At 71.3% G+C, this 56453-nt stretch carries 56 protein-coding genes (1 of these 56 running past the window's edge); 35 read left to right on the top strand and 21 right to left on the bottom strand.

The window, feature by feature from the left end; all coding sequences use genetic code 11:
• The 3 genes in view from C0010_RS04795 to C0010_RS04785 are tightly spaced (at most 15 nt apart) and all read right to left on the bottom strand, a layout consistent with a single transcriptional unit that may run on beyond the window.
• Positions 1-13, bottom strand: partial view of an ABC transporter ATP-binding protein/permease gene (locus tag C0010_RS04795; RefSeq protein ID WP_105565908.1) — the 5' portion only. The gene continues 4229 nt to the left of window position 1, outside the view; only the first 13 of its 4242 coding nucleotides appear in the window; its start codon is at positions 11-13; its stop codon lies off the left edge, out of view.
• Between the two features lie 13 nt (positions 14-26).
• Positions 27-1067, bottom strand: a complete 1041-nt coding sequence (cydB, locus tag C0010_RS04790) for a cytochrome d ubiquinol oxidase subunit II (protein WP_105565907.1) — start codon at positions 1065-1067, stop codon at positions 27-29.
• 15 nt (positions 1068-1082) lie between these two features.
• On the bottom strand, positions 1083-2684 hold the full coding sequence (locus C0010_RS04785) for a cytochrome ubiquinol oxidase subunit I (RefSeq protein WP_105565906.1): 1602 nt from the start codon (positions 2682-2684) through the stop codon (positions 1083-1085).
• A 189-nt stretch (positions 2685-2873) separates the two neighbouring features.
• Here C0010_RS04785 and C0010_RS04780 point away from each other — a divergent pair, with 189 nt between their 5' ends.
• Positions 2874-3224, top strand: a complete 351-nt coding sequence (locus C0010_RS04780) for a BlaI/MecI/CopY family transcriptional regulator (protein ID WP_105565905.1) — start codon at positions 2874-2876, stop codon at positions 3222-3224.
• Positions 3225-3416: 192 nt separating this feature from the next.
• On the opposite strand, the gene C0010_RS04775 is transcribed toward C0010_RS04780, so the two are convergent.
• Both C0010_RS04775 and ilvD read right to left on the bottom strand, forming a co-directional pair.
• Positions 3417-4196, bottom strand: coding sequence for a M56 family metallopeptidase (locus tag C0010_RS04775; RefSeq protein WP_105565904.1), 780 nt, complete (start codon positions 4194-4196; stop codon positions 3417-3419).
• A gap of 195 nt (positions 4197-4391) precedes the next feature.
• A complete protein-coding gene (gene ilvD, locus C0010_RS04770; protein ID WP_105565940.1) occupies positions 4392-6254 on the bottom strand; it encodes a dihydroxy-acid dehydratase in 1863 nt (620 codons plus the stop codon).
• Positions 6255-6354: 100 nt separating this feature from the next.
• Here ilvD and C0010_RS04765 point away from each other — a divergent pair, with 100 nt between their 5' ends.
• A complete protein-coding gene (locus tag C0010_RS04765; protein ID WP_105565903.1) occupies positions 6355-7146 on the top strand; it encodes a helix-turn-helix transcriptional regulator in 792 nt (263 codons plus the stop codon).
• On the opposite strand, the gene C0010_RS04760 is transcribed toward C0010_RS04765, so the two are convergent.
• Together C0010_RS04760 and C0010_RS04755 are read right to left on the bottom strand one after the other, a co-directional pair.
• Positions 7147-8418, bottom strand: a complete 1272-nt coding sequence (locus C0010_RS04760; RefSeq protein WP_232531720.1) for an MFS transporter — start codon at positions 8416-8418, stop codon at positions 7147-7149.
• 239 nt (positions 8419-8657) lie between these two features.
• Positions 8658-9833 (bottom strand): 4-hydroxybenzoate 3-monooxygenase, encoded by a 1176-nt coding sequence (locus tag C0010_RS04755; RefSeq protein ID WP_105565902.1) that lies wholly within the window; start codon positions 9831-9833, stop codon positions 8658-8660.
• A 109-nt stretch (positions 9834-9942) separates the two neighbouring features.
• Between C0010_RS04755 and C0010_RS04750 the strand changes: the two genes are divergently transcribed.
• Together C0010_RS04750 and C0010_RS04745 are read left to right on the top strand one after the other, a co-directional pair.
• Positions 9943-10704, top strand: coding sequence for an IclR family transcriptional regulator (locus C0010_RS04750; RefSeq protein WP_105565901.1), 762 nt, complete (start codon positions 9943-9945; stop codon positions 10702-10704).
• Positions 10705-11145: 441 nt separating this feature from the next.
• A complete protein-coding gene (locus C0010_RS04745; protein WP_105565900.1) occupies positions 11146-12516 on the top strand; it encodes a flavin monoamine oxidase family protein in 1371 nt (456 codons plus the stop codon).
• 32 nt (positions 12517-12548) lie between these two features.
• Here C0010_RS04745 and C0010_RS04740 read toward each other — a convergent pair whose 3' ends face one another.
• Positions 12549-13304, bottom strand: coding sequence for a Pr6Pr family membrane protein (locus C0010_RS04740; protein ID WP_105565899.1), 756 nt, complete (start codon positions 13302-13304; stop codon positions 12549-12551).
• 53 nt (positions 13305-13357) lie between these two features.
• Positions 13358-13957 (bottom strand): TetR/AcrR family transcriptional regulator, encoded by a 600-nt coding sequence (locus C0010_RS04735; protein WP_158685316.1) that lies wholly within the window; start codon positions 13955-13957, stop codon positions 13358-13360.
• A gap of 153 nt (positions 13958-14110) precedes the next feature.
• Here C0010_RS04735 and C0010_RS04730 point away from each other — a divergent pair, with 153 nt between their 5' ends.
• From C0010_RS04730 to C0010_RS04720, 3 genes are read left to right on the top strand one after another with little or no spacing between them, the layout of a single operon-like run.
• A complete protein-coding gene (locus C0010_RS04730; protein ID WP_105565897.1) occupies positions 14111-14908 on the top strand; it encodes a TIM barrel protein in 798 nt (265 codons plus the stop codon).
• A 14-nt stretch (positions 14909-14922) separates the two neighbouring features.
• Complete coding sequence (locus C0010_RS04725) at positions 14923-15885, top strand: sugar phosphate isomerase/epimerase family protein (RefSeq protein ID WP_105565896.1); 963 nt, start codon at positions 14923-14925, stop codon at positions 15883-15885.
• On the top strand, positions 15882-16853 hold the full coding sequence (locus C0010_RS04720; RefSeq protein ID WP_105565895.1) for a sugar phosphate isomerase/epimerase family protein: 972 nt from the start codon (positions 15882-15884) through the stop codon (positions 16851-16853). The genes C0010_RS04725 and C0010_RS04720 overlap by 4 nt, the downstream gene beginning before the upstream one ends.
• Before the next feature lie 51 nt (positions 16854-16904).
• Here the strand turns inward: C0010_RS04720 and C0010_RS04715 are convergent, their stop codons facing one another.
• Genes C0010_RS04715 through C0010_RS04705 form a run of 3 tightly spaced genes read right to left on the bottom strand, consistent with a single transcriptional unit; the run spans position 16905 to position 19541 of the window.
• Positions 16905-18092 carry an acetyl-CoA C-acetyltransferase gene (locus C0010_RS04715; protein ID WP_105565894.1) on the bottom strand — a complete coding sequence of 396 codons (1188 nt, stop codon included), beginning with the start codon at positions 18090-18092 and terminating at the stop codon, positions 16905-16907.
• Between the two features lie 28 nt (positions 18093-18120).
• Positions 18121-18768: a CoA transferase subunit B gene (locus C0010_RS04710; RefSeq protein WP_105565893.1), complete on the bottom strand. Its 648-nt coding sequence runs from the start codon at positions 18766-18768 to the stop codon at positions 18121-18123.
• A gap of 2 nt (positions 18769-18770) precedes the next feature.
• A complete protein-coding gene (locus tag C0010_RS04705; RefSeq protein WP_105565892.1) occupies positions 18771-19541 on the bottom strand; it encodes a CoA transferase subunit A in 771 nt (256 codons plus the stop codon).
• A gap of 220 nt (positions 19542-19761) precedes the next feature.
• Here C0010_RS04705 and C0010_RS04700 point away from each other — a divergent pair, with 220 nt between their 5' ends.
• Entirely contained in the window at positions 19762-20055 is a 294-nt protein-coding gene (locus C0010_RS04700) for an Rdx family protein (RefSeq protein WP_105565891.1), read from the top strand.
• 32 nt (positions 20056-20087) lie between these two features.
• Here the strand turns inward: C0010_RS04700 and C0010_RS04695 are convergent, their stop codons facing one another.
• Both C0010_RS04695 and C0010_RS04690 read right to left on the bottom strand, forming a co-directional pair.
• Complete coding sequence (locus C0010_RS04695) at positions 20088-21014, bottom strand: LysR family transcriptional regulator (RefSeq protein WP_105565890.1); 927 nt, start codon at positions 21012-21014, stop codon at positions 20088-20090.
• A gap of 221 nt (positions 21015-21235) precedes the next feature.
• Positions 21236-21841, bottom strand: coding sequence for a TetR/AcrR family transcriptional regulator (locus C0010_RS04690; RefSeq protein WP_105565889.1), 606 nt, complete (start codon positions 21839-21841; stop codon positions 21236-21238).
• A gap of 141 nt (positions 21842-21982) precedes the next feature.
• Here C0010_RS04690 and C0010_RS04685 point away from each other — a divergent pair, with 141 nt between their 5' ends.
• From C0010_RS04685 to C0010_RS04610, 16 genes are all read left to right on the top strand, one after another.
• Complete coding sequence (locus tag C0010_RS04685) at positions 21983-23494, top strand: ABC transporter substrate-binding protein (RefSeq protein WP_158685314.1); 1512 nt, start codon at positions 21983-21985, stop codon at positions 23492-23494.
• A 59-nt stretch (positions 23495-23553) separates the two neighbouring features.
• Positions 23554-24495: an ABC transporter permease gene (locus C0010_RS04680; RefSeq protein ID WP_105565887.1), complete on the top strand. Its 942-nt coding sequence runs from the start codon at positions 23554-23556 to the stop codon at positions 24493-24495.
• Positions 24492-26255 (top strand): dipeptide/oligopeptide/nickel ABC transporter permease/ATP-binding protein, encoded by a 1764-nt coding sequence (locus tag C0010_RS04675; RefSeq protein WP_105565886.1) that lies wholly within the window; start codon positions 24492-24494, stop codon positions 26253-26255. Before C0010_RS04680 ends, C0010_RS04675 begins: the two co-directional genes overlap by 4 nt.
• Positions 26252-27076: an ATP-binding cassette domain-containing protein gene (locus C0010_RS04670; protein WP_105565885.1), complete on the top strand. Its 825-nt coding sequence runs from the start codon at positions 26252-26254 to the stop codon at positions 27074-27076. Before C0010_RS04675 ends, C0010_RS04670 begins: the two co-directional genes overlap by 4 nt.
• Positions 27073-28305: a family 1 glycosylhydrolase gene (locus C0010_RS04665; protein ID WP_105565884.1), complete on the top strand. Its 1233-nt coding sequence runs from the start codon at positions 27073-27075 to the stop codon at positions 28303-28305. Before C0010_RS04670 ends, C0010_RS04665 begins: the two co-directional genes overlap by 4 nt.
• Positions 28302-29228, top strand: coding sequence for an alpha/beta hydrolase (locus tag C0010_RS04660; RefSeq protein ID WP_105565883.1), 927 nt, complete (start codon positions 28302-28304; stop codon positions 29226-29228). The genes C0010_RS04665 and C0010_RS04660 overlap by 4 nt, the downstream gene beginning before the upstream one ends.
• A gap of 172 nt (positions 29229-29400) precedes the next feature.
• On the top strand, positions 29401-32001 hold the full coding sequence (locus C0010_RS04655; protein WP_105565882.1) for a glycoside hydrolase family 78 protein: 2601 nt from the start codon (positions 29401-29403) through the stop codon (positions 31999-32001).
• A 28-nt stretch (positions 32002-32029) separates the two neighbouring features.
• Complete coding sequence (locus C0010_RS04650) at positions 32030-32908, top strand: nucleoside hydrolase (protein ID WP_105565881.1); 879 nt, start codon at positions 32030-32032, stop codon at positions 32906-32908.
• 52 nt (positions 32909-32960) lie between these two features.
• Positions 32961-33977, top strand: coding sequence for a VOC family protein (locus C0010_RS04645; RefSeq protein ID WP_105565880.1), 1017 nt, complete (start codon positions 32961-32963; stop codon positions 33975-33977).
• A gap of 133 nt (positions 33978-34110) precedes the next feature.
• Positions 34111-35082 (top strand): fumarylacetoacetate hydrolase family protein, encoded by a 972-nt coding sequence (locus C0010_RS04640; RefSeq protein ID WP_105565879.1) that lies wholly within the window; start codon positions 34111-34113, stop codon positions 35080-35082.
• Positions 35079-36068, top strand: coding sequence for a cyclase family protein (locus C0010_RS04635; RefSeq protein ID WP_105565878.1), 990 nt, complete (start codon positions 35079-35081; stop codon positions 36066-36068). The genes C0010_RS04640 and C0010_RS04635 overlap by 4 nt, the downstream gene beginning before the upstream one ends.
• 35 nt (positions 36069-36103) lie before the next feature.
• Positions 36104-37237 carry an FAD-dependent monooxygenase gene (locus C0010_RS04630; protein WP_105565877.1) on the top strand — a complete coding sequence of 378 codons (1134 nt, stop codon included), beginning with the start codon at positions 36104-36106 and terminating at the stop codon, positions 37235-37237.
• Entirely contained in the window at positions 37234-38250 is a 1017-nt protein-coding gene (locus C0010_RS04625) for an amidohydrolase family protein (protein WP_105565876.1), read from the top strand. Before C0010_RS04630 ends, C0010_RS04625 begins: the two co-directional genes overlap by 4 nt.
• Before the next feature lie 73 nt (positions 38251-38323).
• Positions 38324-39277 carry a fumarylacetoacetate hydrolase family protein gene (locus tag C0010_RS04620; RefSeq protein ID WP_105565938.1) on the top strand — a complete coding sequence of 318 codons (954 nt, stop codon included), beginning with the start codon at positions 38324-38326 and terminating at the stop codon, positions 39275-39277.
• Between the two features lie 168 nt (positions 39278-39445).
• Positions 39446-40627, top strand: coding sequence for an MBL fold metallo-hydrolase (locus C0010_RS04615; protein ID WP_105565875.1), 1182 nt, complete (start codon positions 39446-39448; stop codon positions 40625-40627).
• Between the two features lie 140 nt (positions 40628-40767).
• Complete coding sequence (locus tag C0010_RS04610) at positions 40768-41961, top strand: MFS transporter (protein ID WP_232531719.1); 1194 nt, start codon at positions 40768-40770, stop codon at positions 41959-41961.
• 5 nt (positions 41962-41966) lie between these two features.
• Here the strand turns inward: C0010_RS04610 and C0010_RS04605 are convergent, their stop codons facing one another.
• Together C0010_RS04605 and C0010_RS04600 are read right to left on the bottom strand one after the other, a co-directional pair.
• Positions 41967-43613 (bottom strand): FUSC family protein, encoded by a 1647-nt coding sequence (locus C0010_RS04605; protein WP_158685312.1) that lies wholly within the window; start codon positions 43611-43613, stop codon positions 41967-41969.
• Between the two features lie 49 nt (positions 43614-43662).
• A complete protein-coding gene (locus C0010_RS04600; protein ID WP_158685311.1) occupies positions 43663-44076 on the bottom strand; it encodes a cupin domain-containing protein in 414 nt (137 codons plus the stop codon).
• Between the two features lie 136 nt (positions 44077-44212).
• Here C0010_RS04600 and C0010_RS04595 point away from each other — a divergent pair, with 136 nt between their 5' ends.
• On the top strand, positions 44213-45058 hold the full coding sequence (locus tag C0010_RS04595; RefSeq protein WP_158685309.1) for a DUF1266 domain-containing protein: 846 nt from the start codon (positions 44213-44215) through the stop codon (positions 45056-45058).
• Between the two features lie 37 nt (positions 45059-45095).
• On the opposite strand, the gene C0010_RS04590 is transcribed toward C0010_RS04595, so the two are convergent.
• Positions 45096-45704 (bottom strand): MerR family transcriptional regulator, encoded by a 609-nt coding sequence (locus C0010_RS04590; RefSeq protein WP_105565871.1) that lies wholly within the window; start codon positions 45702-45704, stop codon positions 45096-45098.
• 83 nt (positions 45705-45787) lie between these two features.
• Between C0010_RS04590 and C0010_RS04585 the strand changes: the two genes are divergently transcribed.
• Positions 45788-46267, top strand: a complete 480-nt coding sequence (locus C0010_RS04585) for a DUF4188 domain-containing protein (protein WP_105565870.1) — start codon at positions 45788-45790, stop codon at positions 46265-46267.
• A gap of 59 nt (positions 46268-46326) precedes the next feature.
• Positions 46327-47004, top strand: coding sequence for a GNAT family N-acetyltransferase (locus C0010_RS04580; protein WP_105565869.1), 678 nt, complete (start codon positions 46327-46329; stop codon positions 47002-47004).
• A gap of 101 nt (positions 47005-47105) precedes the next feature.
• On the opposite strand, the gene C0010_RS04575 is transcribed toward C0010_RS04580, so the two are convergent.
• Complete coding sequence (locus C0010_RS04575) at positions 47106-48548, bottom strand: MFS transporter (RefSeq protein ID WP_105565868.1); 1443 nt, start codon at positions 48546-48548, stop codon at positions 47106-47108.
• A 60-nt stretch (positions 48549-48608) separates the two neighbouring features.
• Positions 48609-49439 (bottom strand): MOSC domain-containing protein, encoded by an 831-nt coding sequence (locus tag C0010_RS04570; RefSeq protein WP_105565867.1) that lies wholly within the window; start codon positions 49437-49439, stop codon positions 48609-48611.
• Between the two features lie 89 nt (positions 49440-49528).
• On the opposite strand from C0010_RS04570, the gene C0010_RS04565 reads away from it, so the two are divergent.
• The 6 genes from C0010_RS04565 to C0010_RS04540 all read left to right on the top strand — a co-directional run bounded on the left by C0010_RS04565 (position 49529) and on the right by C0010_RS04540 (position 53741).
• Positions 49529-50197: a YdeI/OmpD-associated family protein gene (locus tag C0010_RS04565; RefSeq protein ID WP_105565866.1), complete on the top strand. Its 669-nt coding sequence runs from the start codon at positions 49529-49531 to the stop codon at positions 50195-50197.
• A 129-nt stretch (positions 50198-50326) separates the two neighbouring features.
• Positions 50327-51712: a glycine--tRNA ligase gene (locus tag C0010_RS04560; protein ID WP_105565865.1), complete on the top strand. Its 1386-nt coding sequence runs from the start codon at positions 50327-50329 to the stop codon at positions 51710-51712.
• A 26-nt stretch (positions 51713-51738) separates the two neighbouring features.
• On the top strand, positions 51739-52425 hold the full coding sequence (locus tag C0010_RS04555; protein ID WP_158685624.1) for a hypothetical protein: 687 nt from the start codon (positions 51739-51741) through the stop codon (positions 52423-52425).
• Positions 52426-52608: 183 nt separating this feature from the next.
• Entirely contained in the window at positions 52609-52851 is a 243-nt protein-coding gene (locus C0010_RS04550; RefSeq protein WP_324999233.1) for a type II toxin-antitoxin system Phd/YefM family antitoxin, read from the top strand.
• A complete protein-coding gene (locus C0010_RS04545) occupies positions 52848-53237 on the top strand; it encodes a type II toxin-antitoxin system VapC family toxin (RefSeq protein ID WP_158685306.1) in 390 nt (129 codons plus the stop codon). The genes C0010_RS04550 and C0010_RS04545 overlap by 4 nt, the downstream gene beginning before the upstream one ends.
• Positions 53238-53333: 96 nt before the next feature.
• Complete coding sequence (locus C0010_RS04540; protein WP_232531718.1) at positions 53334-53741, top strand: ribosomal maturation YjgA family protein; 408 nt, start codon at positions 53334-53336, stop codon at positions 53739-53741.
• On the opposite strand, the gene C0010_RS04535 is transcribed toward C0010_RS04540, so the two are convergent.
• Together C0010_RS04535 and C0010_RS04530 are read right to left on the bottom strand one after the other, a co-directional pair.
• Positions 53695-54108 (bottom strand): DUF1801 domain-containing protein, encoded by a 414-nt coding sequence (locus C0010_RS04535; RefSeq protein WP_105565935.1) that lies wholly within the window; start codon positions 54106-54108, stop codon positions 53695-53697. The genes C0010_RS04540 and C0010_RS04535 overlap by 47 nt on opposite strands.
• A gap of 163 nt (positions 54109-54271) precedes the next feature.
• Entirely contained in the window at positions 54272-54871 is a 600-nt protein-coding gene (locus C0010_RS04530; RefSeq protein ID WP_105565861.1) for a TetR/AcrR family transcriptional regulator, read from the bottom strand.
• A gap of 96 nt (positions 54872-54967) precedes the next feature.
• Between C0010_RS04530 and C0010_RS04525 the strand changes: the two genes are divergently transcribed.
• Entirely contained in the window at positions 54968-55348 is a 381-nt protein-coding gene (locus C0010_RS04525; RefSeq protein ID WP_105565860.1) for a DUF1304 domain-containing protein, read from the top strand.
• A gap of 25 nt (positions 55349-55373) precedes the next feature.
• Complete coding sequence (locus C0010_RS04520; protein WP_105565859.1) at positions 55374-56384, top strand: NADP-dependent oxidoreductase; 1011 nt, start codon at positions 55374-55376, stop codon at positions 56382-56384.
• Positions 56385-56453: the final 69 nt, after the last annotated feature.

Here is a 56453-nt window from a genome sequence, read left to right as displayed (position 1 = left end):
CTTCCTGGGTCATCCGAGCCCGGCCCTCACGCCTCGCGCTTCTCGCGCAGGATCGCGGGGAGGAAGTCGTGCGGCTCCGGCATCATGCCGGGCGTGAGGCGCTTGCGGAACACCCAGTACGACCAGGCCTGGTACGCGATCACGATGGGCAGGCCGACGCACGCGACGATCGTCATCACGCCGAGCGTGTAGTCGCCGCTCGACGCGTTCCAGACGGTGAGGCCGTTGGCGGGGTCGGCCGTCGAGGGCAGCACGTACGGGAACATGCCGGCGAAGATCGCCCCGGCACCGAAGACGATGAAGCCCGCGTAGCCGAGGAACGCCCAGCCCTCGCGGCGGGCCCGCGCGGCGAGCCAGCCGCCGACGGCCGCGACGACCGCCAGCGCGACGAGCACCCACGACAGCACCGTGCCGCCGGCGAACTGCACCCACAGCGCCCAGGCGGCGGCGGGCAGCAGGAACAGCGGCGCCCACGTCGCGGCGAAGCGCGCCGAGCGCTTCCGGATGTCGCCGTCGGTCTTCAGCGCCAGGAACGTCGCGCTGTGGACCAGCGAGAAGCCGACGAGACCGAGCCCGTCGAGCACGGCGGGCACCGTGAGCCAGACGAACGGCCCGCCGATGCGGTCGCCGTTGGCGTCGATCGGGAGGCCCGTCGACGTGATCGCGAGCATCGCGCCGACGCAGAACGCCGTCACGAGCGAGCCGAGGCCGAGGGCCCACGTCCACACGGTGCGCCACCGCTCGGTGTTCACCTTGCCGCGGAACTCGATCGCGACGGCGCGCGAGATGAGCGCCAGCAGGGCGATCGTGAGCGGCACGTACAGCGCCGAGAACAGCGACGCGTACCAGGCGGGGAAGGCGGCGAAGATCGCGGCGCCCGCCGTGATCAGCCAGACCTCGTTGCCGTCCCAGACCGGGCCGATCGTGTTGAGCAGGGTGCGGCGCTCGCCTTCGTCACGCGTGAACAGCATCCGCATGCCGACGCCGAGGTCGAAGCTCTCGAGCACCAGGAAGCCGACCCAGAGGGCCGCGATGGCGATGAACCAGACGATGGGAAGGATGTCCATGATCGCTCCTCGGCCTCAGTAGGCGAACGACAGCACGTCGTCGCGGTCGTCTTTCCCGGATGAACCGGATGGGTCGGACGGCCCGCCGGATGTCGGCGGTTCGTGCGACAGTTCGGGCATGGCAGAACCGACCCCGCCGCGGGTGTACTTCACGAGGAGGACGATCTCGACGACGCCCATCACGGCGTAGATCGCGGTGAGCGAGATGGTCGAGAACAGCAGCTCGCCCGCCGTCACGCCCGGCGACATCGCCGCCTGCGTGAACATGAACACGCCGTCGACTCCCGTGCCGTCGGGGTTCGGGGCCACGACGAACGGCTGGCGCCCGATCTCGGTGAAGATCCAACCGGCGATGTTGCCGGCGAACGGCGCGGCGATGCCGAGGATCGCGAGGCGCATGATCCACGGCGACCGAGGCACGGTGCCCCTCCGGGTGAGCCAGAGGGCGACGACGGCGGCGCCGGCGACGACCGCGCCGAGCCCGATCATGAGCCGGAAGGCCCAGTAGGTCACCCACATCGGCGGCACGTACTGCACGTCGGCTCCCGCGTGCTGGCCGTAGATCTCCTCATCTGGGATCGTCTCGCCGTACTGGTTCTGGTACTCGGGCTCGAGGTCGTTGATGCCGGGCATCTCGTGGCCCCACTCGTCGGTCGCGAGGAAGCCGAGCAGGCCGGGGATCTCGATGAGGGTGATGACGTCGTTGCAGTCACGGGAACCGGGGTCGCCGAGCGACAGGATCGAGAACGAGGATCCCGTGTGGCACGCGGCCTCGGCGGAGGCCATCTTCATGGGCTGCTGCTCGAACATCAGCTGGCCCTGGGTGTGCCCGCTGAGCGCCGTGCCGGCGAAGCCGACGATCGCGACGAGCGCGCCGAAGCGCAGCGAGGTGAGCCAGACGCCGTGGTCCTTCTCATCGCGCGACCGGATGCCGTCGGCCGCACCGACGACGACCCGGCCGGAGGCGTCGACGGTGTCGATGCCGTCGTGCCGGCGCCGCCACAGGTGGTACCAGCTGATCCCGAGGGCGAACATGCCCGCGACGATCAGGGCGCCGGCAGCGGTGTGGAAGAAGGCGGCGATCGCGGTGTTGTTGCCGAGCACGGCCCAGATGTCGGTCATCATGGGCTTGCCGTCGTCGCCGAGCTCGACGCCGACGGGGTGCTGCATCCACGAGTTCGCGACGATGATGAAGTACGCGGAGACCCAACTGCCGATCACGGCGCACCACAGCGCGGCGAGGTGGAGGCCCTTGCGCAGGCGGCCCCATCCGAAGATCCAGATGCCGAGGAACGTCGATTCGACGAAGAAGGCGAGAAGGCCCTCGAGCGCGAGCGGGGCGCCGAACACGTCCCCCACGAAGCGGGAGTACTCGCTCCACGCCATCCCGAACTGGAACTCCTGCACGAGGCCGGTCGCGACGCCGACGATGAAGTTGATGAGGTACAGCTTTCCCCAGAACTTCGTCATGCGCAGGTAGCGCTCGTCACCGGTGCGCACCCAGGCGGTCTGCATGATCACGACCATCAGGCCGAGGCCGATCGTGAGCGGCACCATCAGGAAGTGGTAGACGGTCGTGATTCCGAACTGCCAGCGGGCGATATCGAGCGGGTCCACGCCGGGAACCTCCTCATGTCGGGGCGGTCGACCCGGATGAAGCGGCCGACCTCACGGGGATTCTACGCCGTGTAGAAATATGTCAACACCCACAGCGCGCCGTGAGAAACCGACACGGCACGGCAGGCTTCGACTATGCGTAGAAGTAGTTCGATGTCGAGTAGAATGGTCTGATCGGAAGGAGGGGCAATGGCACATCTGGGAGACCTGGAGCGCGCCGTCATGGACGTCGTCTGGGACGCCGATGACTCGCTGACCGCGTACGACGTCAAGGACGCGCTCGAGGCGCAGGGTCGCGACCTCGCGGCGACCACGCTGCTGACCGTGCTGTCGCGGCTCGACAAGAAGGGCTTCGTCACCTCCGATCGCTCGGCCCGCCCGCACCGCTATCAGCCCGTCGGCACGCGCGAGGCGCACATGGCCGAGCTGATGCACGAGGTGCTCGGCGAGACCGCCGACCGCTCCGCCGTGCTCGCGCGCTTCATCGGCGGCGTCTCCGCCGAGGATCAGGCGACGCTGCGCAACCTGCTCGCCTCCTGACGTCGGCGCGCCCCGCACGCGGCATCCTGCCGATGCGATCGCGTCCGGCCACCCGCGGGCCGCTGAACCGCGCAACCCCGTGCGCTGGCCGTAGGAGGTTGCCCCGGCCCTAGGAGGTTCCCCGCCGATTCGGCCTAATCTCGGGAGATCTGCCTAATCTCGGGGCCTCGGGCGGCGCCGGCCCCTGGGCGTTCAGGAGCCGGCGAGCCGGCGGAAGCGGTCGTGCATCCTGTCCTGGCGGGAGGAGGCGCGCTCGGCGTTCGCCGTGCCGAGGGCGCCCGTCTCGGCGACGCGCAGGATCGCGCGGGCGAGCACCTCATCCGGCTGCGTGCGGCGGGCGACGTCGTCGGCCATCATCTCGACGAGCGCCGCGACCTCGCTCTCGGCGCGGGCCGCCATGGGGAACCACGGCAGCGCCCGGCGCCACGCGCGGAAGGCGACGAGCAGCACCTCGTGCCGCTGCTCGACATGCGCGCGTTCGTGCGCCGTGACCGCGAGCAGCTCATCCGATGCGAGGGCGTCGAGCAGGCCGCGCGAGAGCACCGTCACGCTGCCGACACCGTGCGGCAGGCAGTAGGCGACGGGCGCCGCGTCGTCGAGCACGCGCGTGCGGTCGCGGTCGGGGTCGGGCACCGAGAGCAGTTCGACGAGCGCGAGGTGCCTGCGCCTCTGCCGCTCGAACGAGACGACCGCCGCGATGAGGTGCCCGAACAGGTACGCCGCGAGGGCGAGCGACGGGATGCCGGCGAGCCACGGGTGCTGCGGCACCAGGGCGGCGGCGACGAGCCAGAGCGCGCCGACCATCGTGAGCCCGCCCGCGACGGCGATCGCCTGCCACAGCACCAGCGCGAGGGCGGGGTGGCGCGGCGGCCACGACGCGCGCGAGAGCCGGATCGGGACGGGCCAGGCGAGAAGCACTGCGACGAGCGCGCAGGCGGCCGCGATCGCGAGGTCGACGGCCTGGATGGTCACTTCTCAAGCGTAGTATCGCGCCGCCTCGCATCGCTTGGCGCCGACGCGCGGGACGATCCCCGCGGCGGGGCGCCGAGACACTGCACAATCGCCGAGCCGCGGCAGAATCGGGCGCAGAATGCCGCGGCTGGTGGATTGTGCCGCGCCTCGGAACGGCGAAGGCGCCGCGCCGGCGCGGCGCCTTCGCGCGGCGCGTCAGTCGATCTCGGGCACGAGGCGCACGGCGCCCTTGTCGGCCGACTGCGCGAACGCCGCGTAGGCGCGCAGGGCGGGCGTCACCTTGCGGGGGCGCTTCTCCTTGGGGCGGTAGCCGCCGTTCGCCTCGAGCGCCTCGCGGCGGCGGGCCAGCTCGTCGTCCGAGACCTCCAGCTGCAGCGTGCGGGTCGGGATGTCGATCGAGACGATGTCGCCCTCCTCGACCAGCGCGATGACGCCGCCGGCGGCCGCCTCGGGGGAGACGTGGCCGATCGACAGGCCCGACGTGCCGCCGGAGAAGCGGCCGTCGGTGATCAGGGCGCAGGCCTTGCCGAGGCCGCGGCCCTTCAGGTACGACGTCGGGTAGAGCATCTCCTGCATGCCGGGGCCGCCCTTCGGGCCCTCGTACCGGATGACGACGACGTCGCCCTCCTCGACCTCCTTCGCCAGGATGCGCCTCACGGCCTCGTCCTGCGACTCGCACACGACGGCGGGGCCGGAGAAGGTCCAGATCGACTCGTCGACGCCCGCGGTCTTGACGACGGCGCCGTCGACCGCGATGTTGCCGCGCAGAACGCCGAGGCCGCCGTCCTTCGAGTAGGCGTGCTCGAGGTCGCGGATGCAGCCGCCGGCCGCGTCGGTGTCGAGCGACTTCCAGGTCTTCGACTGCGAGAACGCCTTCGACGAGCGCTCGCCGCCCGGGGCGGCGTGCCACAGCTCCTCCGCCTCGGCTGAGGCCTCGCCGCCCCGGATGTCCCACTCGTCGAGCCAGGCGCCGAGCGTCTTGGCGTGCACGGTGTGGACGTCCTCGTTGAGCAGGCCGGCGCGACGCAGCTCACCGAGCAGCGCGGGGATGCCGCCGGCGCGGTGAACGTCCTCCATGTAGTAGGTGCGGCCGTTCGCGACGTTCGGCGCGACCTTCGCCAGGCACGGCACGCGGCGCGAGACGGCGTCGATCTCGTCGAGGCCGAACTCGACGCCGGCCTCGTGGGCCGCGGCGAGCAGGTGCAGGATCGTGTTCGTCGAGCCGCCCATCGCGATGTCGAGCGCCATGGCGTTCTCGAACGCCTCGGGGGTTGCGATGTTCAGGGGGAGGACGGAGTCGTCGTCCTCGTCGTAGTAGCGGCGCGTGATGTCGACGACGAGCGAGCCCGCCTTCTCGTACAGCGCGCGGCGGGCCGTGTGCGTCGCGAGGACCGAGCCGTTGCCGGGCAGCGACAGGCCGATCGCCTCCGTGAGGCAGTTCATCGAGTTGGCGGTGAACATGCCGGAGCACGAGCCGCAGGTCGGGCAGGCGGCCTCCTCGATGCGCTGGATGTCCTCATCCGAGACCTTCTCGTTCACGGCCTCGCTGATCGCGTCGACCAAGTCGAGCGTGCGCTGGTTGCCGTTGACGAGGGTCGCGCGGCCGGACTCCATGGGGCCGCCCGAGACGAAGACCGTCGGGATGTTGAGCCGCATGGCGGCCAGGAGCATGCCTGGCGTGATCTTGTCGCAGTTCGAGATGCACACGAGTGCGTCGGCGCAGTGCGCATTGACCATGTACTCAACCGAGTCGGCGATGAGGTCGCGCGAGGGCAACGAGTACAGCATGCCGTCGTGGCCCATCGCGATGCCGTCGTCGACGGCGATCGTGTTGAACTCTCGCGCGATGCCGCCGGCGGCGTGCACGGCGTCTTCGACGATGCGGCCGACGGGGGCGAGGTGGGTGTGGCCGGGGACGAACTCGGTGAACGAGTTGGCGATCGCGATGATGGGCTTGCGGCCGATGTCGCTTCCTTCGACACCGGAAGCGCGCATCAGTGCGCGGGCGCCCGCCATATTGCGGCCGTGGGTGACAGTGCGTGAACGGAGTGAGGGCATGTTGCCATTCTCGCCCGGCACCTGGGCGCTTTTCGCACGGTCGCCGATGCGGTTGGTACGGGTACTGGGAGTACTATCGCTGAGCGAGAGGGGGTACCGGATGATCCGACCGCGCACGCCCCGCCGCGAGGAGCTCGGGGCGTTCCTCGCCGACCGCCGGCGGGCCGCGAAGCGCCAGGCGCTGGGGCTTCCCCCGACGCCCCGCCGCGTGCACACGGGCCTCAGCCGAGAGGAGGTCGCGACGCTCGCGGGCGTCAGCGCCAGCTGGTACACCTGGCTCGAGCAGGGGCGTGACATCAACGTCTCCCGCCAAGTGCTCGCCTCCGTCGCGCGCGTGCTGCGGCTCACGGCCGCGGAGGCCGACTACGTCTACGGGCTCGCGGAGCGCGACGACACCGCGCCCGTCGTCCGGCGCGAGAGGATCCCGGATCACCTGCAGCGTCTCGTCGATGCGCTCGACTTCCCGGCGTTCGTCGTCACGACGGACTGGGCGATCCTCGGGTGGAACGAGGCCTACGAATGGCTCTACCCGCGCATCCGGACGGTCGACCCGGCCGACCGGAACCTGCTCTGGCTCGTCTACACCGACCCGGAGCTGCGCGAGATGCTGCCCGATTGGGAGCGCGACAGCCGCCGCTTCCTCGCCGAGTTCCGGGCGGAGGCGGGCGTGCGGCTCACGGGCCCCGACCACCGCGCCGTCGTCGACCGCCTGATGGCGGAGAACCCCGAATTCCGCGCGCACTCCGCCGAATTGGAGGTGCAGCGCTTCGCCTCGCGCCGGCGTGCGTTCCGCCACCGCGACGAGGGCCTCGTCGAGTTCGAGCACCACAGGCTCGTGCCGAGCGACGCCGTCGACCTGCACGTCGTGATGTACGTGCGGGTGCCCGATTGACTACGCCGCCGGCCGCCCCGCCCGCGCGCGCAGCCGGTCGAACACGTACCGGTCGCGCCCGACCAGCAGCCCGAAGACGAACTGCGCGATCGACGAGAACACCAGGAGGAACAGCAGCGACGCCGTCCAGCCTCCCGTTGCGCTGTGGATCGCGCCGAAGGTGACGGGGGCGAGGCCCGCGATCACGTACCCGACCGACTGCCCCATGCCGCTCAGAGCCGACGCGGTCTGGTGGTCGCGGGCGCGCGTCGCCATCAGCGTCAGGGAGCACGCGATCGAGCCGCCGCTGCACAGCCCGGCGAGCGAGATCCACAGGAAGATTCCGGATGGCGCGAGCAGCAAGCCTGCGACGCCCGCCATCGAGAACAGGGGCAGGATCGCGGGCACCCACCGCTCCATCCGGCCCCGCATCGCGAAGGGGAGGGCGATCGAGCCGAGCACGCCCACCATCTGGAAGATCATCACGTCGTAGCCGGCGAGCACCTCGCTGTGGCCGAGCGAGCGCGCGTAGGGCGCGAGCCACGTGATCATGACGTAGAACATGATCGCCTGCACGCCCATGTAGATGCCGACGAGCCACGCGACCGGGTCGGCCCAGACGCTCGGGCCGCGCGCCGTGCCCTTTGCGAGGCGGTGCCCTCGGTCGGCGCCGAAGCGGCGCATGTGCAACAGCCACAGGACGATCGCGATCGGCAGCGTCGCCGCGACGGCGACGAGGGCGACCCGCCACCCGATGTCGCCTCCCGAGGGCTCGACCGCATACGAGATCGGCACGACGAGGCCGGAGGCGAGCGCCCCGCATCCGGCGAAGAGCGCCGTGTAGATGCTCGTCACGAGCGCGACGTGCGAGCCGAACGACCGCTTCACGACCGCCGGCAGCAGCACGTTCGCCACCGCGAGAGCGACGCCGATCAGCACCGTCCCGATCCACAGCGACGTCTCGGGGCCGGGAACGGAGCGGAGGAGTGTGCCGCCCGCCAGAACCAGCAGCGCCCAGAGCACGACCCGGTTCATGCCGAAGCGGTGCGACAGCGTGTGCGCGAACGATGACACCAGCGCCCAGATCACGACGGGAACGCTCGTGAGCAGGCTCAGGGTCGCGACGGAGTCGCCCGTCGATGCGCTCATCTGCTCGAGCAGCGGCCCGACGCCCGTGATCGTGACGCGCATGTTGATGCCGACCACGACGATCGCCGCGAGCAGCAGAGCGATCGACGGGCCCCGCGCGTTATCGTGGTTCGCAGTGGGGGTCGTCGGGCGGTCGCTGCTCACCCGCCGACCCTACGCCACGATGAACGCCGCATATCCGGAGTCTCTCGTTCCCGGGAAGTTGCCGAACGCCCGTTGTCGGCACCGCTGCACAACGCAGTCATTCTCGCGCCCGGCGGCCGGCCAAGGCCCGCGCCGACCCGTCCCGCAGCGGGAATGACTGCGTTGTGCGCGCAGCGACACTCCGAGCCGCGCCGTGGGCCCGGGCGGGCCATCGGCACCATACGGCACGCACGGTCCGGTCAGCGGCCGAGCAGGGGCCAGCCGGTGTAGGCCTCGGCGAGGTAGCGACGGCCGGCCTCGCTGTCGGTGACGGTGCGCAGCTCGGCGATCTGGCGGTGGCGCTCGAAGTCGCTCGCGCCCGGCTGCTGGTGCAGCATGCTCGTCATCCACCACGAGAACTGCTGGGCCTTCCACGTGCGCCGCAGTGCTTCGTCCGTGAAGCTCTCGAAGTGCGTCGCGTCGCCGCGCAGCAGCAGGTCCCGGATGGCGCGGTCGAGCAGCACGACGTCGGCGACCGCGAGGTTCATCCCCTTGGCGCCCGTCGGAGGCACTGTGTGGGCGGCGTCGCCGACGATGACGGCCCGGCCGGCCTGCATCCGGTGCGCGACGAAGCTGCGGAACTTCAGCACGTCGCGCTGGAAGATCGGGCCCTCCTTCAGCTCGGTCGCGGGAGTGCGGCGCTGCAGCTCGTCCCAGAGCTGGGCCTCGCTGTAGGAGCTCGGGTCGGTCTCAGGGTCGCACTGGAAGTACATCCGCTGCACCTCGGGGCTGCGCTGGCTGATCAGGGCGAAGCCGTCGGGGGAGTTGGAGTAGATCAGCTCGTCCTTCGACGGCGGCGCCTCGGTGAGGATGCCGAACCACGCGAACGGGCACTCGTGGAAGAAACCGCCGTGCGAGCCGGTGACGGCCTTCTTCACGACGCTGCGGGAGCCGTCGGCGCCGACGACGACGTCGGCCTCGATCACCGACTCGCGGCCCTCCGCGTCGCGCACGACCACACGCGGGCGCTCCGTCTCGGCGTCCTCCACGCGCTCGGCCGTGACGCCGAACCGCAGGTCCTGGCCGGCGGCGAGGCGCGCGGCGATGAGGTCGACCAGCACCTCGTGCTGCGGGTAGAGCCAGACGTTGCGGCCGACGAGCGCGCCGAAGTCGATGTGGTGCAGCTCGTCGTCGAAACCGAGGTAGATGCCCGAGTGCTTGTCTCCGATGGTGTTCACGCGCTCGCTCGCGCCCGTCTCGGTGAGGACCTCGACGGTTCCCTGCTCGAGGATGCCGGCGCGGATCGTGGTCTCGATCTGCTCGCGCGTGCGGCTGTCGATCACGATCGACTCGATTCCGGCTTCGTCGAGCAGGTGCGACAGCAGGAGGCCTGCCGGTCCTGCTCCGACGATCGCTACTCGGGTGCGCTCGGCCATGGCGTCTCCTTCGACTCGGTGCGGGTTGCCGCCTCCGATCATCCGGTGTCGCCCGGGGCCGGCGGCCGCCGTCATCCCAGTCAGTGGGAATCTGGCGTAACCTGGGGCGATGCGAGCGGAGGACGACGGCGGGGTGCTCGACCGAGCGATGCGCATCCTCGGCGCGTTCACCGCCGACGAGCCCGAGCTCGGGGCGACGCGGCTCGCGGAGGAGACGGGGCTGTCGCCGTCGACGCTGCACCGGATCGCCGCGCAGATGATCGACCTCGGCCTCCTCGTGCGCGTTCCGGGCCGGCGGTACGCCATCGGCGATCGGCTGTTCGAGCTCGGCGAGCTCTCCCCGCTCTCGCTGCGGCTGCGCGAGACGGCGCTGCCGCACATGCAGCGGCTGTATGAGGCGACGGGCGAGAACGTGCACCTCTCGGTGCTCGACCAGACGGATCCGGAGGGCGCCGCCGCCCTGTTCGTGGGCCGAGTCACGGGCCGCGGTTCCGTCCCGACGCTGGCCCGGATGGGTGGCAGGCTCCCGCTGCACGCCGTCGGCACGGGCAAGGCGATGCTCGCGGCGCAGGACGACGAGTGGATCGCCGCGTACTGCCGGCAGCCGCTGCTGCGCGAGACGACGCTCACGAAGATCGACACCCCGGGGATCCTCGCAGACGTCGACTCCGCCCGCGCCCTCGGCTACGCGGTCGCGCGCGAGGAGATGACGCTCGGCAGCGTGTCGATCGGCGCGACGCTCGGCCAGGTGCCCGGCCTGCCGCTCGCGGCGCTCGGCGTCGTCGTCGCGCGCGACCGCGCCGAGGAGCGGCGCCTCGGCGGGCTCGTGCGTCAGGCCGCCGCCGACCTGACGCGGTCGCTGCGGACCTGACCGCCGGCCCGGGTGCGGCCCGCTGCGGGTTCCGGCGTCGGGAAGCCGCCCGTTCCCGCGCCGGAGCGGTGGGCCCCGCGGGTTCACACGATCGACACACGACCGAAAACGGGCCGGAACCGGCGCGCGCGAGAGTGGAGGTGCGGACCGGATGACCTGCACAGTCACGGTCCGCACCGCGCGGCGCCGGCGTCAGTCCCTGTTCCGCGCGCGGTCGCCCCGTCGCCCAGCATCGCCGCACGGGCGGCGGGCGACCGCCTCGCCCGCCCCGCGTGGGCGGTGCACCGGTGCGGAAGTCGCACCTGTGGCCCTTCCGGCGGCTTGCTGAGGGCGACGGTTGCGCTTTCGGCAGGCGCGCGTCGCAGTTGTTGCCCATTCGGTGCACTGCCGTGCGGCCGGTCAACGGTGCGCGGCACGCGCGCGGCGATAGGCTGACCGGCGATGGAGTTCACGCGACGCTCGCTGCTCGTCGGTGCCGGGACAGGCGCCGTCGCGCTGCTGCTCGCGTCGTGCACGACGCCAGACCCGGAGCCGTCGCCTTCGCCGACCGAACCGGATGTCTCGCCCACGCCGTCGCAGGACGTCCCGGTCCCAGCTGGCTTCGTCCGCAGCTCGTGGACCACCGACCCGCACTCGCGCGGCGCGCGCCCCTTCGTGCCGGTGGGGTCGGCGGAGGCCGAGCGCGCCGTGCTCGCGACGCCGCTCGAGGGCCGCGTCTTCTTCGCGGGCGACGCCCTCGGCACCCCGATCGGCACGCTGTACGCGGCGGCGAACGACGGTCTGCGCGCGGCGGCCGCCGTCACCGAGGTCGCGGAACGGGGCGAACGGGCGTTCGTCGTCGGTGCGGGGCTCGCGGGCGCGAGGGCCGCGCGGTTCCTCGCGGATGCGGGCTTCGAGGTGACGGTGATCGAGGGCCGCGACCGCACGGGCGGCCGCGTGCACAGGGTCGACGCGGACGACTGGCCCGTCGCCCCCGCGCTCGGCGCGTGGACGGCGCCGGCTGACGCCGACGGCATCATCGACGCGCTCGCGGAGGAGGGCGTCGGCACCGAGCCGCTAGAGGGCGAGGCGGCACGCGGAGCGGAGGGCGCCGTCGACGTGCCGTCGATGGACCCCGTGCGCGGCGCGATCGACGGCGCGCAGTCCGCCCCGTCGGACGCATCGCTGGGGGCCGCGCTCGCCGCATCAGGAGCCGATGCGGAGGAGCCGGAGCTCGCCGCAGCGCTCGCCTACCTCACGGACACGACGGGGGCCGAGCCGGCCCAGCTGTCGTCCTGGTACCCGCCGACGATCCCCGGCGATCGCGTCGCGTTCGACGGCGACGTCGGCGAGGTGATCGACCGCGAGCTCGACGGGCTGAACGTCTCGCTGAAGACGACCGTCCTGGGCGTCGCGTACGACCGCGACGGCGTGAGCCTGCGGCTGTCCACAGGCGAGGCGCTGTCGGCCGACCGCGTCGTCCTGACGGTTCCGATCGGGGTGCTGCGGCACGGGTCCGTGGAGTTCGACCCGCCGCTCCCGTTCGACCACCGCGCGGCGATCGACGGCACGGGCAGCGGCGCGATCGAGACGGTGTGGCTGCGCTTCGACGAGCAGTTCTGGTCGGCCGAGGAGCAGATCTGGCACATCGTCGGCGGCGAAGCCGCCGTGCGCACCTGGGTCAATCTCGCGCCCGCGACGGGCGAACCGATCCTCGTCGGGTTCGTCGGAGGCGAGGCCGCCCAAGCGTTCGCGGAGCTGGGCGACGGCGAGGCCGCGCAGGCGGCGATCGACTCGCTCGCGCCGTTCGCGGACGCGCCGGAAGCCTCCTGAACCGGGCCGGAGCCACCCGCGGCCCGAAGGCGTCACACGTTCGCGACCTCACGCGCATCCGGGAGCATGGCCGCTCCGCTCTCCTCCGCATCCGGATCATCCCGTGCGGGCTCGCCCCCGTTCGGAACCAGCGGCCCGGGTTCGGCGGCATCGGGATCATCCGGCAGCGTCGAACGCCAGCGGCTGAGGCCGATCAGACCGCTGGCAACCCCCGCGAACACCGCGAGCGCGATCGCGCTCGTGATTGCGAACTCGGCGGCGCCGGAGACCTGCCGCGGGTCGAGGAAGTAGTACGGGTACCAGCCGATCTGCGCACCCCGCCAGATCGTCACGAGACCCCAGACCACGGGGAACGCGACGACCCACGCGATCAGCCGCCAATGCGCCCTGCCGCGGCCGGGGGCGAGGACCCATGCGGCGATCGCGGCGGCCGGCAGCACGAAGTGCAGCACGACGTCCGACCACGGCACCGTCATCGGGATGCCGCGCAGGCTCGCCTGCCACATCAGCAGCGCGAAGACGAGGCCGGCCGTGATCGTCCAGCTGAGGACGACGGTCCGGATGTCCGTGAGCCAGCCGGGGTCGGCTCCGCGCCGCAGGGCGACGACACCGCCGACCGCCGCGACCGCCGTGAACGCGATGTTCGACTCGATCGTGAGGTAGGCGAGGAAGTTCTGGCCGGCCACGGTCTGCGAGCTGAGCCCCCACAGCCAGCGGTGCACGAGCGACGCGGCGCACAGGGCGGCCGCCGCGAAGCGGATCGCGGCGAACCGCGTGCGTGCGCTCACCTGGCCTCCCGTCGCCGCCTCCTCGTCGTCGTGCCGAGTCTACGGAGGGCGGGTCAGCGGGCGGTGACCTCGACGCCGGTGAGGCGGGTGATCGCCGCTGCCAGGGCCTCGGTCGGGCGGATGCGGCCGCGCGAGAGCAGGCTCTGCAGCACGAGGCCGTCGCGCAGCGCGAGCAGCTCGCGCGCCAGTTCGTCGGCGGGCCCAGCGACCGTGCCGTCGTCGACGAGGGGGCGCAGCGTGTCGGCGACGTCGTCGGTCAGGCGCCGGTAGAGCCCGGCGAAGTAGTCGTGCGCCGGGTGGGCGGGGTTGGTCGCCTCGGCCGAGAGAACGGCGTAGAGCTGGATCAGGCCGGCGGTCTCCGCGTTGCTCGCCGTGATGTCGACGATCGCCTGCAGCGGCGACACCGAGCGGTCGATCGCGCCTGTGAACGCCTCCCGGTCGATCGCGTCGCGCCGCTCCAGCACGGCGGTGAGGAGCGCCTCCTTGCTGTCGAAGTGGTGCAGCAGGCCCGGTCGGGAGATCCCGCACGCCGCGGCGATGTCGCCGAGCGTCGCGGTGTGGAACCCCGATTCTCCGAACGCGGCGATGGCGGCGTCGATCAGCCGCTCGCGCCGGGCCCGGCCGGTCGCATAGCCGTTGCTCCTGTCGCCCACGGCGTCCATCCAACCACAGCGTCCGCATCCGGATGATCGATCGGCGCTGAAAACTTACATTTGAGTCAGTTTTCGTGCTACTGTCGCATCGCGGTCGACGGAGCCCGCGCGCCGACGGCGCGGGGCACGGCCATCCGGAGAGGACGGAACACCATGACGTACACCCTTGCGCCGAACATCGAGCTGCTGTTCACGGAGGCGGGCGACTACCACGAACGCGTCCGCGCCGCATCGGCGGCCGGCTTCGACGCGGTCGAGATGTGGGGCCCGACGGGGGTCGACGCGCCCGCGGCGCCGAAGGACATCCCCGCGCTGAAGGCGGCGCTGGAGGAGACGGGCACGGTGCTGACGGCGCAGCTGTCAGAGCCGCGCACGCAGTTCATGATCCCGCCGAAGGACCACTCCGAGTTCTACCGGAAGCTCGACGAGGGCGTCGAGATCGCCCGGCAGCTCGGCTGCCCCCGGATCGTCGTCGGAAGCGGCACGGGCTTCGGCGGTTCGAAGCGGCAGACCCAGCTCGACGAGCTCGTCGAGATCTACCGCAGGGCGATCGCCCAGATCGACGGTTCCGGCGTCACCCTCGTGCTCGAGGCCGTGAACGTCCGGGTCGATCATCCGGGTTCCCTGCTGGATCGCACCGCCGAGTCGGCGTACGTCGCCCGCGGCGTCGACTCGCCGTTCTTCGGCGTTCTGTATGACCTGTACCACTCCACCGTCGAGGGCGAGGACCCCGCGGCGGAGCTCGAGGCCGCCGGTGATCTCGTGAAGTACGTGCAGGTCGCCGACGCCCCCGGCCGGGGCGAGCCGGGGAGCGGCGACATCGACTGGCCGAGCGCGCTGCGCACGCTGCGCGCATCCGGGTACGAAGGGCCGATCGGGCTGGAGTACTACCCGACCGTCGAGTCGGCCGCGTCCACTGCTTTCATCCGCGGCATCGCGGCGACGGCCTGACGGGAGGGCACGACATGGCATGGCAGAAGTGGTCGTACATGGACCACTGGGTGACGCAGACCCCGCAGGGGCCGCTGCCGCCGCAGTTCAACCGCGCGCACATGGACCGCTACCTGAAGCAGCTCGCGGCCGCGGGGTTCACGGGCTTCGACACGTTCTTCTTCTACCTGCGCGCGCTCGAGGGCATGTACGGCTCTCTGGCGAACTTCGAGCAGCGCCTGCGCGACGTGGGCATGGAGAAGATCACGGGGATCTTCACGGCGTATCCGTCGGCGACCGAGTTCACCTCGCCGCACGAGCGCGAGACGCATGACCGCATCTTCGCCGATTGCGAGAACACGGTGCGCCAGCTCGACGGCCTCTCGGTCGAGAACTTCATCGTGATGCCGTCGAGCACCTACCACCAGACGGAGCCCATCACGGGCGACAAGATCAAGGCGATGGCCGAGCTCTGGTCGCGCGTGGGCGAGATGACGCTGCGGCACGGCATGCGGACGACGTGCCACTTCGAGTTCTGGGGCGCGATCCGCACCAGGGAGCAACTCGACACGTTCTTCGAGTACGCCGACCCCGAGACCGTGTTCTTCTTCTGCGACACGGCGCAGCACACGATCGCGGGCGTCGACCCCGTCGAGATGTTCCGCGACTACCGGGACCGCTGCTCGGGATTCCACTTCAAGGACACGCACGACGTCGACACGAACGAGGCGTACCGCACGCCGCCGGATCCGGAGCTGATGGCGCCGGGCGTCGACCGCTGGTTCTACGAGATGGGCACCGACGGTGGGCTCGTCGATTTCCCCGCGCTGATGCGCGAGATCGTGGCGTCCGGGTATGACGGCTGGCTCACGGTCGAGCACGACAAGGCCGACACGTTCGGTGGGACGTACGCCGAGGCGACGTGCGTGGCGAAGTGGTACATCGACAACGTACTCGAGCAGGTGCGGGCCGAAGCCGCGAAGGAGGTCGCATCGTGAGCGATTCGCTGCGCTGGTCGTACGCGCTGAACCAGTGGAACTACCGGATGGACGTGTTCGTCAGGCACGACGAGCAGCTCAGGGCGCTGAAGACGATCTCGGCGCTCGGCTTCGACCACGTCGAGCTGGCCAGCGGCATGGGCGGGCGCTGGGACAACATCGGCCGCCCCGAGGTGATCCTCGCCAACCACGGCGACGCCGCGGGGTTCTCGCGGTTCCTCGGGCGGGCGTCGATCGAGGGCGTCTCGAGCGTCTTCTGGGACCCGGGCGCGCCCGTCGAGGAGGAGGGGTACGCGTTCCTGATGACGGTCGACCCTTCGCAGCACGACAGCATCGTCGCGGCCGCCGAGCCGTTCGTCTCGTTCCTGTCGTCGATGGGCGCCGAGCAGCTGGTCGTGCGCTCCGCGCCCTCCGCGTGGATGACGGGGCCGCTCGACGACGACGCGGTGCGCCGCGTCGCGTCGCTGTGGAACCGCGTGGGCGAGCGCGCCGGCAGGGACGGCGTGCGAGTCGCCGCGCACTACGACTGCCTGGGCGGCATCCGCACCGCCGAGCAGTGGGACGTGTTCCTGGCGGAGACGGACCCGGATGCCGTCGGCGTCGCGATCGACACGGCCGAGATGGCGATCGCGGGCCTCGATCCGACGGCGTTCTACCGCGATCGCGCCGACCGCGTCACGCACGTGCACCTCAAGGACGCCCTGCACGCCGACACCGGCGAGGAGCACCTGATGCCGGGCGCCGAGCAGACCATGCTGCAGGGCGGGGCCGGTCGCCGCATCGAGCGCTGGTTCTGCGAGCTCGGCGCCGAGGGCGGCCTCGTCGACGCGCCCGCCTTCGTCGGTGCGCTGCGCGAGCACGACTACTCCGGATGGGTCGTGGTCGAGAGCGACCGCGCGGGCCAGCCGGCAGAGCTGGCGATGCTGAACTCCTGGTTCGTGCGGCACGACCTCGGCGCCGCGATCTGACCGCGCGGACTGTGGCGGGGCCGATCTCCGAGGAGACCGGCCCCGCCCGCGTCAGCGCGTCAGGATGAGGGCGTCGCCCTGGCCGCCGCCGCCGCAGAGCGAGACGACGGCGGTGCCGCTGCCGCGCGCCGCGAGCTCGTGCGCCGCCGTGACGACGAGGCGGGTGCCGGACGCACCGATCGGGTGCCCGAGGGCGATGCCGCCGCCGTTCGGGTTGACGACGTCGTCGGGCAGCCCGAGCTCGCGCTGCGATTGCGCGACGACGGCCGCGAACGCCTCGTTGATCTCGACGACGTCGAGGTCGGCCGCGGCGATGCCCTGCTTCTCGAGGGCGCGGGAGACCGCCTGCGCCGGCTGCGACTGCAGCGAGTTGTCGGGGCCGGCGGTCTGCCCGGATGCCCCGAGCGCCGCGAGCACGCCCCACCCCTTCGCATCGGCGTTCGCGCGGGTCGTCACGACCACGGCGGCCGCGCCGTCGGAGATCTGCGACGAGTTGCCGGCCGTGATGCTGCCGCCCTCCGCGAACGCGGGGCGCAGGCGCGCGAGGGTCTCGACCGTCGTGTCGGGTCGGATGCCCTCGTCCGCCGACGCGACGACGGGGTCGCGCCTGCGCTGCGGCACCTCGACGGGCACGATCTCGGCGTCGAAGCGCCCCGACTCGCGCGCGGCCGCGGCGCGTTGATGCGAGCGGGCCGCGACGGCGTCCTGGTCGTCGCGGGTGAGGCCGAAGCGCGCATTGTGGCGCTCGGTCGAGGCGCCCATGCTCTCCTCGTCGAACGCGTCCGTGAGCCCGTCGTACGCCATGTGGTCGAGCACCTCGAGCGATCCGTAGGCGTAGCCGGCGCGCGAACGCGGCAGCAGGTGCGGGGCGAGGGTCATCGACTCCATGCCGCCCGCGACGACCGCGCGCGCGTCGCCCGTCCGGATCATCCGGGCGGCATCGATCACGGCGGTCAGGCCCGACAGGCACACCTTGTTCACGGAGTGCGCCGGAACGTCCCAACCGATGCCGGCGCCGATCGCGGCCTGGCGGGCGGCGTTCTGGCCGGCGCCCGCCGCGAGCACCTGGCCGAGGATCACGGCGTCGATGTCGCCGGGGGTGACGCCGCCGTGCTCCAGGGCGCCCGCGATGGCGCGCGAGCCCAGGGCGGTCGCCGGGAGCGAGGCGAACTGGCCGCCCATGCGGCCCTGCGCCGTGCGCGCGGCGGCGACGAGGACGATGTCTTCTGCGGATGTCATGGCTTCTCCTCCGGGTGCTCGAGAGCGGTCAGGGCGCGTTCGTCAGGGCGACCGTCAGGGGAGGCTCCGTCGCCGCGACGACCTCATCGACGCTGACGCCGGGCGCGACCTCCCGCAGTACGAGCCCGTCGTCGGTCACGTCGATCACGGCGAGGTCGGTGATGATCCTGTCGACGACGCCGAGGCCCGTCAGCGGCAGCGAGCAGTCGTGCACGATCTTCGCCGAGCCGTCCTTCGCGGTGTGGGTCATCAGGACGATCACGCGCTCCGCGCCGTAGACGAGGTCCATGCCGCCGCCGGGGCCCTTCACCATCTTCCCCGGGATCATCCAGTTGGCGAGGTCTCCGCGCGCCGACACCTGCATGGCGCCGAGGATGGCCGCGTCGATCTTGCCGGAGCGGATCATCGCGAAGCTCGTCGCCGAGTCGAAGAACGACGTTCCCGGCAGGGTCGTGACGGTCTCCTTGCCGGCGTTGATGAGATCGGGGTCGACGTTCTGCTCGGTCGGGTACGGGCCGACGCCGAGGATGCCGTTCTCCGACTGGAGCACGACCGTGACGTCGTCCGGGACGTAGTTGGGAACGAGGGTCGGCAGGCCGATGCCGAGGTTGACGTACGAGCCGTCGGTGAGCTCCTCGGCCGCGCGGGCGGCCATCTCGTCGCGAGTCAGTGCCATGGTCACGCCTCCCCGTTCGTCCGGACCGTGCGCTTCTCGATGCGCTTCTCGATGCCCGTTCCCACCTCGATCATCCGGTGCACGTAGACGCCGGGCAGGTGCACGGCGTCGGGGTCGATCTCGCCGGGTTCGACGAGCTCCTCGACCTGGGCGATGCACACCTTCCCGGCCATCGCCGCCAGCGGGTTGAAGTTGCGGGCCGCCTTGTTGAAGACGAGGTTGCCGTGGCGGTCACCGCGGAGGGCATGCACGAGTGCGAAGTCGGCGGCGATCGCCTCCTCGAGCACGAAGTCGCCTCGTTCGCCGAAGGAGCGCACCTCCTTCGCGGGCGAGGCCTGGGCGACGGAGCCGTCGGCGGCGTAGCGCTGGGGCAGGCCGCCCTCGGCGACCTGCGTGCCGAGGCCGGTCTTCGTGTAGAACCCCGCAATGCCCGCACCGCCCGCGCGCAGCTTCTCGGCGAGCGTGCCCTGCGGCGTCAGCTCCAGCTCGAGCTCGCCCGCGAGGAACTGCCGCTCGAACTCCTTGTTCTCGCCGACGTACGAGGCGGTCACCTTCCGGATGCGCCCCGCCGTGAGCAGGATGCCGAGGCCCCAGTCGTCGACGCCGCAATTGTTCGAGGCGACGGAGAGCCCGGACGTCCCCTGCGCGTAGAGCGCCTCGATCAGGGCGGTCGGGTTGCCGGAGAGGCCGAACCCGCCGACGGCGAGGCTCGCACCGTCGGGGACGTCGGCGACGGCCTCCGCGGCGGAGGCCCAGGTCTTGTCGATCGTCATGTCACTCCTTCGTGAGCGGCGCGCGGGCGCGATCGGCCCCGCGCGCTTTCGCACTTCGGACGCTACCCGGTTCGGTTCGCCGCCGTAAGCGGCGGGGCATCGCGGTTGCCGATGCGGGGTATCAGGAACGACGCGGAAGACCGGCCGGTCGCGCGGTGGCGATCACGGCGCCGCTCGGCGGCGGGGGCGCCGCGACGGCCTCGCCTGGCAGAGTGGAGGCATGGCGACACCGCGGATCGAGATCACGTACTGCACCCAGTGCCGCTGGCAGCTGCGCGCCCAGTGGTACGCGGGGGAGCTGCTGCAGACCTTCGAGGAGGAGGTCGGGGAGATCGCGCTGATCCCGGCGACGGGCGGCGTCTTCCGCGTCGACATCGGCGACAAGCGGGTGTGGAACCGCAAGCGCGACGGCGGCTTCCCCGAGATCACCGAGCTCAAGCGGCGGGTGCGGGACGTCATCGCGCCCGGAAGGTCGCTCGGGCACGCCGACGGGAAGGCGGCCGCCGCGGAGTGACGGCCCCGCGGGGCGCCCGCCCGGTGCGCCGGCTACGGCGAGGAGAGCTCCGAGGCGGCCTGCGCCAGCAGCTCGCGCATCCACGCGTGCTCGGGGTCGCGGTTGTGCACCGGATGCCACCACAGCGCGTCGACGATCGGGGTCGCGTCGAACGGGGGCGGCAGAACCCGGATGCCCGGCATCCCGCGGAACGAGGCGGCGAGCTGGCGCTGGACGAGCGCGAGCCGGTCGCTGCCGGCGACGAAGTGCGGCAGGGCGAGGAAGCTCTCGACCACGGCGTCGACGCGGGGTTCGAGCCCGAGCTGCTGGAGCTGCTGCGTCGCCGACGTGTAGGCGGTGCGCGACTGGTAGGTGAACACCCACGGCGACTCCGCGAGGTCGGCCATGGTCGCGGTCTCGCCGATCCGGGTGTTCGTGTCGGCGGCGAGGAGCACCCAATCGTCCGACCAGAGGTCGGTGTAGGGGAGGTCGCTGAGGAAGCCGTGCGGCAGGATCATGCCGTCGACGGAGCGCAGGTAGTGCATCGCGTCGCCGACGACGGTCGGCGAGTGGAGCACGAATCGGAACCGAACGCCCGGTGCGATCTCCGAGGCGAGCGTGGTCGCCCGCGGACCCAGCGTCGCGAAGCCGTAGTCGGAGCCGTAGATCGTGAACTCGCGGGTCGACTCGTGCGGTGTCCAGGTCGCCTGGCTCTCGAACACCCGGCGGGCCGATTCGAGGGCCGTACTGGTGTGCTCCGCGAGGCGGACGGCGAGGGGCGTCAGCTCGTAGGCGTTGCCCCGCCTGGCGAGGATCGGGTCGTTGAAGTGGGTGCGCAGGCGCGCCAGCGACGCGCTCAGGGCCGGCTGGCTCAGGTGCAGGCGCTCGGCCGCGCGCGTCACGCTGCGCTCGGAGAGCAGCGCGTCGAGCGAGACGAGCAGGTTCAGGTCGAGGCGTGACAGCGGGGGGTTCTCGGGCACGGCGGTGTGCTCCTCGGTTCGGTGTCCGGCGGGCAGGTGTGCACGGAGGCTATCACTGGTGTTGATGGAGCGCGCTTCGCGATCGCGCCGGACTATGGGGCGGCAGTCCCGTGATCCTCGAGGCGGCGATGCGCCCGCGGGTCCTCAACATGCCGCGAGGTGCTCCCAGATGTGAGTCCGGAGAGCACCTTGCGGCATTTCTGCGCCGTCGTCGGGTGTGACTACAGCTCGGTCGTCAGGAACCGCTGGATGTGGCGGCGGGAGTCGGCGACCATGTCGACGTCGAAGCCGGTGAGCCAGATCACTTCGAGGCCCTCGGTCATCGAGAGGCAGGAGAGCGCCGCGGCGTGCGCGTCGAGGTCGGGCTCGGCGTCGCCGTCCTCGACGGCTTCTCGGAACGCCGTCTCCAGCCCGCCGAGCACGACCCGCTGGCGGGCCTGGAAGTGCGCGTGCGCCGGATGCTCCGGGTTGAGGGCCTCGGTCGACAGCATGCGGTAGGCCTGCACCATGCCGCGCTTGTCGAGCTGCGTCGCCGTGATCTCGGGCAGTGCTCGGAAGAACTCGATGCCGCGCTTGCCGGCGATGATCGCCTGGGCCTGCTCGTCTCGTCGATCGAGCACGGCGCGCAGCAGCGCGGTCTTGCCGCCCTTGAAGTGATGCAGCACGCCCGTCTGGGTCATGCCGACGCGCCGCGCGATCTCGCTCACGGAGCTGGCGGTGTACCCGATCTCGGAGAACACGGCGAAGGCCGCCTCGAGGATCTGCTCGCGCCTGGCGGCCGATTTCCGGTACTCGCCGCGGCGGTACTCGACGGAAGAGCCTGACATGTGGATCGACGGTAGCAGGCGTCGGGCCAAATTGTTACCAAGCGCCAAAATTGAAAATGTTGACCCCTATAGGTTTTCGATGCTACGGTCGCGTCAGCTCGGTTCCCCGGGCACCCTTCAATGGCGAAAGAGGTGGCGCAGATGCGTCGACGGATCACAGCAGTCGCGGTGGGAGCCGCCGCGGCATTCGCACTGACGGCCTGCTCGGCAGGCTCGTCCGACGGAGAATCCGCGGACGGCGGCGGGCACCTGCGCCTCGGCGCGGTCGTCGACGTCACGACCTGGGACCCGGCGGAGGGTTCTTGGGGCAACGAGGCGCTCTACTTCCAGGCGGTCTACGACACCCTTCTCCGGATGAACAGCGACGGCGAGATCGAGCCGGGCCTCGCCGAGACGTGGGAGTACGACGAGTCGCGCACCACCCTGACGCTGGAGCTCCGCGACGGCGTGACGTTCTCCGACGGCGAGGAGCTCACTGCCCAGGTCGCCGCCGACAGCGTGCTGGCCTACCGCGACGGTGCGGCGCCCGAGGCGGCGAACCTCGCCGACGTCGAGGCGGCGGAGGCGGTCGACGAAGACACGCTCGCGATCCACCTCGCGCAGCCGAACCCGGGCCTCGAGGCGTACCTCACGGCGAACGCCGGCGTCGTCGGATCCCCTGCCGCGACCGACCCCGCGACCACGCCGGTCGGCTCGGGGCCGTACGAGCTCGACCTCGAGGCATCGATCCCCGGGTCCCGCTACGAGCTCACGGCGCGTGAGGACTACTGGGACGAGGACACCCAGGTCTATGACTCGATCACGATCAACTTCTACGCCGACGCGACGGCGACGCAGAACGCGCTGCGCGACAACCAGGTCGACTACTCGAACCTCAACAGCGTCTCCCAGCTGCCCGATGCGGAGGCGGCCGGCTACACGGCGCACCACGCGCCCGTGAACTGGAAGGGCTTCATCCTCTCGGACCGCGAGGGCACCGTGAACGAGGCGCTCGGCGACGTCAGGGTGCGTCAGGCGTTCAACTACGCGCTCGACAGGGAGGCCCTGCTCGAGGCCATCGAGAGCGGCTACGGCGAGCCGACGACGCAGATCTTCGGCGTCGACACGGAGGCGTACAGCGAGGAGCTCGAGGAGCGCTACCCCTACGACCCCGAGAAGGCGAAGGAGCTGCTCGCCGAGGCGGGCTACCCCGACGGCGTCGAGGTCGTGCAGCCGCAGACGAGCTTCACGCCGGCGTCCGACTACGAGCTCGTCGCCGACATGCTCGCGGAATCGAACATCGACATGGTCGCCGACCAGGTCGGCTCCAGCTTCATCGGTGATCTCCTCGGCGGCAAGTGGGGCGCGTTCCAGTTCGGCCTGAACCAGGAGCCGCTCGCGTGGCAGACCTACCAGCTGGCGGTCGCGCCGGGGGCGGCGTGGAACGTGCAGCACGTCGTCGACCCGACGGTCGAGGAGCTCACCGAGCGCATGCGCCACGGCGGTGACGACGCCGATGCCGCCGCGCAGGAGATGAACGAGTACCTCGTCGAGCAGGCGTGGTTCGCCCCGATCTATCGCGTCGACGGCGTCATCGTGACGGGCGAAGGGACGACCGCGACGCAGAAGGTCGGCCAAGCGGTGCCGAACCTCTGGGACATCGTCCCGGAGTGATCGACCGGGCGGCGGGGCGCGGTTCGCGCCCCGCCGCTTCCTCCGACGAAGGCTGAGACATGCTGAAATTCCTCCTCAGGCGGGTCGTATCCGGCGCGGTGCTGCTGATCGCGCTGGCCGTGCTCGCCTACTTCCTGCTCCGGCTCGGCACCGCCGACATCGCGCAGCAGATCGCCGGGCAGAGCGCCGGGCCCGAGCAGGTCGCCCTCATCGAGGAGCGCTTCGGCCTCGACCTCCCGCTGCTCCAGCAGTTCGGCATCTGGGCGGCGTCGCTGTTCACGGAAGACATGGGCCGCTCGTGGTTCACGGGGCAGCCGGTCGGCGCGACCGTCTTCGGGCGCACGGGCGTCACCGTGACCCTCGCGATCGGATCGGTCCTGCTCACGGGAGTCTTCGGCGTCATCCTGGGCGTCGTCGCCGCCACGCGCCGAGGAGCGCTCGACCGCGTCGTGCAGATCCTCGCCGTGATCGGACAGGCCATCCCCGGCTTCCTCATCGCCGTCGGCCTCGTGCTGCTGTTCGCCGTGCAGCTCGACTGGTTCCCCGCGACGGGCTACACCCCGATCGGAGATTCCGTGGCGGGCTGGCTGCAGTCCATCACCCTTCCGATCGTCGCGCTCGCCCTCGGCTCCGTCGGCGGCGTCGCGCAGCAGGTGCGGGGCTCCGTGCTCGACGTGCTCGGCCGCGACCACGTGCGCACCCTGCGCAGCCGCGGCCTGCCCGAGAGCCGGGTGATCTACCGCTACGTGCTGCGGAACGCGGGAGGGCCGGCGCTCAGCGTCCTCGGCCTCCAGTTCGTCATCATCCTGTCCGCGTCCGTCGTCGTCGAGCAGGTCTTCTCGATCCCGGGGCTCGGCCCGATCGCGCTCACGAGCACGATGCAGGGCGACGTGCCGCTCGTCATGGGCATCGTGCTCGTGATGGGCGCGATGGTCATCGTCGTGAACCTCATCGTCGACCTGCTGCAGGGCATCATCAACCCGAAGGTGAGGCTGTCATGACCACGACCCTCGTCACCACGATCGCCAGGAAGGGCGGCCGCGACCACGTCTTCGCGCGCCTCCTGCGCCACCCCCTCGGCGCCCCGTCGATCGGCTTCCTCGCGCTCGTCGCCCTCATCGCGATCGCCGCGCCGTGGCTCGTCCCGATGGACCCGACAGCGACCGACGTGCAGAACGTGTTCGGGTCTCCCGGCGACGGGCACCCGCTCGGCACCGACAGCGCAGGCCGCGACGTGCTCTCGCGCCTCATCATCGGCACCACCTACTCGATCGCCGGCGGCCTCGTCGTCGCGATCGTGGCGGCCGTGGTCGGTGTGACGGGCGGCCTCGTCGCCGGCTACTTCGGCGGCTGGACCGACACCGCCGCGTCGTGGCTGACGTCGCTCACGATGTCGCTGCCCGGCATGGTCGTCCTGCTCGCCGCGCGGGCCGCTTTCGGCCCGTCGATGTGGCTCACGATGGCGCTGTTCGGCGCGATCATCTCGCCGACCTACTACCGCGTCGTCTACAACTCGGTGCGCGCCGTCCGGAACGAGCTGTTCATCGACGCTGCCCGCACGAGCGGCCTGACGACACCGGCGATCATCGGGCGCCACGTGCTGACCGCCGTGCGCGCGCCGATCATCCTCCTCACCTCGGGCATCATCGCGGGCGGCATCGGCATGATGGCCGCGCTCGACTTCCTCGGCCTCGGGTCGCCCGACACCCCGACCTGGGGTCAGATGCTCAGCGAGGGCTTCTACCAGCTCACTCGCGCGCCCCTCCTCGTCCTCTGGCCGGCGCTCGCGCTGGGCCTGACCATGATCGCCCTCGTGCTGCTCGGCACGGCGCTCCGCGACGAGCTCGAGGGATCGCACCGCTCAGCGAAGGGCGCCAGCGAGCCCTGGCACGCCGAGCGCGCGCCCGAGCCGGCGATCGCGCATCCGGATGACGGCACGGCGGAGCCGCTCCTCGAGATCGAGGGCCTCGCGGTCGCCTACCCCGGCGACGACGGGTGGACGACCGTCGTGCACGATGCGAGCCTCACGGTGCGACGCGGCCAGGTGCACGGCCTCATCGGCGAATCCGGCTCGGGCAAGTCGCAGACGGCGTTCGCCGTGCTCGGCCTGCTCGCCACGGGCGGCCGGGTCGTCGACGGCTCGATCCGTTTCGACGGCCGGGAGCTGACGACGCTCACGCCGCGCGACATGAACCGGATGCGGGGCTCCCGCATCGCCTACGTTCCGCAGGAGCCGATGTCGAACCTCGACCCGGCGTTCACGGTCGGCGACCAGTTCACCGACCCGCTGCGCGTCGTGCACGGGATGTCGAAGGCCGACGCGAAGACGAAGGCCCTCGAGCTGCTCGCGATCGTCGGCATCCCCGACCCCGAGCGCACGTACAGCGCCTACCCGCACCAGCTCTCGGGCGGCATGGCGCAGCGCGTGCTCATCGCGGCCGCGGTCGCGACCGAGCCCGACCTGCTCATCGCCGACGAGCCGACCACGGCGCTCGACGTGACGGTGCAGGCCGAGGTGCTCGACCTGCTGCGCGACCTGCGCGAGGAGATCGGCATGTCCGTGCTGATCGTGACGCACAGCTTCGGCGTCGTCGCCGATATCTGCGACCACGTCTCGGTGATGCAGAGCGGCGCGATCGTCGAGACGGGGCCGTGCCGCGGCGTGTTCGCCGACCCACGGCACGAGTACACCCGGCGCCTGTTCGCATCCGTCCCCCGGGGCGAGGCGCGCGGACGCCTGACGGAGGGGACGGACGCATGAGCCTTCTCGAGATCGACGACCTCGTCGTCGAGTACCCGGGGCGCGGGTTCCGCGCCGAGCCGTTCCGTGCCGTGAAGGGTGTCTCGCTCGACATCCGGGCGGGCGAGACGGTCGGCCTCGTCGGCGAATCCGGGTCGGGCAAGTCGACGATCGGCCGCGCGATCCTGGGCCTGGCGCCCGTGACATCCGGAACGATCACGTACGCGGGGGAGGACATCAGCCGCCCGTCCCCCGCGCGCCGGCGGGAGCTGACCCGTGACCTGCAGGTGGTGTTCCAGGACCCGTACTCGTCGCTCGACCCGACCATGACGATCGGCGACATCCTGACCGAGCCGCTCGTGTCGCGCAAGGCGTCGAAGGCCGACGCGAGGGCCCGCGTGCAGGAGCTCCTGGACGTCGTGCAGCTGCCGTCGGACACGCTCGAGCGCCGCCCGCGCGACTTCTCTGGTGGCCAGCGGCAGCGCGTCGCGATCGCCCGCGCTCTCGCCCTTGACCCGAAGGTCATCGTCGCCGACGAGCCCGTGTCGGCGCTCGACCTGTCGACGCAGGCGCGCGTGCTCGAGCTGTTCATCGAGATCCAGGAGAGAACGGGCGTCGCCTACCTGTTCGTCTCGCACGACCTCGCCGTCGTGCGGGAGATGGCGCACCGCGTCGCGGTGATGCGCCGCGGCGAGATCGTCGAGTTCGGAGACGGCGATGCCGTCACGAGCAACCCGAAACACCCCTACACGCAGCGACTGCTGCTGTCGTCTCCCGTGCCCGACCCCGTGGCACAGGAGAAGCGCCGAGCCGAGCGCAGGGAAATCCAAGGAGAGAAATGACCTTCCCGAAGGACTTCTACTGGGGCGTCGCGAGCGCCGGTCACCAGAACGAGGGCGACAGCGTGCACAGCGATATCTGGACGCTCGAGCACACGTCGCCGACGATCTTCCGCGAACCGAGCGGCCCCGCCTGCCGTGCGTACGACTTGTGGGAGACGGATCTCGACGTCATCCGCGACATGGGGCTGAACGCGTACCGCTTCAGCGTCGAGTGGGCACGCATCGAGCCGGCCCGCGGGTCGATCGACTCGGCCGCGCTCGACCACTACGAGCAGGTCGTCGACGGTGCGCTCGAACGGGGGATCACGCCGCTCATCACGTTCAGCCACTTCGCGGCACCGCACTGGTTCGCCGCATCCGGGTCCTGGATCGGCCCCGAGGCGCCCGACCTGTTCGCGGCGCACTGCGACCGCGTCATGGAGCGCATCGGCGACCGGATCGGGGCGGGCATCACGCTCAACGAGCCGAACCTCGAGCAGCTGCTGCAGGCACTCGGCCACATGCCGCCCGAGGTCGAGGAGCGGAAGCGGGCGATGCTCGCGCAGGCGGCGAAGGACGCCGGAAGCGACACCTACTATGCGGCGAACGTCATCCCCGCCGACGACCAGGAGCTTCTGCGCGAAGGCTTCCTCCGCGCCCACCGCGCCGGCAAGCAGGCGATCAAGGCACGCAGGAGCGACCTGCCCGTCGGGGTCTCGATCGCGATCGGCGACGAGGTCGCGATGGCGGGCGGTGAGGCGCGCCGCGACGCCAAGCGCGAACGGGTCTACGACTTCTGGCTGCGCGAGGCCCGAGGCGACGACTTCATCGGGGTGCAGAACTACGAGCGCGTGTGGCACGGGCCTGACGGCGAGGTGTTCCCGGACGGCCCGCGCAACGGCATGGGCACCGTCATCTCGCACGCGTCCGTGGCGGGCGCGGCCCGGTACGCGCACGAGGTGTCGGGCGTTCCGGTGCTCGTGAGCGAGCACGGGATCCAGACCGACGACGACGCCGTGCGCGCCGACTTCGTGCCCGCCGCGCTGGCCGAGCTCGCGCTCGAGGTCGAGCGGGGCACGCCGATCCTCGGCTACTGCCACTGGACTCTGATGGACAACTTCGAGTGGATCTTCGGCTACGGGGCCCAGCTCGGGCTGGTCGCGGTGGACCGCGAGACGTTCGCGCGGACCCCGAAACCCAGCGCCGCCGTGTACGCCGAGGCCGTCCGCCGCTACCGTGAGGCGTCATGAGGATCGAACGCATTCCGCTCCGCGAGGGGCGCGACGACGTCACCCTGACTACCTACGTTCTCGACGACTCGGCCGAGATGCTCGACGGGGCCGCCCGGCCCGCCGTGCTGATCCTGCCGGGCGGCGGGTACCTGAGCTGCTCCGACCGAGAGGGCGAGCCGATCGCCATGGCTTTCGCTTCGCTGGGCTACCACGCCTTCGTGCTGCGGTACTCCGTGTACGGTGACGTCGACTTCACACGGCCCATGGAACCGCGCGAGCGCTCGCAGTTCCCGAATCCGCTCGTGGACGTGGGGCTCGGCATGCGCGAGATCCACGACCGTGCGAGCGAGTGGCGCGTCGACACCGACCGCATCGCCGTCTGCGGCTTCTCGGCGGGCGGGCACAACGCGGCGATGTACGCGACCAACTGGGACAAGCCGGTGATCACGGATGTCGCCGGCAAGGGCCTACGGCCGGCGGCGCTGATCGCCGGTTACGCCCTGACCGATCATGTGGACGCCCTCGAGCGCGGCGAGGAACTGGGGGAGATGGAACGAGCGCTCCGCCGGGCCGTCGCGGTCGCCTACCTCGGCTCCGCCGAGCCCGCTCAGGAGGCGCTGGTCGCGGCGAGCCCCGCGCTCGTCGCCGATGCGAGCACGCCGCCGACCTTCCTCTGGGCGACGGGCGGTGACCCGCTCGTGCCGGCGCGCAACAGCCTCCGGCTCGCGGAGCGCCTCGCCGACGTTGGCGTTCCGTGCGAAGTGCACGTCTACGAGCAGGGTCGTCACGGTCTGTCGCTCGCGACCCAGGCCACCGCCGGCTCGCGCGGCGACATCGAGCCTCGCGCTGCGGACTGGTTCCGCCAGGCGGCCGCGTGGCTCGAGACCCGGTTCGCGATCGACGTCCCCGAGCTCCCCGCCTGGGAGCGCGCGGGCGCCTGAGCTCTCCGCCGCGCGGGTGCGGTTCCCCGCGACCGCACCCGCGCGACGGGCCTCCTGCGGCCGCCGCTCCGCCCGTATGCGATGGCGGCGAGACCGGTTCGGACGATCCGGCCATCGACATCCGTCGCCGTTCTCCGCACCCCTGAACCGATGAACTCCGAGAGGACCTGCGATGATCCGCATCGACCGACTCGCTGCCGAGCACCACGCCGAGCCGATCGGCGTCGGCGAGGCCGAGCCGCGCCTGTCCTGGACGACGTCGGCCGACGCCGCCGGATGGAACCAAGCCGCCTACGAGATCGCCTCGGGCGACGACACGACGGGGCGCATCGACTCGGTCGAGCAGGTGCTCGTCGCATGGCCGTTCGCCCCGATGGCCAGCCGCGAGCGCCGCGAGGTGCGCGTGCGGGTGTGGGGCGAGGACGGCTCCGCCAGCGGCTGGAGCGCGCCGCTCGCGATCGAGGCTGGCCTGCTCGATCCGGCGCTGTGGGAGGCCCGGATGATCGCGCCGGCGCTGCCGGAGCAGGGCGAAGGCGGAGAACCCGCGGCCCTGCTCCGCGGCGAGGTCGACCTGCCTGACGGGGTCGTCTCCGCACGGATCCGGGCGACCGCTCGCGGCGTGATGACGCTGAGCCTCAACGGCGCCGCGGTCGGCGATGACGTGCTCCACCCCGGCTGGACGACGTACGACCATCGCCTGCGCTTCCGCACGTGGGACGTCACGGGGCTCGTCCGCGAGGGCGCCAACGCGATCGGCGTGCACCTGGCCGACGGCTGGTTCCGCGGCTACCTCGGCTTCGGCCGAAAGCGCGCGATCTACGGCGACGCGACAGCCGCGCTCGTGCAGCTCGAGGCGACGCTCGCCGACGGCGCCGTCGTCGTGCGCGGCACCGACGAGTCGTGGCGATCGGCCCTCGGCCCCGTCACCCGCGCCGACCTCTACATGGGCGAGACCTACGACGCGCGCCGCGAGCTCGCCGGATGGGACGAGCCGGGCTTCGACGACTCCGGCTGGAGCGCGACGGAGCCGGCCGACGTCGACACCCGGGCGCTCGTGCATCCCGACGGTCCGCCCGTACGGCGCACTCAGGAGCTCGGGGTCGCGCAGATCATCGCGACCCCGTCGGGGAGGAGCATCCTCGACTTCGGGCAGAACCTCGTCGGACGCGTGCGGGTGCGCGTACCGGCCGCGGACGCCGGGACGGTCGTCACTCTGCGCCACGCCGAGGTGCTCGAGGCCGGGGAGCTCGGCACGCGGCCGCTGCGCGCGGCCCGCGCGACCGACGAGATCATCTCCGCCGGGGAGCCGCTCGAGTACGAACCCGAGTTCACGTTCCACGGCTTCCGCTACGCCGAGGTGTCGGGGTGGCCGGGCGAGATCGACCCATCGTCGTTCACAGCCGTCGTGACGCACACCGATATGCGCCGGCTCGGCGCGTTCGAGGCGTCGGACGCCGACCTCACCCGCCTGCACGAGAACGTCGTGTGGGGCATGCGCGGCAACTTCCTCGACGTGCCGACGGATTGCCCCCAGCGCGACGAGCGCCTCGGGTGGACGGGCGATCTCGCCGTCTTCGCGCCGACGGCGGCCTTCCTCTACGACACCTCGGGCATGCTCGGCGGCTGGCTGCGCGACCTCGAGGCCGACCAGGCGGACGACGGCAACGTGCCGCTGTACGTGCCGAGCTTCTCGGCCTCCGACGACCTGCCGCCGCTCGACGCCGAGGCCGGCTGGGGCGACGCCGCGACGATCGTGCCGTGGACGCTGTACGAGCGCACGGGTGACGCGGGAATCCTGCGGCGCCAGTGGGCGTCGATGACCGCCTGGACCGAGCGCTTCGCGGCGCGCGGCGGCGACGACCTGGCCTTCGAGGGCGGCTTCGCGCTGGGCGACTGGCTCGACGCGGCGGCTCCGGACGACCAACCCTGGGCGGCGCGCCTGCCGTGGCAGCCCGTCGCGGTCGCCTACCTCGCGCAGACGGCACGCATCATGCGCGATGCGGCCGTCGTGCTCGGCGAGCCGGAGGCTGAGGCCCGGCACAGCGACCTCTTCGACCGGGCTGCGCGGCGCTTCCGCGAGGAGTACGTCACGCCCACCGGCCGGGCGGCGTTCGCGTCGCAGACGGCGTACGCGCTCGGCATCCGGTTCGGCCTGCTGAGCGACGAGCAGCTCGCGCACGCGGGCGATCTGCTCGCGCAGCAGGTGGTCGCAGACGACTTCCGGATCGGTTCCGGGTTCCTCGGCACACCGCACGTCGCCGACGCGCTGGCCGACACCGGTAACGGCGCCACGGCGTGGGAGCTGTTGATGCAGCGCGAATGCCCGTCGTGGCTGTACGCCGTGACGATGGGCGCGACGACCGTCTGGGAGCGCTGGAACTCGATGCTGCCCGATGGCTCCATCAACCCCGGCGAGATGACGTCGTTCAATCACTACGCGCTCGGCGCCGTCGCCGACTTCCTGCACCGCCGTGTCGCAGGCCTGGCACCGGCCGCCCCCGGCTACCGGCGCCAGCGCATCGCGCCGTTGCCGTCACCGCACCTGACCTGGGCGCGCGCATCGCACGAGACGCCGTATGGCAGCGCGGCCGTGAGCTGGACGCTCGACGGCGAGGACTTCGCCCTCGAGGTCGTCGTGCCGCCGTCGACCACCGCCGAGGTCGTGCTGCCGGATGGCTCGGCATCGGTCGAGGTCGCCTCGGGAACCCACGCATTCGCCTGCCGCTTCGTCGCGCCCGAGCCGGCCCGCCCCGCCGCCGCCTTCGGCGCGTGAGGCTTCGGGGCGGACCCGAGGAGAACACATGACCTGGACCTTGAAACCCCGCGCCGCGGTCGTCGTCGACAACGACTGGGCGGGGGACCCCGACGGCCTCGTCGCGCTCGCCCACCACGCGCTGTCGCCGGCCGACGACGTCGTCCTCGTGACGGGCTCGTTCACGAGCCCGTCATTCGGGGATCCGACCGGTTCTGCCGCGCAGGGCGCCGGGCACGCGCGCGAACTGCTGGACCTGATCGGAGGGCACGACGGCGTGCCGACGGTCGGCGGGGCCGATGCGGCTTTCGACCCCGCGGGGCGCGAGACCGCCGCGGCGCGGGCGATCGTCGAGGCCGTCCGCGCGCACAGCGAGGTCGTGGTCGTGTGCGGCGGACCGCTGACGAATATCGCCGACGCGCTCGCCGCTGACCCGTCGATCGCGCCGCGCGTGCGGCTCGCGTGGGTCGGCGGATCCATCGCCGATGAGTTCGAGTACAACCGCGACACCGACCCCGCCGCCGCCGAGTTCGTGTTCGCGCACGACGGCCTGCGGATCGACCGCTTCCCGCTCGAGACCTACCGCCTGATGGCGGTCTCGGTCGCCGAGCTCGAGGACGACCTGACCTCATCCGGCGCCGTGGGGCGGTGGCTGTGGCAGAAGTACCTCGACCTCCCGCTCCCGCCGCAGGTCGACGTCGACCCGGTGTGGCCGCTCGGCGACAGCGCGCCGCTCGCCGTGACGGCCCTCCCGCACGCGGCGGCCCGCTTCGCGCAGGACGGGGCGGCCCGCCGCACCTGCACGGCACTCGACGCGCGCCTGATCATCGGCGACTTCTTCGCGCGCCTCCGCCTCCACGCGCGCATCGGGGAGTTCGAGTGTATAAACACCGCTGATAGTGCGGATACTCAGATTCACCTTCCCTGATAGTTGCGATCCCGCGAGAGTGGTACTCAAGCCACCCGAGAAGGGATCAAAGATGATCAAACTGCTGTCGCACCTGTCGTTCGTCACCGTGACGACGCCCGATGTCGAGGCATCCGTGAAGTTCTACGAGGAGCAGGTCGGGATGCAGGTCACAGACCGCATCGACGGCCGCGTCTACCTGCGCTGCTGGGGCGATTACTACCGCTACAGCCTCGTCGTCGCCCCGGGCGACGAGCCGGCGCTCGAGACCGCCGGATGGCGCACCTCCAGCCCCGAGGCGCTCGAGGAGGCCGTGAAGCGCCTCGAGGCCGAGGGCGTCGAGGGCGAGTGGGTCGAGGGCCACGCCATCGGCCGCGCCTATCGCTTCGTGGGCCCGCAGGGCCACCCGATGACGCTGCACTGGGACGTCGAGCACTACTCGTCGGGCGCCGAGCTCGCGTCGATCTACCCCGACCGCCCGCAGCGCCGCTCGTCGCACGCCGGCGCGCCCCGCCAGCTCGACCACGTCACGATCGCCGCCCGCGACGTCGACGCGTTCGTCGAGTGGTACGTGCGCGTCCTCGGCTTCCGCTTCATGGCCCGAACGGTTCTCGATGAGGCGCCTATCTCGGTGTTCAGCGTGCTGACCACCAACGAGAAGTCGCACGACCTCGGCGTCGTGCTCGACGGTTCGAGCCGCGACGGCCGCGTCAACCACTTCGCGTTCTGGGTCGACACCCGCGAGGAGCTGCTCATCGCCGCCGACGTGCTCATGGAGAACGGGACCGACATCGAGTACGGCCCGTCGATTCACGGCATCGGCGAGCAGAACTTCCTCTACTACCGCGAGCCGTCGAGCCTGCGCATCGAGCTGAACACGGGCGGCTACCGCAACTACGTGCCCGACTGGGAGGCGAACACCTGGAAGCCGTCGCAGGGCTCGAACAACTTCTATCGCAACGGCGCTATGCCGATGTCGATGACGGAGTCGTTCCCGCCCGCCGACGGCCCCTCGGCCACGGAGGAGGGCGTTCCGGATGAGATCAAGGACGCGCTCCTGAACCCCTACGCCGTCGAGGGCCGCGGCTGACCCGTGTCTCGCGGCCAGGGCTCCCGAAGCCCAGGCCGCGAGACATCAACCACCGCCGCGGCCCCATCCGGGCCGCGGCGGCGCCTCGGCCACCAGGTCCCGCCATCCGGACCCCATACGTTAGGAAGAGACGATGACGTCACGCCCGCCCCTCGACAACGACTTCGCCCTCGCGCGCTACCGCGACGGCGACAGCACCCGCCTCGGCCTGGTGGCGGGCGATCGCATCCGCCCGATCGGCCCGGATGAGCTGGGAGCCGCAGACCTGAACGCGTTCCTCGCGCAGGGCGAGACCGCGTGGGACCGCGTCGCGGCCCTCGTCGGCGCCGACGGCCCGTGGCGACCGCTCGCCGAGGTCACGCTGACGGCGCCCGTCGAGCCGCGCCAGGTGCTGCAGGCCGGCGCGAACTACCGCGAGCACGTCATCGAGCTGGTGGCCTCGGGCCTCGGCACGACGACCGACGCGACCCCCGAGCAGGCGCGCGAGCGGGCCGCGAAGATCATGGACGACCGCCGCGCCAACGGTGAGCCCTACTTCTTCATCGGCCTCCCGGCGTGCGTCGTCGGCGACGACGTGCCGCTGAGGCTGCCGGCCGCGAGCGACACCCACGACTGGGAGCTCGAGATCGCCGTCGTGATCGGCAAGGAGGCCTTCCGCGTCTCGCGCGAGGAGGCGATGGACCACGTCGCGGGCTACACGATCGTCAACGACATCTCGACGCGCGAGTTCACCTTCCGCCGCGACATGAAGGAGATCGGCTCCGACTGGTACCGCTCCAAGAACTCGCCGGGCTTCCTGCCGACCGGCCCCTACCTCGTCCCGGCGCGGCTCGCCGACGGGGGCAACCTCGACGTGCGCCTCGAGTTGAACGGCGAGGTCAAGCAGGACGCGAACTCCTCCGACCTCCTCTTCGACATCCCCGCCCTCATCTCGGTCGCCTCGCAGATCCATCCGCTGCTCCCCGGCGACCTGCTGCTCACCGGCAGCCCCGCCGGGAACGGCCAGCACTGGAAGCGATTCCTGAAGGACGGCGACGTGATGACCGGATCGGTGCAGGGGCTCGGCACCCAGGTCGTGCGCTGCGTCGCGGAGGAGGCCGCATGAACCTCGAGGACCCGACGCAGATCGACCCGGCGGACCCGGACGGCTACCTCGCGGAGGCGACGCAGGCGTACCGGAACTGGGGCCGGTGGGGTGAAGACGACGTGCTCGGCACGCTGAACTTCATCGACGACGCGGCCCGCGCCCGCGCTGCCGCGCTCGTGGCATCCGGCCGCTCGCTCTCGCTTTCGCAGCCGTTCGACATGGACGGCCCGCAGAAGGGGTGGCGCCGCCGCACCAACCCCGTGCACACCATGCTGGACACGGGCACGGACGCCGAGCGCGGCAACCAGGGCTTCCCGCATGGGATCGGCGGCGCCGACGACGTGATCGCGATGCCGCTGCAGTGCTCGACGCAGTGGGACGGCCTCGGCCACATTTTCGACCGCGGCTTCGCGTGGAACGGCCGCCGTGCGGGCGACGTCGTCACGAGCGACGGCGACCTCGTGACGGGCATCGAGCACACCGCCGCCGAGATCACCGGCCGCGGGGTGCTGCTCGACATGGGGGTGCACCTGCGGCCGGAGACGGGCGAGCTGGAGGACGGATACGCGATCACGGCGGACGACATCGAGTCGTGCATCCGGGCCCAGGGCGCCACGAGCGCCGTCGGGACGGGGGACATCCTGCTCGTTCGCACGGGTCGCTACGCCCGCGCCCGCCGCGAGGGCTGGGGCGAGTACGCCGGAGGGCCCGCCCCCGGCCTGTCGGTGACGACCGCCGGATGGCTGCACCGCACCGAGGTCGCGGCCGTCGCGACCGACACCTGGGGCTTCGAGGTGCGCCCGAACGAGTTCGACGTCGCCTTCCAACCGCTGCACCAGATCGCCATCCCGAACATTGGGCTGACGATCGGCGAGATGTGGGACCTGGACGAGCTCGCCGACGCCTGCCGAGGCGCGGGCCGCTGGGAGTTCCTCCTCGTCGCGCCTCCTCTGCGCATCACCGGCGCCGTCGGGTCGCCCGTCAACCCGATCGCCGTCTTCTAGACACATCCACTCGAGAGAACAGAGAGGTTCTTCCCATGGCCGCAGTCACCAAGGTCGCCGTCGCCGGGTGCGGCGCCGCCAGCATGGCCGTCGCGATCCCGCTCGCCGAGGCCGGCGTCGAGGTCGACGTGTACGAGCTGAAGAGCGAGATCTCCGCCCTCGGCTCCGGCATCACGCTGCAGGGCAACGCCCTGCGCGCGCTCGACCGGCTCGGCGTCTGGGGCGAGGTGCGCGACGAGGGCTATCCGTTCGAGGGCCTCACGCTGCGCGCGCCCGGCCCGGACGCCGCCGTCGTCGCCGAGCTCCCCGAGGTGGGGACCGGCGGCCCCGACTACCCGGCCGGAATGGGCATGTACCGCCCGGACCTCGCACGCATCCTCGCGAAGCGCGCGGAAGAGGTCGGCGTGCGCATCCACTTCGGGTCGAAGGTGACGGGAGTCGCCGAGACCGAGACCGGCGTGCGCGTCGACGTCGGCGGCGCCTCGGTCGGGGAGTTCGACCTGCTCGTCGGCGCGGACGGCCTGCACTCGACGGTGCGCGAGCTGATCGGCATCGAGGAGAAGCCGGAGCCGACCGGAATGGGCATCTGGCGCGCGTTCGTCCCGCGCCCCGCCGAGGTCGCGCAGTCGCAGCTCTACTACGGCGGTCCCGCCTACATCGCCGGCTACACGCCGACGGGCGAGGACAGCATGTACGCGTTCTTCGTCGAGGACGCGCAGGACCGCTTCGCGCTCGGGCCCGCGGAGGGCGCCGAGATCATGAAGGGGCTCTGCGGGGCGTACGGCGGCCCGTGGAACGAGGTCCGCGAGACCCTCGACGAGACCCGCCGCATCAACTACACGTGGTTCACGTCGCACATCATCGACGGCGCGTGGAACCGCGGCCGCACCGTCGTGATCGGCGACGCCGCCCACAGCTGCCCGCCCACGATCGCGCAGGGCGCCGCGCAGGCGCTCGAGGACGGCATCGTGCTCGCCGAGCTCCTGCTCGCGGGCGACGCTGTCGACGACCCGCTGTGGGAGGCGTTCCACGCGCGCCGGATCGCTCGCGCCAGGGCCGTCGTCGAAGCCTCGGTCCAGCTCGGGAAGTGGCAGTTGGAGCACAACCGCGACGCCGACGCCCCCGGCCTCATCTTCGGCATCGCTCATCAGATGGCGGAACCCGCATGAGCGGCCCGATCGACGTGCACGCCCACCTGCTGCTGCCGGCGCTGCAGCAGCAGGTCGCCGAGCGCGATCCGGATGGCTTCGCGGCCGCCCAGGCGCTCGAGGCCCGCCGCACCGGGGCCGAGAGCATGAAGGCCTCAGGCGCGATGGTCGGGGCGGCCTTCGGGAAGCTCACCGAGATCGACGCGCGCCTCGAGTCGATGGACGCCCAGGGCGTCGACGTGCAGTGGGTGAGCCCGTCGCCGAGCCACTACTACCCGTGGGCCGACGAGGAGCTCGCGGTGTGGTCGGCGAAGGAGGCGAACCGGATGCTGGCCGAGCACGTCGCGCTCGCGCCCGAGCGGCTGCGCGGCCTCGGCCTCGTGCCGCTGCAGCACCCGGACCGCCTCGTCGAGCTGCTCGACGACGCGGCGGCGCGCGGCCTGATCGGCGTCGAGCTGTCGTCGTTCGCCGGTGATGTGGAGCTCTCCGACGAGCGGCTCGAGCCGTTCTGGGCGCGCGCCGCCGAACTCTCGCTCATCGTGTTCCTGCACCCGTTCGGGTGCACGCTCGACGAGCGCCTGGATCGCTTCTACCTGTCGAACACCGTGGGGCAGCCGGTCGAGAACGCCGTCGCGATCTCGCACCTGATCTTCGGCGGCGTGCTCGACCGCCATCCGGATCTGAGGATCGTCGCGGCGCACGGCGGCGGGTACCTGCCCACCGCGATCGGGCGCTCCGACCGCGCCTGGCGGGTGCGCCCCGAGGCGCGCGGCTGCGCGCACGCGCCGTCCAGCTACCTGAAGAGGATGTGGTTCGACACCGTCGTGCACGACGAACGGGGCCTGCGCGACCTCGTCGACATCGTCGGCGCCGACCGCGTCGTGCTCGGCAGCGACTTCCCGTTCGACATGGGGCTCGACGCCCCCGTGGCGTTCGTGCGCGGGGCGGCGCTCTCCGGCGAGGCGACGGAAGCGGTCCTTGAGCGGAACGCCGCGGCTCTTGCGGCGGGCATCCGCGCGGGGGTGTCCGCATGACCCGCCCGGTGACGGATACCTGCGGATGCAGGGTCGCGACCGCGGCATCCGGAACGACGGAAGGAGCGCGCCGATGAGGATCGGGCGTTGGACGAGGAGCGGGGCCGACGAGGACGGCTTCATCGAGGACGCGGGAGTGATCCCGTTCCCGGACGGCCTGACCGTCACCGACGTGGTCGCGGGCGGCACCGCAGCGCTCGCGGGGCTGAGGGCCCGCGCGGGCGAACCGGTCGCCGCGCTCGCCGATGTGGCGCTCCGCTCGCCGATCGCGCCCGCGAGCGTGCGCGACTTCGTGGCGTTCGAGGAGCACGTCGAGGGCGTCAGCGCGGGCGTCGAGGGCAAGAGCCACGTCGCCGACGAATGGTACGAGTTCCCGACGTTCTACTTCACGAACCCGCACACGATCACCGGCCCCGGCGAGATCACGCCGCCCGTCACGCGGAAGCTCGACTTCGAGCTCGAGGTCGCGGTCGTCGTCGGGGCGCACGGCACGAACCTCTCGCCGGAGGACGGCGAGCGGGCGATCTTCGGGTACACCATCATGAACGACTGGTCGGCGCGCGACCTGCAGGCCCGCGAGATGCAGGTGCGCCTCGGGCCCAGCAAGGGCAAGGACTTCGCGACGAGCCTCGGCCCCTGGATCGTCACGGCCGACGAGCTCGAACCCTTCCGCGACGCCGACGGCTTCCTCGCGCTTCGGGCCGAGGTCTGCGTCAACGGCGAGCTCGTGGGCGAGGACCTCGTCTCGAACGCCGGATGGCCGTTCGGCGAGTTCGTCGCGTACGCATCGCGAGCGGCGAAGGTCGTGCCCGGCGACGTCCTCGGGTCAGGCACGGTCGGGAACGGCGGCTGCCTCGGCGAGCTCTGGGGCCGAGGCAGCGACCGACCGCCGCTGAAGACCGGCGACGAGGTCCGGATGGTCGTCGAGGGCATCGGGGAGCTCGTCGGCACCGTCGGCGCGGCCGTCGAGCCCCCGGCGATCCCGCCCGCGCGCAAGCGCTCGCGGGCGCGGCGCCGCAGCGACTGAGCCGACCGGGCGCCGGGACGGGACCGCCCGCCCCGGCGCTTCCGTGCGCCCAGTTCTCTGCGGATCAGACATCCGGATGGCCCGCATCATCGATCCCGGGTACGAGAATCTGCGCTTTCTGCTCGACTGGAAGTGGAACTCGCAAGGCGTCATCGAAGGGGATGAGCTATGACCGACAACCGACGATTCTCCCGCCGCGGAATGCTGCTGGGCGGAATGGCAGTGCCGCTCGGAGCGGGGGTGCTTGCCGCAGCCGGGCCCGCCTCAGGGGCAGCGGCGAAGCCCGGAAACGGAAAAGGGTCGAAGCACACGACCGGTCTGCTGAGCGGTGTACGGACGCAGATCGTGCCGCTCGGAGTCGCCGGCGGTCCGACCTACCTCGGCGATCACACGGCGGGGACGTCCACGATGATCGTGCACGCCGGGCGTGCCTACATCGTCGATCTCGGTCTCGGAGCGTTCGCCAACCTTGCTGCGTCCGGCATAGCGCCGAACCCGCAGGTCGGCTCGAGCCTCACGAACGTCGCCGCGGTGCTCTTCACCCACCTCCACTCCGACCACACGACCGATTGGCCCGCGATGTACGCGACCGGCGGCACCAACATCGTCGGGCGCGACGACACCCCGATCCAGGTGTTCGGACCGGGCGACAGGGGCACCCTCCCGCGGCTGTCCCCGCCGGATGCGCCGGAACGCGATCTCGCTGCCGAGGACAACCCGGTCCCAGGACTCGTCAGCATGAGCCGGTCGCTCGAGGCTGCTTTCGCGCAGGACATCAACGACCGCGTTCAGGACAGCAACTTCCCCCTGCCGAGCAAGACGTTCGACGTGCACGACATCGACCTCACCGGTATCTGGGACATCGGCCCCGACGGCGTTCCGCCGCGGCTCGACGCTCCCATCCCCGTGTGGCGAGATGGAGACGTGACGGTGACGGCCACGCTCGTCGACCACCACCCCACTGCGCCGGCTTTCGCGTACCGCTTCGACACGCCTGACGGCTCGATCGTCATCTCCGGCGATACGACCGTGAGCGAGAACCTCATCGATCTGGCTCGCGGCGCCGATGTCCTGATCCACGAGGTCATCGATCCGGCGTGGGTCGACCAGCTCGTCGCGAACCTGCCGCCCGAAACGGCGGAGCCCCTGCGGAAGCACCTTCTCGAATCGCACACGACGATCGCGCAGGTCGGCCGGGAGGTCGCCCAGCCCGCCGGGGTGAAGACGCTGGTGCTGAACCACCGCGTGCCGGTGAGCACCCCGGACAGCCACTGGCGCGCGGCGCGCAAGGGGTTCGACGGGAAGCTCGTCGTCGCGCACGACCTCGAGGCCATCGCCGTCGGCGTGTGATTCGGGCCGTGGATCACCACATCCGATATCCGGCATCACCGATGAGCGGGGTCGGAACCGGTGCCGTCGGGCGAGAGTAGAAGGATCCCGACACCCCGGCGTGCCTCGAAGGCGAGCGCGCCATGAACGAAGGAGTTCCCGTGTCAGCAGCGACACACGCACACCCCGTGACGAGGAGGAACGCGACGGCCGTCCAGGCCATCGTGCTGCTCGCCGCGGCCAGCATGCCCGTGATGGCGGCGACCCTGCTCACCCCGGTCCTGCCGCAGATGCTCGAGCACTTCGCCGGCACGCCCGGCTCGGCCGTGCTCGTGCCGCTGCTCATCACGGCGCCGGCGCTGATGATCGCAGTGTTCGCGCCGTTCGCCGGCCAGATCGTCGACAGGGTCGGTCGCAAGTGGCTCCTCGTGATCGGGCTCGTCGCGTACGCCGCGCTCGGCGTCATCCCCGCGTTCGTCGACGGGCTCGGCGCGATCCTCGCCTCCCGCCTCGCGCTGGGCGTCTGCGAGTCGGCGATCATGACCGTCGCGACGGCCCTCATCGTCGACTACTACCGCGACGAGAAGCAGCGCAGCCGCTACCTCGGCCTGCAGGGGGCCACGGCATCGATCGGCGCGACCGTGTTCATCATCGTGGGCACGGCCGTCGGCGCCGCCGGCTGGCAGGCGCCGTTCTGGGTGTACCTCGTGAGCCTCGTCATCGCCGCGGCCGCCGTTGTCCTGCTGTGGGAGCCGCGGGGCGGCGAGGCCGTCGGAACCGTCGAGCGCAGCCGAATCGCGTGGGGCCCGCTCGTCGGTCCGCTCCTGGTCACGATCCTCGGCGGCCTCACGTTCTACACGCTGGTCGTCAACCTGCCCGTCATCGTCGAGCAGGCAGGCATCGCCGCGAGCAACACCGCGGTGATCGGCGGCATAGCGGCCGTCGCCTCCCTGTTCGTCGCCCTCGGCGGCATCTTCTTCCCGCAGATCCGGAAGCTCCTCGGCGACCGCGTCGTTCCCGTCGGCTTCGCGCTGCAGGCCGTCGGCATGATCCTGCTCTGGGCGCTCAGCGGCCTCGGCGTGGGCGGCGTCGTTCCGGGCGCCCTGATCGCGTCGTTCGGTGCGGGCCTCATCCTGCCCGGATTCCTCACCTGGGTCGTCGCACGCACGGGCTTCGCCGAGCGCGGCCGCGTCACAGGCCTCTGGACGGGCGCGTTCTTCCTCGGCAACTTCCTGGCACCCGTCGTCGCGAACGGCCTCGGCGCCGCTCTCGGCGGGCTCGCGGGGGCCGTCGGCATCATCGGCGTCCTCGCGGCCGCCGCTGCCGTGATCACGAGCCGGATGAAGCGGGGTTGAGCTCGTCAGCCCGACAGCTTCGCGAGCGCGTTGTGGGCGCCCTTCTGGGCGGCCACAACGCGCGCCTCGTCGACGCGGTGGGTCCACCACTCGTCGTCCGATGAGCGGACGGCGGCCGAGACGGCGGCGAGCCGGGCGATCAGCTCGCGCCTGACGCGGGTGCGCTCGGCCTCGCGCGCGCCGTCATCGAGAGCCAGGGCGGCCGACGTCGCCCGCTCGAGGCGCTCCGTCGCCTCCTTCGCGTGCCGCCGCAGGTGGCCGTTCCGGATGAGGAACGACGCGGCCAGGCCCGTCGCGACGCCGAGGACGGTGTCGATCAGCCGGTCGACGACGAGTTCGCCGGTCGGCAGGATCGCACCGAACTGGCTCATCAGCAGTGCCATCGGCGTGACGAACGCCTGGCCGATCAGGTAGTTGCGCGGCACGAAGAACTCGGCGAGCACGTTCATGACGAGGATCATCGCGACGCCGACGAGGGGGTCGACGTGGGCGACGGGCGCCAGCAGGGCGAACAGGCCGACGCCGAGCACCGCGCCGAGCGCGCGGGGCGGCGCCTTGCGCCACGTGAGCAGCAGGTTCGGCTGCACGATGACCGCCGCCGACGTGATCGCCCAGAAGGGGCGCCCGACGCCGAGCGCATACGACAGGAGTGCGGCCGCGAGGCATCCGGCGACGACGCGCCAGAAGAAAGGCATCGATGGCGACCCTGGGCGGAACGCGGCCATGACGGGGTGGCGCTCCGCGAACGAACGCGGTGCCCGCCAGCTGAGCTCGACGCCGCGGATCTGCGCGACCTCGTCCTCGGTGAGCGGCGGGACGGGCAGCGCCGTGCGCGAGCGCTCGATCTCGCGCGCCGCGGCGCGCGCCCGCTCGGGGCTGCTGAGCGCCGGGTCGGCCAGGACGCGCTCCGCTGCCACGATGTGGCCCTCGAGGGCGGTGTGCTCGGCGCTGCGCGTGCCGGCGAACGACATGGTGCGCCACGCGGCGGCGATCGCGGTCGCGAGGCCGTCGCGGGCCGCGAGGTCCGTCGGATCCGTGCCCCACGGGATCGTCGCGAGGACGGCCGTCGCGACGGCCCGCCGCTCGGGACCGTGCCTGCGCACGAGGGAAGGAGACATCACGACCAGCCACGCCACGACGCCGGCCGCGGCGACCAGGCCGGCGTGCAGCGGCACATCCGGCCATTCCTGATCCGTGAAGGCGAGCGCCGTCACGAGGAAGATCGGGATGACCGCGGGCGGAGGGCCGACGGCGGACGCCTCGTGCGCGACCTTGATGACCGCGGCGAGCACGACAGCCACGGCGATGCGCACGAGGGTCTCGTCGGTCGCGGCCGCCGTGCACAGCGCGAGAGCGCAGCCGGCCCACAGCATCGCGACGAAGCCCGCCATCGTGCGCGCCCGCCGGCGGTAGGGCAGGCCGTGCGTGTAGAGGGCCGTCATCGAACCGGCCATCGTGTACGAGCCGAGGTCGACGCGGCCGATCGCCGCGAGGATCGCGAGCGGGATCAGCGCCGCGACGACGAGCCCCGCCGCACGCAGGTACCAGGTGTCGCGCGGCAGCCGCGTCGAGCGGAGGGTGGGGCCGATTGCGAACTGCGGGCGCACGCGGGGGAGCGTGTGCGTCGGGGGATGCTCGGCCGGTGACGTCACCGTTCGAGCTTATGGCCGCCAGCCGGACGTCGCCGGTGAGGGCGCCGCGTCACGCGTTCCAGGGGAACGGGCGCTCACTGTCGATCTCGGCGTCGTCGCCGACGCCCGCGAGCGAGTCGGCGCCCGAGCGCACGCAGAGCCACTTCATCGGCTCGCCGCTGTCGGGCAGCGCCCGCACGGCGCGCCACGTGCCGGGCCCGACGCGCACGACGGTCCCGGGGCCGAGCGGGACCACCTCGTCGTCGAGCGCGATCTCGCCGCGGCCCGAGAGCACGATGTGGGTCTCCTCGATCGCCGAGTGCACGTGCCAGAACGGTGACTCGCCGCCGGGCTCGGTCGAGTTCACCGAGATGCCCGTGTGTGCGGTACCCAGCTCGGCGTCGATGAAGCGCTTGCCGGGGTGTTCCCCGCCCGAGCCCCATTCGTCGAGGCCGCCCAGTTCGATCGCGGTGTAGTCGCTCATGCCGACCACGCTATCCCGAAGCGCGGACGTTCCGTGAAGCCGCCGTTCGGGCGGTCGGAGTGCGAGCCGCGCTGGACGCGCGCGCCCCGGGCGCGGTAGGAATATGTCGGGGAAGCCATCGAGCACAGGGGGCATCATGAGCGGTTCCGAGACCACCGTCGTCATCATCGTGGTGGGGGCCGTTCTGGTCTTCTGCGTGGCGGTGATCTGGTGGGCGGTCGCCGTGCGGCGTTCGCGCACCCGCAAACACCTCGCCGGCCCCGGCTCGCCGGACGCCCCGCCGCAGACGGACCCGTGGCGCCGGTTCGCGGCCGCGCTCGCCGCACCGTACGCGCGCTACGAGTGGCAGATCACGAAGGGCCGCCAGAGCAAGCACTCCGAGGATCAGACGTACTTCGGCTACGGCGTGTGCCAGCCGTGGGGGACCGTCGGGCAGGCGCTCGCGCGCGACTGGGGCGTGCGGAACGAGGCCCAGGCGGGTGCGAGGATCGCCGAGGGCGCGAACCTCGTGATGCGCACGACGCAGGCCCTGATCGTCGCGGACCCCGCGAGCGATGCCGACGCGATCCGGACGCGGCTCGAGGCGGCGGGGACCCCTCGGAGGGTGATCGACGAGTTCCAGCTCGACGAGGTCGTGAAGGCGCCGATCGCCGACGCCGACCTCGACGTCAGCGCTGCCGAGCTGGAGGAGGCGAAGAACACCCTCGCCTTCGACATCGGCCGCAGCGCCAACCTCGCTCGGTGGATCGGGCACGTCGGCCTCGCCCCGCAGGAGAGCATCGAGCTGCTCCAGGACGTCTGCGGTGCGTCGGCGGCCGCGCTGTTCGACGGCTGGGGCGAATACGCCGATCGGTACGTCGCCGGTCTGCGGTCGTCGAAGTTCACGGCGCACAAGCAGCGCGTGAGCGCCGTCGAGTGGCTGCGCGACGACGCCGAGAGCCCCTGGCGCCGGCAGGCGTGGCCGGCCGGCGCGTCATCCTAGGCGACCGCGTCTTGCCGGCGGCCGCGGCGGGTGCGCGTCAGTCGGTCGAGGGGGCGAAGCGCACGGCCGAGGCGTGCTGTTCGCCCAGCCTGCGCAGCGCCAGCAGGAGCGGCTCGACGAGGATCGTCCCGAGCACGGCGTAGCGCAGCGCCTCGGCGGGGTCCTGCGGTATCGCGTCGAGCTCGAGCGCGCCGATCCGCTCGGCGGCGGCGACGTAGCCCTCCATCACCGACGGCGGTACATCGAAGCCCGCATCCTCGAGCGCGGCGAGCGCCTCCGCGAGCTGACCGACCTCTCGGCTGGCGGGGTCGACGCGCCATCCGGCCCGCTCGACGAGCGCCAGCGCGCGGCTCGTATCCACGTCATCCGGGGCGCCATAGGCGGCCGCCTGCGCGGCGCCGAGCGCCTCGAACATGTCGTCGCCCGGGTCGTCGATGACCGCGAGGACGTCCTTCGCCTGCGCGATCGACAGCTTGCCCGGCCCGAGCAGGGCGCGCACCAGGCGAAGGCGGGCGACGTGCGCGTCACCGTACACCGCCTGGGTCGACGACGTCAGCTCGCCGGGGGGCACGAGCCCCTCCCGCAGGTAGTACTTCACGGTGGCGGTCGTCACCCCGCCGCGACGGGCGAGCTCGGAAATGCGCATGGTCCTCCTGTTGACATTAGATAGTAACACTCCCCATAATTGGAGAGCTTCGCTATCCAATACGACGAGGTCAGGAGGACCGCATGCGACCCGCGCCCGAGCGGCTCACGCACGACTACGACGGCGAACTGGTCGTCTTCCTCATCGGCATGCGCATCAATCGCTGGTCGCGCATCCGGGATTGGTGGCCGACGTTCACCGCCATGCCGCCGATGATCAGGGAGCTGATGTCCGATCCGGATTCCGGTGCCGTCGGGTACCGCCTGTTCGGCCTGCCCCGCACCCCGAGCGTGCTGCTGTACTGGACGAGCCTCGACAAGCTCTACGACTACGCGTCGAACCCCGATGCGCAGCATCGACCGGCATGGGCCGCGTTCAACCGGCGGGCGCGCACGGCGAGCGGCTCGGTGGGCATCTGGCACGAGACGTTCCAGGTCGAACGAGCGGAGACGTTCTACTACTCCATGCCGCCGACCGGCCTCGGGGCGGCGACGGCGCTGAAGCCCGTCGTCACGAAGGGGGCGCGCGACCGGATGCGCGAGGGCCTCACCGCGCGCGCGTGACGGCATCGCCGCGCCTCCCGGCGAACGAACTGCCCCGAACGCCGGATACGCTGTTGTGTATGCGTGAGATCCGTGATCTGGACACCGTCGAACTGATCCTCGAAGCCCAGGGCATCTTCGATGCCATCCGGGGCACCAGGGTGATCGATGCCGGCACGATGCGCGCGCTGCAGCAGTCGGGCAACTACGTCACCGGCTACTTCGACGACGGCCGCATGGTCGGCGCGTCCGTCGCGTTCTTCTCGCTGCCCGAGAATCGCACGATGCACTCGCACATCACGGCGCTGCTGCCGGAGTTCCGCGGTCGCGGCTGGGGCCGCGAGCTCAAGGAGCACCAGCGCCAGTGGGCGCTGTCGCGCGGCGTCGGCCACATCACGTGGACCTTCGACCCGCTCGTCGCGCGCAACGCGCGCTTCTATCTGGGCGTGCTCGGCGCGCGGGTGACCGACTACGTGGTGAACCAGTACGGCATCTTCGGAGGCGGCGACGCTGGCGACGAATCCGACCGCCTCGACGTGAAGTGGTCGCTCGCCGACCTCGCGCACGAGCCGGCCGACGCATCGGTCGTCGCGACGCTCGCGATCCCGGATGACGTCGAGCAGCTCCGCGAGGACGACCCGGCGGCCGCGCACGAGTGGCGCATGAACGTGCGCCGCGAGATGGCCGTGCTCACGGGCCGCGGCCTGCGCATCGCGGGCTTCGACCCCGAGCGCGGGTATCTGTTCGTCACCGCCTGACGCACGCCCGGCGGCCCGGTGCCGCCATCGCTATCTCACTTCTTGCGCTCTCGAGGCGGAATCCATCGCCACACCTGAGATACCGAATCCGCGGGCGCGCCCTACCGCCCGTTCGGCACCGACGCGTGCTGTGTCGGTTCCGGATGGCGGGGGATGAGGAGCGAGAGCACGACGGCTCCCGCGCCGACGATCGCGCCGATCCAGAAGCAGGTCGTGAACGCCTGTGCCGTAGGCACCGCGACGCCGCCCGTGTCGACCGCCATCGCGGCGAGCACGGCGGCCATGACCGTCGAGGCCGTCGACGTGCCGAGCGACCGCGCGAGCGCGTTGATCCCGTTCGAGACGCCGGTCTCCTCCGCCGGGACCGAGCGCATGATCAGCATCGGCATGGCGGCGAAGCTGAGGCCGATGCCGACTCCGACGAAGAGGTTCGCGGTGAACAGGTGCCAGATCGAGTCGTCCCAGACCAGCAGGTAGACGTACGACAGCGCGACGGCCGCCGTGCCGCCCGTCAGCATGATGCGCGGGCCGACGGTGCGCTCGAGCCATCCGGACAGCGGCGAGATGATCATCATCAGCAGGCCGGCGGGCATCACGAGCAGCGCCGTCTCGAACACGCCGACGCCGAACCCCGCCTCGCTGTCGGCGGGCAGTTCGAGCATCTGGGGCAGAAGCACGTTGCTGCCGAACAGCGCGAAGCCCATGCAGATCGACGCGAGGTTGGTGTAGAGGACGGCCGGCTTGGCCGTTACGCGCAGGTCGATGAGCGGCTCGCTCGTGCGCAGTTGGTACCAGCCCCAGACGAGCAGCACGGCGACGCCGCCGATGCCGCTGGCGAGCGTCGCGGGGGAGGCCCAGCCCCATTCGGCTCCGCGGGAGACCGCGAGGAGCACGCCGGAGAGGCCGATCGTCAGCCCGATCACGCCGACGACGTCGAAGCGCCCGGGCGAGCGCAGCGTGCTCGGCGGCACGAGGATCCTGACGAGTGCGAACGCGACCACCCCGAGTCCCGTCGACACCCAGAACAGCGCGTGCCAGTCGAAGTGCTCGACGATGAACGCGCTCACCGGCATGCCGATCGATCCGCCCACGCCCATCGTGGCGCTCATCAGCGCGACGGCCGTGCCCAACCGCTTCGGCGGCAGGACGTCGCGCATGATCGCGATGCCGAGAGGGACGACGCCGGTCGTGAGGCCCTGAAGCCCGCGACCGATGATCACCCCGACGATCCCGGTGGCGAGCGCCGCGACGACCGAGCCGATGATCAGGGTGATGATGAGCGCCAGCACGACGCGGCGTTTGCCGTACATGTCGCCGAGCCGTCCCGAGATCGGGGTCGCGCATGCGGCCGCGAGCAGCGTGATCGTGACGACCCATGCGGTGTCCTCGCGCGAGGCATCGAGCAGGTGCGGCAGCTCCGACTGGATCGGCACCACGAGGGTGAACATGTAGGCCGACGCCATGCCGGTGAAGGCGAGCGCGAGCACGATCGCCCACTTGGGCGCGGAATGAGTGAGTCTGCGGCGGGCGGGATCGTCACTCATTGGAACGATCCTATCGGCGCTCCGGATGCCGGGGGTCGCATCCGGCGCCGAAGGCTCGCGTCAGTCGGCGTGCACCCGCACGTCGTCGCCGACCCGGATGACCCCGCCGATTCCCGACGCGTCGGCGACGTCGCCCGTCACCCCGCGGAGCAGGAGCAGGCGCCCGAGCGTCGGTTCCGCCTGGCCGACCGAACCCGTCAGGGTCTTCAGGACCGACGCGTTCCGCACTCCGAGGTCGGGGTCGGCGTGCGTCGCGAGGCAGCGGACGATCGGCCCCTCGACCGTGAACTCGACGCCCCCGATCGTTGCGCGCCCTGCCCAGGACAGCTCCTCCCAGGCCTCGGCGCCGTCGATGACGACGTTGGACCGGAAGCGCCGGTCGTCGATGCCCTGGTCGAGGGCGTCGCCGAGCGCCTCGACGCTCGCGCGGCTGTGCACCGATACGTAGCCGCGCGGTCGGTCCTGGAAGCGCGAGGTCGATCCGTCCCCCACGAGGACGAGGGGGAGTCGGCCGGGGCGGCGCAGGTACCGCGCCTCGGGCGAAGCGAGGACGTACTCCGTCACGGCCTCGATCAGCTCCGCCCGCCCGGCATCGTCGAGCCCGGCCTCGACCACCAGCTCGCCACCGCGGGTGATGCGCACGCGCGCGGCGGCGTCGTCGTACGAGACGCGCAGAGCCGCGAGCGCGGGGAAGCTCTCGAGGGCGAGCCCCTTCGACTTGGGCCAGTAGTCGAGCCCGTCCCTGTCATCCGGCGTCGCGGCGTCGGCGAAGCGGAACGCGAGCACGCGGTCGCCGGCGATCCGCCCATCCGGCTGCACCGTGAGGGCGTCGAGCGGCTCGGGCGTGAAGCCCTTCAGCGGATGCCGGTAGAGGCCGATGACGTGAGGCACGCGTCCATCATCCCAGCCGCGGCGGCCCGATGCTCGGCGACGCGCGCCGACCGCTTCCCCGCGCCGACGCCGCGGCATAGCCTGGCGGGATGGCGAACGCCCCCAACCAGGGAGCCCCCGGCGGCACCCCCGACAAGCCCGCCGTGTTCTTCCGCGACGCCGCCGAGTTCCGGCGCTGGCTCGAGCTGAACCACGCGACCGCGGACGAGCTCTGGGTCGAGATGCGCAAGGCGCACGTCGCCGACCGAGGGCTCACCTGGGCCGATGCGGTGCCCGAGGCGCTCTGCTTCGGCTGGATCGACTCGCTCTCGCAGCCCGTCGACGACGACAGGCGCCGGCAGCGGTGGACGCCGCGCAAGCCGCGCAGCACCTGGTCGAAGATCAACATCGCCCACGTCGAGCGGCTCACCGCCGAGGGGCGGATGCACCCCGCCGGGGTCGCCGCGTTCGAGGCCCGCACGGCCGACAACTCCGGCATCTACTCGTTCGAGAACGCCGACGCCGAGCTCGCGCCGGAGCTCCAGGCGATCATCGACGCCTCGCCTGCGGCGGTCGCCTTCCTGGACGCGGCGACCCCCGGCTACCGGAAGCTGGTGCGCCACTGGGTCGCCTCCGCCAAGCGCGAGGCGACCCGTGAGAGCCGCGCGCGCCGCCTCGTGGAGTGCTGCGAAGGCGGCGAGCTCGTCCCACCGGCGCGGGCGGGCGGGACCCCGGCCTGGCTCGCGCGGGCCGCGGAGGCCGCCCGCGCGACCGGGTGAGCTGCGCGCCGCCCGTCGTCCGTCCGGCGCCGAATCGCTTATTCAGCGCGCGCCAGTAGGATTGGGGGCACCGTGCGCGCGTGAGTTCTCCGCGTGCGAATCGCCCCTGCGACCATAGGAGCAGCCACCGTGGCCGAACAGTCCCGCCTCGACAAGGTCATCGCCCTCGCCCGCCACCGCGGGTTCGTGTTCCAAGCGGGTGAGATCTACGGCGGTTCCCGCTCTGCATGGGACTACGGCCCCCTCGGCACGGAGCTGAAGGAGAACATCCGGCGCCAGTGGTGGCAGACCTTCGTCCGCGGCCGCGGCGACATGGTCGGCCTCGACAGCTCCATCATTCTGCCGAGCAAGGTGTGGGAGGCGTCGGGCCATGTCGCGACCTTCACGGACCCGCTCGTGGAGTGCCTGCAGTGCCACAAGCGCCACCGCGAGGATCACCTCATCGAGGCGTTCGAGGAGAAGAAGGGCCGCGCGCCCCAGAACGGCCTCGAAGAGATCGCCTGCCCCGACTGCGGCACGCGCGGTCGCTGGACCGAGCCGCGCTCGTTCTCCGGCCTGATCAAGAGCTACCTCGGCGTCGTCGACGACGAGTCGGGGCTGTACTACCTCCGCCCCGAGACGGCGCAGGGCATCTTCACGAACTTCGCCAACGTCGTCACGGCGGCGCGCAAGAAGCCGCCGTTCGGTATCGGCCAGGTCGGCAAGGCGTTCCGCAATGAGATCACGCCGGGCAACTTCATCTTCCGCACGCGTGAGTTCGAGCAGATGGAGATCGAGTTCTTCGTCGCACCGGATGAGGCGGGCGAGTGGTTCGACCACTGGGTCGAGGCGTGCTGGAACTGGTTCGTCGACCTCGGCGTGAACCCCGACAACATGCGCCGCTTCGACGTGCCGGAGGACGAGCGCGCGCACTACTCGGACCGCACGATCGACTTCGAGTACGACTTCGGCTTCGCCGGCAAGGGTTGGGGCGAGCTCATGGGCGTCGCCAACCGCACCGACTTCGACCTGTCGAACCACATCGAGCACTCCGGCGCGAACCTGTCATTCTTCGACCAGGCCTCCGGCGAGAAGTACGTGCCGTACGTGATCGAGCCGTCGTTCGGCCTGACGCGCTCGATGATGGCGTTCCTCGTCGACGCGTACGTGGAAGAGGAGGTGCCGAACGCCAAGGGCGGCACCGACACACGCACGGTGCTGAAGCTCGACCCGCGCCTCGCCCCGAACAAGGTCGCCGTGCTGCCGCTGAGCCGCAACGAGCGGCTCTCGCCGCTCGCGCGCAAGGTCGCCGACGACCTGCGCCAGCGCTGGAACGTCGACTTCGATGATGCCGGCGCCATCGGCCGCCGCTACCGCCGCCAGGACGAGATCGGCACCCCGCTGTGCGTCACGGTCGACTTCGACTCGCTCGACGACGACGCCGTGACGGTGCGCGACCGCGACACGATGGGTCAGGAGCGCGTGCCGCTCGCGGGCCTCGAGGCCTACCTGGCCGAGCGCCTCCGCGGCGCGTAAGAGCCGACGAATCCGGGGGGATCGCTGTGGTGAAGAAAGAGACATCGGCGGAAGCCGGTGAGCCTGTCCGCGCGTGGACGCCAGCGGATACGGCGATGTGGCACACGATCGCGATTGTGTCGGACCTGCGGGGCGAGCGGATCCCGCGACAGCGGGTGTCGACGCTGTTTCCGCTGGCGCCCGACGAGCTCGCGCTCGCGACCGGACCGTTCCAGATAGATTCCATGCGGGCTCTCGGCGATGGCAGCTACGTCCACGACAGCTCTTTCGTCTTCGGCACCGGCACGATCGGCCTTGCGATGACCGCCGGTACTCTGATCGGTTCCGCCGCTGGCAACACCCAGCGACGTGCGCAGGCAGCTGCGGATGCGCAAGTGGCGTGGCGCCCTGATTTCGGCGGCACGATCACGGTCACGACCCGTGGCTTCTATCTCGCGACAGCGTCTGGGCTCCTGCGTTGGACATGGAGCGACATTCAGCTCGCCCAGATCGAATGGTTCACGGTGCTCGTGATGCAGGGGCAATCGGAGAACGGCCCGGTGACATGGCGCGTCACGTCGGACTGGGCGGAACTGGTATTTGCTCTTTGGGCTTTGTCGGTGCATCCTGACCACCCTCAGTTCGTCGGCGACTCATGGATTCCGGGTGGTTGGATTGAGTGGGCGTCGGCGGTGGGGTACCCGGTCGCCGGCGCTGGCGTCATCGAGTCCTGACCGAAGCAAGACGCAGACATCCGTCATTGAGGTGATGTCCCTGCGCCGGTGGTACCGCATGGCGCGTCAAGGTGAGCGTGACGTCAGGTCGGGAGAGAGAAGCGTGATCGCGCGGCGTCGGACACAACACCTCACCGGAACGGTTGGCCTTTCCAGTGGAGTTGACTAAGCTAAACTAAATCAATGCACATCACCCAAGTCAACATGCACGAGGCGAAGACGCAGCTCTCCGCGCTCGTCGAGCGCGTGCTTGCGGGTGAGAGCGTCACGATCGCCCGGGCGGGAAAGCCTGTCGTCGATCTCGTTCCGCACGTGAGTTCCCGTGTGCGGTTCGGCCTCGGCAAGGGCGAGCCCGAATGGGATCCGGCGATCTTCGACGGCATCGACCCGGAGATCCAGGAGATGTTCTACGGCGCCGACGCATGATCCTTCTCGACACCAACGCGCTGGTCTGGGTCTACTGGGGCAGTGACCGGATGGGCCCGGAGGCCGTGGCGCGCATCGAGGCTGCGCCGCGATCGTATTACTCGTCGGTATCCGTGTCGGAGCTCGTGATCAAGCACATGCTCGGCCGGATCGAGCTTCCCGGCGGTGACCGATTCCCCGACGTCTTCGCCGAGTCGGGGCTCATCGAGCTGCCGTTCACATCGCGTCACGCGAACGCGATGCGCGAGGACGCGACCCTCGTTCGGCACGACCCGTTCGATCGGATGATCCTCGCGCAGGCGCGCGCAGACGATCTCGAGCTCTTGACCTCGGACGCGACGCTTCTCGCGCTCGGGCACGCGTGGGTCAGGGACGCGTCCGCCTGAACCCGGGCACAGGGCCGACGTGCGGTCACGATGCCGCGCGGCCGCACCTGCGAGGTTCGGACGCGCGTGCACACCTCGGCGCCGTACCCTCGGCACGTGCGCCGAATCATCCTCGCCATCGCCGTGGTCACCACCGTCGCCGCGGGTCTCACCGTGCACGCGCTGCTTCCGCTGAGTTTCGGCGGGGACTTCGCCGCCGATGCGCTCTACGCCGTGCTGATCTACCTGCTGGTGGCGTTCGTCGCTCCGCGCTGGCCGGCTCGGGCATCCGGGGTCGCTGCGTTCGCCTGGTGCGCGGCGGTCGAGGCCTTCCAGCTGACGGGGCTCCCCGAGGCATGGGGGCTCGCGTGGCGCCCGCTGATGCTCGTGTTCGGAACGGTGTTCTCGTGGTGGGATCTGGTGGCGTATGCGGTCGGGGTCGCGGCCGCGGCGTTCGTCGACGCGGCGGTGCGCGGTGCTATCGCTGGCTCTCGCGGGCGCGGTTCCGGAACGTCTCCGTCGTGAGCACCTCGTAGGCGTCCCGGATGATCTTCCGCAGCACGGCCTCGTCGACGAGCGTGAGGTCGTTGATGTACAGGCAGCCGACCGTGGCCTTTTGCGGGCCGAGTTCCGCCAGGTCGGCCTCGTGGGCTCCGATGCCGTCCATGAGGTAGATCACGCTCGACGACTTCCGAGGCGCGAACGCCGCGGCCGGGGCGTCGCCGGAGCGGCCGGAGGCGTATTCGTAGTGATAGGTGCCGAAGCCGATGATCGTGCCGTGCAGGTCCGGCTCGAGACCCGTGATCTCGCGCATGATCCGGATCAGGGTCTCGGCGTCGCGCCGGCGCTTCGCGGGAGTCACGGCCGCGAGGAACTCATCGATGTCGCCCATGCCCTGAGTGTGCCACCTGCGGCCGAGATCCGGGCCGGCCGCGGCGACCGGATGGATGCCCGGCGCTGCCGACGCCATCGAATCAGGGAGCCGTTCCCGTCGCGGGCGAGCCGTCGAGCGGTGCCGCCGGGGCTCGCAGCGAGGCGGCGCGCGTGAATGCAGTTCAGGCGGGGATGCGGTCGCGCGCCGACGTCAGCACGCCCCGCGCGGTGTCGAGCAGGCCGCCCGCCTGCTGCGGTGCGACGCGGGCGAGCGCGAACGCCGCGATCGTCAGGCCGGTGATCGTCTCGGCGACGACGGCGCTCTCGTCGCGCGCCCCGTCGCCGAGGAACGCCGCGACGCCGTGCCCGATCGCGTCGCGCAGTTCGTCGCGGTAGTCGGCGATCACGCGCGCGACCTCGGCGTCCTGCGCGAGGGGCGCCGTGGCCGTGTTGACGAGCAGGCATCCGCCCTGCCCGACCATGGAGCCGGCGTCGGTGAATGCGCCGCGCAGCCCGTCGAGGTAGGCGACGATCGCCTCGGGCGCCACGGGCTCCTCCCGCAGGGGGTGCAGGCGGGGCCGGATGACCTCGTCGAGGTAGCTCTCTACCGCAGCATCGAAGAGCCCGCGCTTCGATCCGAAGGCGTTGTAGATGCTCGACCGGCTCAGCCCCGTGGCGTGCTCGAGCGCGGGGATCGACGCGCCCTCGTATCCCGTTCGCCAGAACACGGTGCGCGCCGAGCGCACCGCCGTGCCCCGATCGAAGGCCTGCGTGCGAGCCATAGTCGTCCTCTTCGTTTTGTGAAACGCTCGGTTCAGTATATATTGTAAGGTTCGTTACAGTATCGACGGCCCGCCGGGCGACGAGGGGAACACATCATGGTCATCGCAGGACTCGCGCTCGCAGGCCTCGCGGCTCTCGTGCACGTCGTCATCTTCGTGCTCGAATCGCTCGTCTGGGCGACGCCCCGCGCGCGGTCCGTGTTCGGCACGACAGAGCCGGAGGCGGCCGCCACCAAGGAGATGGCGTTCAACCAGGGCTTCTACAACCTGTTCCTCGCCGTCGTCGCAGCCGTCGGCATCGCGCTGTTCGCGGCGGGGCAGACCGCGGTGGGCGCCGCGCTCGTCTTCGCGGGCGCCGGCTTGATGGCCGCTGCCGCCCTCGTCCTGCTGCTGTCCAGCCCCGACAAGCGTGCGGCCGCGCTGAAACAGGGCGTCGTTCCCGCCCTCGCCGTCGTCGCGCTGGCCATCGGCCTCTGATCATCCACCCCACGAAGGAGAACCCGTGTCAGAAGAACTGAGCACCCGCATCCAGCTCGCCGCCCGCCCCGTCGGCTGGCCGAGCCACGACGACTTCCGCGTCGAGACGGTCGCGCTGGAGGACCTGAAGCCCGGCGAGGTGCGCGTGCGCAACGCCTTCGTGTCGGTCGACCCGTACATGCGCGGCCGGATGAACGACGTGCGCAGCTACGTCGCCCCCTACGCCCTCGGCGAGACGATCGCCGGCGGCGCCATCGGCCACGTGACCGCGTCGGCTTCCGACGACGTGCCCGTCGGGGCAATCGTGCAGCACCAGCACGGCTGGTCAGACACGGTCCAGGCCGACGCCTCGACCTTCCGCGTCGTTCCGGATGTGCCGGGCCTGCCGCTCTCGCTGCGCCTCCACATCCTGGGCATGACGGGGCTGACCGCCTACGTCGGCCTCACGGCGATCGCCGGTATGAAGCCGGGCGACACCGTCTTCATCTCGGGTGCCGCGGGCGCCGTCGGAACCGCGGCCGGCCAGATCGCCCGCCTGCTCGGCGCCGGTCGCGTCATCGGGTCCGCAGGGTCGGCCGAGAAGGTTGCGCTGCTGACCGAGAAGTACGGCTACGACGCGGCGTTCAACTACAAGGACGGCGACGTGCGCGACCAGCTCGCGGCGGCCGCGCCCGACGGCATCGACGTGTTCTTCGACAACGTCGGCGGCGACCACCTCGAGGCCGCGCTCGAGGCCTTCAACGACGGCGGTCGGGCCGCGCTCTGCGGCGCGATCGTCGGCTACAACACGACGGACCGCGTCGCGGGCCCCGACAACATGGCGAACATCATCACGCGCGGGCTGACGCTCCAGGGCTTCACGCTCGCGGCGTACCTGCACCTGTCGCCCGAGTTCCAGGAGAAGATGACCGCCTGGTTCGCGGCGGGCGAGATCGCGTACGACGAGACGATCGTCGACGGCATCGAGAACACGATCGACGCGTTCCTCGACATGATGCGCGGTGCGAACACGGGCAAGATGCTCGTGCGCATCTGAGCCGACATGCGGCGTGGGGGCGCCCCCCCGCAGACCCGGGGGGGCCCCCCCCCCCAACGGGTGCGGGGG

This window comes from Microbacterium halophytorum, from assembly GCF_002970975.1.
Classification (GTDB): Bacteria; Actinomycetota; Actinomycetes; order Actinomycetales; family Microbacteriaceae; genus Microbacterium; species Microbacterium halophytorum.
The sequence above is the reverse complement of the archived record's forward strand: the minus strand, read 5'-3'. Positions and strand labels throughout refer to the sequence as shown.

Bases quoted from the DNA above. Each gene is read 5' to 3' on its own strand.
- cydB (WP_105565907.1), bottom strand. From the start codon at position 1,067: ATGGACATCCTTCCCATCGTCTGGTTCATCGCCATCGCGGCCCTCTGG.
- C0010_RS04780 (WP_105565905.1), top strand. From the start codon at position 2,874: ATGGCACATCTGGGAGACCTGGAGCGCGCCGTCATGGACGTCGTCTGG.
- ilvD (WP_105565940.1), bottom strand. From the start codon at position 6,254: ATGCCCTCACTCCGTTCACGCACTGTCACCCACGGCCGCAATATGGCG.
- C0010_RS04765 (WP_105565903.1), top strand. From the start codon at position 6,355: ATGATCCGACCGCGCACGCCCCGCCGCGAGGAGCTCGGGGCGTTCCTC.
- C0010_RS04755 (WP_105565902.1), bottom strand. From the start codon at position 9,833: ATGGCCGAGCGCACCCGAGTAGCGATCGTCGGAGCAGGACCGGCAGGC.
- C0010_RS04750 (WP_105565901.1), top strand. From the start codon at position 9,943: ATGCGAGCGGAGGACGACGGCGGGGTGCTCGACCGAGCGATGCGCATC.
- C0010_RS04745 (WP_105565900.1), top strand. From the start codon at position 11,146: ATGGAGTTCACGCGACGCTCGCTGCTCGTCGGTGCCGGGACAGGCGCC.
- C0010_RS04730 (WP_105565897.1), top strand. From the start codon at position 14,111: ATGACGTACACCCTTGCGCCGAACATCGAGCTGCTGTTCACGGAGGCG.
- C0010_RS04725 (WP_105565896.1), top strand. From the start codon at position 14,923: ATGGCATGGCAGAAGTGGTCGTACATGGACCACTGGGTGACGCAGACC.
- C0010_RS04715 (WP_105565894.1), bottom strand. From the start codon at position 18,092: ATGACATCCGCAGAAGACATCGTCCTCGTCGCCGCCGCGCGCACGGCG.
- C0010_RS04710 (WP_105565893.1), bottom strand. From the start codon at position 18,768: ATGGCACTGACTCGCGACGAGATGGCCGCCCGCGCGGCCGAGGAGCTC.
- C0010_RS04705 (WP_105565892.1), bottom strand. From the start codon at position 19,541: ATGACGATCGACAAGACCTGGGCCTCCGCCGCGGAGGCCGTCGCCGAC.
- C0010_RS04700 (WP_105565891.1), top strand. From the start codon at position 19,762: ATGGCGACACCGCGGATCGAGATCACGTACTGCACCCAGTGCCGCTGG.
- C0010_RS04690 (WP_105565889.1), bottom strand. From the start codon at position 21,841: ATGTCAGGCTCTTCCGTCGAGTACCGCCGCGGCGAGTACCGGAAATCG.
- C0010_RS04685 (WP_158685314.1), top strand. From the start codon at position 21,983: ATGCGTCGACGGATCACAGCAGTCGCGGTGGGAGCCGCCGCGGCATTC.
- C0010_RS04680 (WP_105565887.1), top strand. From the start codon at position 23,554: ATGCTGAAATTCCTCCTCAGGCGGGTCGTATCCGGCGCGGTGCTGCTG.
- C0010_RS04675 (WP_105565886.1), top strand. From the start codon at position 24,492: ATGACCACGACCCTCGTCACCACGATCGCCAGGAAGGGCGGCCGCGAC.
- C0010_RS04670 (WP_105565885.1), top strand. From the start codon at position 26,252: ATGAGCCTTCTCGAGATCGACGACCTCGTCGTCGAGTACCCGGGGCGC.
- C0010_RS04665 (WP_105565884.1), top strand. From the start codon at position 27,073: ATGACCTTCCCGAAGGACTTCTACTGGGGCGTCGCGAGCGCCGGTCAC.
- C0010_RS04660 (WP_105565883.1), top strand. From the start codon at position 28,302: ATGAGGATCGAACGCATTCCGCTCCGCGAGGGGCGCGACGACGTCACC.
- C0010_RS04655 (WP_105565882.1), top strand. From the start codon at position 29,401: ATGATCCGCATCGACCGACTCGCTGCCGAGCACCACGCCGAGCCGATC.
- C0010_RS04650 (WP_105565881.1), top strand. From the start codon at position 32,030: ATGACCTGGACCTTGAAACCCCGCGCCGCGGTCGTCGTCGACAACGAC.
- C0010_RS04645 (WP_105565880.1), top strand. From the start codon at position 32,961: ATGATCAAACTGCTGTCGCACCTGTCGTTCGTCACCGTGACGACGCCC.
- C0010_RS04640 (WP_105565879.1), top strand. From the start codon at position 34,111: ATGACGTCACGCCCGCCCCTCGACAACGACTTCGCCCTCGCGCGCTAC.
- C0010_RS04635 (WP_105565878.1), top strand. From the start codon at position 35,079: ATGAACCTCGAGGACCCGACGCAGATCGACCCGGCGGACCCGGACGGC.
- C0010_RS04630 (WP_105565877.1), top strand. From the start codon at position 36,104: ATGGCCGCAGTCACCAAGGTCGCCGTCGCCGGGTGCGGCGCCGCCAGC.
- C0010_RS04625 (WP_105565876.1), top strand. From the start codon at position 37,234: ATGAGCGGCCCGATCGACGTGCACGCCCACCTGCTGCTGCCGGCGCTG.
- C0010_RS04620 (WP_105565938.1), top strand. From the start codon at position 38,324: ATGAGGATCGGGCGTTGGACGAGGAGCGGGGCCGACGAGGACGGCTTC.
- C0010_RS04615 (WP_105565875.1), top strand. From the start codon at position 39,446: ATGACCGACAACCGACGATTCTCCCGCCGCGGAATGCTGCTGGGCGGA.
- C0010_RS04600 (WP_158685311.1), bottom strand. From the start codon at position 44,076: ATGAGCGACTACACCGCGATCGAACTGGGCGGCCTCGACGAATGGGGC.
- C0010_RS04595 (WP_158685309.1), top strand. From the start codon at position 44,213: ATGAGCGGTTCCGAGACCACCGTCGTCATCATCGTGGTGGGGGCCGTT.
- C0010_RS04590 (WP_105565871.1), bottom strand. From the start codon at position 45,704: ATGCGCATTTCCGAGCTCGCCCGTCGCGGCGGGGTGACGACCGCCACC.
- C0010_RS04585 (WP_105565870.1), top strand. From the start codon at position 45,788: ATGCGACCCGCGCCCGAGCGGCTCACGCACGACTACGACGGCGAACTG.
- C0010_RS04580 (WP_105565869.1), top strand. From the start codon at position 46,327: ATGCGTGAGATCCGTGATCTGGACACCGTCGAACTGATCCTCGAAGCC.
- C0010_RS04575 (WP_105565868.1), bottom strand. From the start codon at position 48,548: ATGAGTGACGATCCCGCCCGCCGCAGACTCACTCATTCCGCGCCCAAG.
- C0010_RS04565 (WP_105565866.1), top strand. From the start codon at position 49,529: ATGGCGAACGCCCCCAACCAGGGAGCCCCCGGCGGCACCCCCGACAAG.
- C0010_RS04550 (WP_324999233.1), top strand. From the start codon at position 52,609: ATGCACATCACCCAAGTCAACATGCACGAGGCGAAGACGCAGCTCTCC.
- C0010_RS04545 (WP_158685306.1), top strand. From the start codon at position 52,848: ATGATCCTTCTCGACACCAACGCGCTGGTCTGGGTCTACTGGGGCAGT.
- C0010_RS04535 (WP_105565935.1), bottom strand. From the start codon at position 54,108: ATGGGCGACATCGATGAGTTCCTCGCGGCCGTGACTCCCGCGAAGCGC.
- C0010_RS04530 (WP_105565861.1), bottom strand. From the start codon at position 54,871: ATGGCTCGCACGCAGGCCTTCGATCGGGGCACGGCGGTGCGCTCGGCG.
- C0010_RS04525 (WP_105565860.1), top strand. From the start codon at position 54,968: ATGGTCATCGCAGGACTCGCGCTCGCAGGCCTCGCGGCTCTCGTGCAC.